Here is a 56,360-nt window from a genome sequence, read left to right as displayed (position 1 = left end):
TGCCTGGCAGAAGCGCAGGATAATCAGTTGGTCTACATGGTCGGTAAACAGGACTAACAGGGAGCTGGCTATATAGATACTGAGGCCGATAGTTCCTACAAGGCGCCGTCCCCAGCGATCTGATAATGGTCCGCCAAACAGTTGTCCGAGGGCAAAGCCCAGCAGAAAACTGGACACTGAGTACTGCATCCGCTCGACTTCTGTATCCAGGGCCGCCGCCATCGCCGGAATGGCCGGCAGGTAGCTGTCGATGGAAAAAGGTGTCAGAGAAACGAGTGCGGCCAGCCACACCACTAGCCAGCGCGGGGCTTTCTCGTCCGGGTTAGAAGCGATGGATGTCATTATGTTGCTCAGGTACAGCCTGGAAGGATCTTCCCGGCAAAGCCCAATTGGCGGGAAATGGCTTTGGTAGAAACGGGCGGGCCCATTGTCCCTTGCCCGCTTTGGATATCAGGGAGTTTAGTGCTTGTCTTCCCGCAATGTGTACAGTCCCTGTTTCAGTTTCAACAGGTGCTCCTGTAGCTGAGGACCTTTGCGCTGGGCTACGCCGATAGCGAGAACATCGATTACCACCAGGTGGGCGATGCGCGAGGACAGCGGCGTATAGATCTCAATATCCTCTTCCACATCCACTTCCAGTGGGATGCTGGCTTGCTGTGCTACCGGCGAGCCGCTGGGTGCCAAACCAACCACCAGAGCGCCCTGCTCTTTTGCCATGCTCATGGAGCGAAGTAACGCCTTGGTGCGACCGCTCTGGGAGATAGCTACTACTACATCCCCCGCTTGCATGGACATGGCTGACATATTCTGGATGTGGTGGTCCGAGTGAGCAGCGGTGGCCAACTGTAGGCGGAAGAACTTGTGCTGGGCATCGGCGGCGACGGCACCGGAGGCACCAAAACCGAAGAATTCCACCCGCTTGGAAGCGGCCATCGCAGTGACAGCGGCCTCGAGGGCACGGTCGTCAATTCTATCGCGGACTTTCAGCAGGGTATCCACCGTGGAGTCGAAAACCTTGCGCTTGTACTCGGCAATGGTATCCGTTTCCGTAACCGCAATCTGGCCGAAGCTGGGGCTGGAAGCCAGCTGCTGCGCCAGGTTCAGCTTGAACTCCTGGAATCCGGAGCAGCCCACGGCGCGGCAAAAGCGCACCACGGTCGGTTCACTAACCTGGGCTTCAGTGGCCAGGTCGACGATGCGCATATGAATGATTTCATCGGGGTTGGCGAGAATATACTCCGCCACCTTGCGCTCTGATTTGCGCATGGATGACAGTTGTTCACTGATTCGTTGCGTTACTTCCGCCGGTTTCACAGGACTTCCTTCTCTATGCCAGATGGCGCAGTTTAGCCGCTGTGCCCTCCGCTGGCGAGCGACATTACATTGTCAGGCAGGGCAAAATCCTGTTTATTTACACAGGTCTTGTGCATCAGCTCTGGTACAATCTTCGCCCATGGACGTATCTCAGATTTTAGACCCCCTCAACGACGCCCAGCGCGAAGCAGTAGCTGCCGCGCCCGGCAATCAATTGGTTCTGGCCGGTGCCGGCTCGGGCAAGACCCGGGTGCTGGTACACCGCATCGCCTGGCTGATGCAGGTGGAGGGCGCCTCGCCCTACTCCATTATGGCGGTAACCTTTACCAACAAGGCGGCCCGCGAGATGCGCGCCCGTATCGAAGAGCTGCTGGGGGTGAATACCTTTGGCATGTGGGTGGGCACCTTCCACGGCCTGGCTCACCGCCTGCTCAAGGCTCACTGGCAAGAAGCCAAGTTGCCGCAGAACTTCCAGATCCTGGATTCCGACGACCAGCTACGCCTGATCAAGCGGGTACAGGCAGATCTGGGGCTGGATGATAAAAAGTGGTCACCGCGTGAAACCCAGTGGTGGATTGGCGCGCAGAAAGATGAAGGTCTGCGTCCGCAATATATCAATGCCGGCGCCGATCCCTGGTTGCAGACCATGGTGCGAATCTATTTCGCCTATGAAGAGGCCTGTCAGCGCGGTGGATTGGTGGATTTCGGCGAGCTGCTGCTGCGCGCCCACGAGCTCTGGCTCAATAACGACGCTATTCTGGCCCACTACCGCCGGCGCTTCCCCCATATCCTGGTGGATGAGTTCCAGGATACCAACACGATTCAATATGCCTGGTTGCGCTTACTCGCCGGTGAGCAGTGCCATATCACCGCCGTGGGTGACGATGACCAGTCTATCTACGGTTGGCGCGGTGCCAAGATCGAGAATATCCAGCACTTTTCCACAGACTTACGAGAAGTGCAGACGGTGCGACTGGAGCAGAACTACAGGTCCACCTCCACCATTCTAAATGCGGCAAATGCGGTGATCGCTAATAACAGTGGTCGCCTAGGCAAGGAGTTGTGGACCAAGGGTGAAGAGGGTGAGCCCATCGCCGTCTACGCGGCCTACAACGAACAGGATGAATCGCGCTTTATTGTCGAACGTATCAATGACTGGGTGCGCGACGGTAATCGCCGCGACAGCATCGCCATCCTCTACCGTTCCAATGCCCAATCCCGGGTACTTGAAGAGGGGCTTTTGCGCGAGCAGGTTCCCTACCGTATCTATGGCGGCCAGCGCTTCTACGAGCGCCTGGAAATCAAGAATGCCCTGTCTTATTTACGCCTGATTACCAACCGCGATGATGATACTGCGTTTGAACGGGTAGTGAATACGCCCACCCGTGGCATCGGTGCGCGCACTGTAGAGATGGTGCGTTCTTATGCCCGGGAGCAGGGCTGCTCCCTGTGGCAGGCGGCCAAGCTGATGTTGCAGCAACGGGTATTGGCTGCTCGCGCCGGCAATGCCCTGCAGAGCTTCCTGGACCTGATTAACCAGCTGGCAGCAAATGCAGAAGATAAAGAGTTGGATGCTATTGCTGAGGATGTGATCGAAAACAGCGGTTTGCTGGAGTTTCACGGCAAAGAGAAAGGCGAGAAAGGCCAAACACGGGTGGAGAACTTGCAGGAACTGGTCACTGCCTGTCGCGGCTTTACCGGTGCAGGCCTGCCCGAAGGAGAGGAAGATGAAGAGGAAATTCCGCTTCTTAACCAGTTCCTCGACAGCGCTGCCCTCGATGCCGGTGAAGGTCAGGCGGATGAGTTTGAGGATGCCGTCCAGCTGATGACCCTGCACTCCGCCAAAGGCTTGGAGTTTCCCCTGGTATTTATGGCGGGTGTGGAGGAAAACCTGTTCCCCCATAAGATGTCGGCGCAGGAGCCCGGCCGCATGGAGGAGGAGAGACGCCTCTGCTACGTGGGTATCACCCGCGCCATGCGCAAGCTATACATTACCTACGCGGAAAACCGGCGTCTGTTTGGCAGCGAAACCTATAACAGCCCTTCCCGCTTTATCGGCGAAATTCCACCTAATTTGGTGCAAGAAGTGCGCCTGAAGACCGAAATTTCCCGTCCTCTCTATCAGGCGGACTACGGCAAGGTAGGCCAGTTTTCCGACCCGGCGCCAGACTTCGATGATTTACCCCCGCTGGTCCTGGGCGGGCGAGTGGACCATGCCAAGTTTGGTGAAGGAACTGTCATTGAGTTTGAGGGAACGGGTCCTCGAATGCGGGTGCTGGTTAATTTTGACGATGTTGGCGACAAGAGGCTGATACTTTCAATGGCCAAGTTGCAGCCGCTTTAAGTGATGGCTTGAGCTGGCACTAAGCATTAAATACTGAGTGCCAGAGCATGTCGGTACTGAGAAGCATGCAGAATTGAAAGTTAGATAGTGGTGAATGGATTCCAGCGATAGCGGGAATCCATTCAAAATACCAGGGTCAGATCACAGAGGACTTCCCCTGAAGACCTAAGTTGGCGACCAAAGCGTCTGCCGATAATTTGTACAATACAAAAATAACGATAAATTAGTAGCAATGAAAAAACTCAATTGGTACCCGGCTATCATTCTCGGGCTCTTAGCCCTGCTCGCCATTACCTTCGCCGCCCTGGTAGCTTCCCGTGCAGCGATGGGCCCTGCCCAGCACTTTTCCGCAGAGGGCAATAAAGAGTTGTTCGAGTGGAAATTAGTTACTACCTGGCCCAAGAATTTCCCTGGCCTCGGCAGTGCGCCGGAGCGTTTTGCCAAGAAAGTCGAGGCGATGTCAGCCGGGCGTCTCAGGATCAAAGTGTACGGTGCCGGTGAGTTGGTACCTGCCCTGGGCGTATTTGGTGCTGTATCGGAAGGCGCCGCGCAGATGGGACACGGTGCTGCCTATTACTGGAAAGGCAAGGTGCCCGCTGCCCAGTTTTTTACTGCGGTGCCTTTTGGCTTGAATGCCCAGGAAATGAATGGTTGGTTACACCACGGTGGTGGTCTCGAACTCTGGGAGGAGATCTACGAGCCCTTTAACCTAATTCCACTTGCGGGGGGCTCCACCGGTGTGCAGATGGCGGGCTGGTTTAACAAACCGATTGAGTCGGTGAAGGATTTAAAGGGCCTAAAGATGCGTATTCCCGGCCTGGGTGGTGAGGTTTTAAACCGCGCAGGCGGCACTGCGGTGACCATTCCCGGTGGAGAACTCTATACCGCCCTCCAGACTGGAGTGATCGATGCTACCGAATGGGTGGGGCCCTACAACGATCTCGCTTTTGGTTTCCACCAGGTCGCTGAGTATTACTACTACCCCGGGTGGCATGAGCCGGGCTCTATCCTGGAATTTATCGTTAATAAAAAGGCGTTCAAAAAATTGCCTGCTGATTTGCAGGAAATAGTGCGGGTCGCCGCCCGTGAAGCTAACCAGGATATGCTGGACGAATACACGGCACGCAATAACCGGGCCCTCAAGGAGCTGGTAGAAGAGCACGGGGTAAAAGTGGAGCGCTTGCCGGAGGATGTTCTGTCTCACCTGAAGAAGATCAACAACGAAATTATGCAGGAGACGGCGCAGCAGGACCCGGAGTTTGCCCGTGTTTACAAAGCCTTTAAAGAATTTGAACGGGATGTGAAGCCCTACCACGAGATCAGTGAAGAGGCTTACTACCAGGCGAGAGAGTTAAAGGAAGATTAGCGCCCAACTACTGGGCCGATGATATTGCCGGCTGTGTTGCTCTACAGCCGGCGAACTCGAAACCTACAATCAGGGCAGCGGCCTGGTACGGCCGGCATCGTCGATAGCGACAAATACAAACTCACCCTCGGTGACCTTGACCTGCTCACCGGAATCCACCCGCGTCAGCCAAACCTCTACCATGGTGCGAATCGAGGAGCGCCCTTCTTCGATAGCCTCCGCATAGCAGCTGACTGTTGAGCCAACCGGAACCGGGCGCAGGAAAACCATGCTGCCCACTGCAACGGTTGTGACACGGCCGCGTGCCATGGTTTGTGCGAGAATGGCGCCAGCGAGGTCCATCTGCGACATCAGCCAACCGGCAAAAACATCCCCCTGCGGATTGGTATCGCGGGGCATAGCCAGGGTTTGCAGGGTTAGCGTGCCTGTGGGTTGCGGATCTTCATCGAGAGCTGACAGTGCGGACATCGGGTACTCACAGATTGTTAGAGTTATTGGTTTCCACTACTGGAATGGTGGCGCATTCTAGCACAATTTGGCCAGTAATTGACCAGAATAAATTTCGGCCTTTAGTCGACCGTAGGCGCGTTTTTGGCCGTTGGTACTGCCTCTCAGTCTATGGATGGCTCTCCACATGCGCAGATCACTGTTGCTGAACCACCCCCGGCAGCCAAGTGGCCAGGGCCGGCCATATCGCCAGCAGGCACAGCAGTAAAAGTTGGATGGCAATAAAAGGCGCTACCCCGCGATAGATGGCCGATGTGGCGACAGAACTGGGGGCCACCCCGCGCAGGTAAAAGAGAGCAAACCCAAATGGAGGCGTTAGGAAAGAGGTTTGCAAATTGATGGCAATCATAATGCCGAGCCACACCGGATCGACGCCCATTGCCAGCAGTACCGGGCCCACAATTGGTACCACTACAAAGGTGATCTCGATAAAGTCGAGGATAAAGCCCAGCAGGAATATTACCAGCATCACCAACAGGGTCGCGCCGATTACCCCTCCGGGCAGGCTGTGGAAAAATCCTGTCACCAGCTCTTCGCCGTTGTAACCGCGAAATACCAGAGAAAACAATGAGGCGCCAATCAATATGGCGAAAACCATGGCCGAGACCTGAAGTGTACTGCGGCCTATTTCCCCGGCGCGCTTAAAGCTCAGTGCTCCGCGACTGGACGCCAGTAACGCCGCCCCCAGTGCGCCGACGGCGGCCGCTTCTGTAGGGGTGGCAGCGCCAACGATGATTGATCCGAGCACAATCAGCATTAAGGCAATCGGGGGTAAAAGACTGCGAAGCAGCTGGGCCTTATCCACTTCTGGAGGCTCGCTGCTCTCCGTGGGTTTGGGGCGACGGGCAATAAATAATAGATAAATGATATAGGCGGCCACCAGCAGTAAGCCGGGAATAATTGCCCCTACAAACAGATCCCCTACGCTGACTGGCTTGGGATTGAAAATGCCTGCAGATAGTTGTGCCTGTTGATAGGCATTGGAGAGGGTGTCACCCAACAGAACCAAGGCAATAGAGGGTGGGATAATTTGCCCGAGGGTACCGGTGGCGCAGATAGTGCCGGTAGCCAGTTTGGGGGAGTAGCCATTTTTTAACATGGTGGGCAGTGACATCAGCCCCATGGTGACTACAGTTGCACCGACGATGCCAGTACTGGCGGCGAGCAGCGCGCCTACTACCACTACGGAAATGGCAAGTCCCGAGGGAGCCCCCATAAAGGCTTTGCTCAGATTAACCAATAAATCCTCAGCAATCTTGGCTCGCTCCAGTATTACCCCCATCAGCACAAATAGCGGAACGGCAACCAGAGTGCCGTTTTGCATAATGCCGTAGAGGCGATCGGGGAAAGCGCGCAGCAACTCAGCATCAAATACGCCATACACAATACCCAGGCCCGCTGATAGCAGGGCGGTACCCGCGAGGGTAAAAGCTACTGGGTAGCCGAACATAAGCAGAGCGCAGACGACTGCAAACATCAGAAAGGGGATTAGCTCAATCACACTTCGGCCCCTTCTACCTGCTTCAGTACTGCTTTTGACGACGACATTGGAATGGACTGTTGTTGGGGCAGCATCAATTGCACCAGGGCGCGAATAAACTGGGCCAGCCCCGCCAGAGCCAGGGTGACTGCGGATAGAGGAATCAGGCTCTTCAGTAAAAATACCCCAGGCAGGCCGCCGGCGTTCGCACTGTCTTCAAAAACTGACCAGCTATTCAGTACAAAGTGCCAGCTGCTTATAAATAGAAAGACGCAAAGCGGTAAGAGGAATATCAGATAGCCAATTGCATTGATCCAGGCTTTGGCCCTGGCGCTCATCTTGCGGTAGAAGACGTCCACCCGCACATGGGCATCGGTCTGTAACGCATAGGCCAGCCCCAGCATAAAGGCGGCACCGTGCAGGTAAATCACGGATTCCTGTAGGGCGATAGAACCGGTATTGAAGCCGTGGCGCATCACCACAACACAGCTTTGTAACAGGACCATGGCCCAGGTGAACCAGGACAGCAGTTGCCCGGTATGACTGGTCAGGCGCTCGAGTGCCTGCGCGCTGCACAGCAGAAAACGCATGGGGGCTTCTCTCTTTACATCTTATTGTTATTTATGTTGCTCGAAGGTTAACCCTTTGCCCGCTCTCATGCCAGCAGGGTAAAAATACAGCTGTAACCTTTTTGTAATCTTTTATTCATAGAATCGTCACCCGTTGTTCCTAGCATCGCCGCGTGAAATAAAAACACTCATCGGAGTTACACAATGAACAAGCAAATTCTGGCGACTTCTCTGGCAGCCCTGACCCTGGCAACTTCACAGGTTGCTATGGCGGCGCGCGATTACATTAGTGTTGTAGGTTCCTCTACTGTTTACCCGTTTACTACGACTGTGGCGGAGCGTTTTAGCCGCGCAACCCAGTTTAAAACTCCAGTCGTTGAGTCCACTGGTACTGGTGGTGGCATGAAGTTGTTTTGCCAGGGTGTTGGAGAAAGTACTGCGGATATCACCGGTGCCTCCCGTCGCATCAAGCAATCCGAATTGGAAATGTGTAACAGCAACGGTGTTGATGTTGTTGAAGTGCAAATCGGTTACGACGGCATCGTTCTTGCGAATGCTAAGAAAGCAGCTCCCTTTAAGCTGACTCGCAAGGACATCTTCCTGGCCCTGGCTAAGGAAGTTCCTAACCCAGACGGTTCTGAAACTCTGGTAGCCAACCCCTACAAGACCTGGAAGGACGTAAACCCAGCTCTGCCCAACACCAAAATCGAAGTTTTGGGTCCGCCCCCCACTTCCGGTACTCGCGATGCTTTTGCCGAGCTGGCAATGGAAGGTGGCTGTAAGAAGTTTGGCTGGATCAAAGCCATGAAGAAAACAGACAAGAGCGCTTATAAAGCGATCTGTCACAACGTTCGCGAAGACGGCGCTTATGTTGAGGCCGGTGAGAACGACAACCTGATCGTGAACAAGCTGGTTGCCAACCCGAACGCCCTGGGTATCTTCGGCTTTAGTTTCCTCGACCAGAATGCTGACAAGGTACAGGGCTCCCTGATCGAAGATCAGGCCCCCACTTTCGACTCCATCGCTGACCAGAGCTACCCGGTTTCCCGTCCGCTGTTTATCTACGTTAAGAAGCAGCACGCTGACGTGGTTCCCGGTGTTAAGCAGTTCCTGGCTGAATTCACCAATGAGCGCGCTTGGGGTGAAGACGGCTACCTGGCTGACAAAGGTATGATTCCTCTGCCCACCGAGAAGCGTCAAAAGATTGCTACTGATGTGCGCAAGCTGAACGCACTGAGTAATCTCGCAGCCAAGTAAAAAAATTCTGGAGTTGTACTGTCAAAGGGAATTGACGGCCAAGCTCGAAAGGGCTTGGCCGTTCTTTATAAGAAGACTCACAAATTGTCGCCCCCCCTGTGATGGAACGCGGGGATAAAGTCTGGATAATGCCAGCGACGATATTTTTAGTACGGTAATTCAATGCAAACCCCCACACTGTTCGCACTTTTGCTGCTCTTGATATTAGTGGCCTACGGCACTGGCTTTCGCCGTGCAGTGAACGCTGCTCGCAGTCTTGGCGGCGTTCGCAATCTGGCCGCCCTGCCCAGTTACTACGGATTACTCACCGCCCTTTGGTGTGGTTTACCAGCACTGATATTACTCTGTGGCTGGTTGGTGTTTGACGATTCGATCATCCGTGCGATGGTCATGAATAGTATTGCCGATAAGCCGGAGAGTATCTCCGGGCAGAACCTTCTCTACGCGCAGATCCAGAATCTCGCGGCGGGCCACCTGATAGGTGAAAAGTCCCCGCAATTGCAGAGTGCTGCGGACTACCTCGGTCAGTTGCGTTCCAGCTCCAATAATTTACAGGCCTTCCTGAGTTTGGTGTTGGCCAGCGGCCTTGCCGCTTTTGCACTGCTGCGCTTTTCTCCGAAGCTGCGCGCTCGCGAAAAAGTTGAAAAAGTGCTGCGCACAGTGCTGATTGCCTGTGCCAGCGCTGCGATTCTAACCACTGTCGGAATTTTGTTATCGGTATTGTTTGAATCCCTGCGCTTCTTCCAGTCCGTGCCGGTGAGTGAATTCCTGTTTGGTTTGCACTGGAGCCCACAGATGGCCCTGCGCGCAGACCAGGTGGGATCGAGCGGTGCTTTTGGTGCTGTCCCGCTGTTTACCGGAACCCTGATGGTGTCCGCGATCGCCATGTTTGTGGCGGTACCTGTGGGATTGATGGCGGCTATTTATCTGGCCGAGTACGCCAGTAAGCGCGTGCGTTCCCTGGCCAAGCCGGTACTCGAAATTCTCGCCGGTGTACCTACCGTGGTATACGGATTTTTTGCTGCCTTAACCGTTGCTCCATTTATTCGCGAGTTGGCCACCTCTATGGGCCTACAGGCCTCCAGTGAAAGCGCACTGGCCGCTGGTCTGGTGATGGGAATCATGATTATTCCCTTTGTCTCCTCTCTGTCTGACGACGTGATCAATGCGGTGCCCCAGTCCCTGCGCGATGGCGCCCTGGGCTTGGGTTCCACCCAGTCCGAGACGGTGCGCAAAGTTGTGATTCCTGCGGCACTACCCGGCATCGTCGGCGGTGTATTGCTGGCGGTTTCCCGCGCAATTGGTGAAACCATGATTGTGGTGATGGCCGCCGGGCTCGCGGCAAACCTCACCGCCAACCCGCTTGAATCGGTCACGACTGTGACGGTGCAGATTGTGACTCTGTTGGTTGGCGACCAGGAATTTGACAGTCCAAAGACCCTCGCCGCTTTTGCTTTGGGCCTGATGTTGTTTATCTCCACTTTGGTGCTGAACTTTATTGCCTTGCACGTAGTGAAAAAATACCGGGAGCAGTATGACTGATCTTACTCAGGCGCAAGTTCGCGAGCGCATAGAGAAAAGCCTCGCCAGCCGTCACCGCAAAGAAAAGCTGTTTCGTGGGCTGGGTATTGGCAGTATCGCCTTTGGTGTACTCGCTGTACTGATTCTGTTCACTGACATTATCAGCAAAGGCAGTGGTGCCTTTGTGCAGACAGCTATCCAGCTGGAAGTGCACTACGACGAACAGGTTTTGGGCATCGATAAGGTCGATGATGAAAGTCTGACCTGGGCAAACTTCACCGGTGTTATTCGCCAGTCCCTGCGCGAGCGCTTTCCCACTGTGACTGGTCGCAGTGACAAGCGTGAACTCTACAGCCTGGTTTCCTCCGGAGCACCTTTTACCCTGCGCGATCGCTTAGCTGCGAATCCGGAACTGTTGGGTAAATCCGAGAAAGTCTGGCTGTCAGTCGATGACGATGTGGATACTTTCGTCAAAAGCCTGAAGGATTCCAAAGAGGGTTTCCGTGGTCGTACCTCGGACCAGAAGGCTGGTTGGATTGAGCAGCTGTTGGACAGCGGTGAACTGAAGAAGCGGTTCAATACCATCTTCTTTACTAATGGCGACTCCCGTGAACCAGAGCAGGCGGGCATCCGCGCAGCCTTGATGGGGTCCCTGTTTACCCTGTTGGTAACTCTGGCACTGTCATTTCCTATCGGTGTGGCGGCGGCGATTTACCTGGAAGAGTATGCACCCAAAAACCGTTGGACCGATTTGATTGAGGTGAATATCAATAACCTCGCGGCAGTGCCTTCTATTGTTTTCGGCCTTCTGGGCCTGGCGATATTTATTAATTTCTTTGAGTTGCCGCGTTCGGCACCTCTGGTAGGGGGCTTGGTACTGACACTGATGACCTTGCCCACGATTATTATTTCCAGCCGCGCGGCTTTGAAGGCGGTGCCACCCTCAATTCGCGAGGCGGCAATGGGTATGGGGGCTTCGCGTATGCAGGTGGTTTTCCACCATGTGCTGCCCCTGGCGATGCCGGGAATGTTGACTGGCGCGATTATCGGTATGGCCCAGGCCCTCGGTGAGACGGCGCCCCTATTGATGATTGGTATGGTCGCTTTTATTGTCGACGTACCTGCTGGGGTAACCGACCCGGCCACCGTGCTGCCTGTGCAGATTTTTCTGTGGGCAGACAGCCCGGAGCGCGCCTTTGTCGAGCGCACCTCCGCAGCCATTATGGTGTTGCTGAGCGTGCTGATTGTGATGAATACCAGCGCGGTATTGCTGCGCAAGAAACTTGAGCGCCGCTGGTAACAGAGCGCGGATTATCAGAAAGCGGGATATTATATGAGTACCATGACCCTGGATGCCGCCAGCCAAACTGATGCGGCGCAATCCGATGTTGCGGGTAGGCAAATGATGAATGATCGGGCTGATGTTAGAGAAACAGTTGGCCAACCCTTCTGTGACACCGCCAAGTTGCGTATGCGCAATGTGAATGTTTTCTATGGTGAAACCCAGGCGATCCACTCGGTCGGTCTCGATATCGGAAAAAATGAAGTGGTTGCCATGATCGGTCCCTCCGGCTGTGGTAAGTCGACGTTTTTGCGTTGCCTCAACCGCATGAATGACACTATTGAAGGTTGTCGCGTCGAGGGCGAGTTAAGTCTGGATGGTGACCCCATCTACGGCCCCAAAGTGGACGTGGTACCCCTGCGCGCCCGCGTTGGCATGGTATTCCAGAAACCAAACCCTTTTCCCAAGTCCATTTACGAGAATGTGGCCTACGGCCCAAAAATCCACGGCATTGCCAGCCGCCGTGCCGATCTGGATGAGATCGTAGAAAACAGCCTGCGCCGCGCCGGTCTGTGGAATGAGGTTAAAGATCGTTTGGATAAGCCGGGTACGGGTCTGTCCGGTGGTCAGCAGCAGCGCCTGTGTATCGCCCGCGCTATTGCGGTGAGCCCGGAAGTAATCCTAATGGATGAGCCCTGCTCTGCCCTGGACCCGATTGCAACGGCGCGAATCGAAGAGCTGATCGATGAGCTGCGCCAGAACTACACTATCGCAATCGTTACTCACTCGATGCAGCAGGCTGCGCGGGTGAGTCAGCGTACGGCTTACTTCCATTTGGGGCATTTGGTGGAAGTTAATGATACTGAAACGGTGTTCACCAACCCCGAGCACGAACTCACTGAAGCCTATATCACCGGCCGCTTCGGCTAAGGTTCCTGCTCGGAGGGAAAACTATGGAAATGCATTTCGATCAACATATCTCACGCCAATTTAATGAAGACCTGGAAAGCTTAAAGACAGAGATGCTGGAAATGGGCGGTATGGTCGCCCGCCAGGTTGCCGATGCGGTTGATGCCCTGGCCAATGCGGACAGTGAGCTGGCCGAGGAAGTGCTGCGTATTGAAGAAGTCATAGATAAAAGTGAGATGGCCCTGGATGAGCACGCCACGCTAATTATTGCCAAGCGCCAACCGGCGGCATCCGACCTCCGCATGGTGCTGTCTGTGATTCGAATTGCCCGCGACCTGGAGCGCATTGGGGACGAGGCGAGCAAAATTGCCAAGATGGCCATAGCACTGACAGATGAAGGTACGTCGCCGCGCGGGTATACCGAAATCCGTCATATTGCCAATGCCGTGCGCAAAATGCTCAATGACGCGTTGGATGCCTATACACGTTTCGATGTGCAGTCGGCTCTGCAAACTCTTGCTGAGGACCAGCAGGTTGATATGGATTATCGTACGGCCGTACGTGAACTGGTAACTTACATGATGGAGGACCCGCGCAGTATTTCCCGGGTCATTAATGTGTTGTGGACCCTGCGCTCACTGGAGCGGATCGGTGACCATGCGAAGAATATTTGTGAGCAGGTTGTTTACTTGGTGGAGGGTGCTGATATCCGGCATGGGCACCAGGAAAATCTACGCAAGTCCTAAAGGGCTTTGCTAACTTAAAAAGGTCGCCTAGTGCGGCCTTTTTTTTTACGGAAAACTATTTGTTAGTCGTTAGGTAATACAGAGCATGAAATTTATCTTCGAAGTTCATCTACAAAATGGGTTTAAAGCTGAGGATTATGCCGATGCCTGGATGCGCGCTTCTGAGATTATCCAGCGCTCCCCGGGAGCGATGGGCACAGAGCTTCATCGAAAAATTGATGACCCCAATGTGTTGATAGCCATTGCTAGCTGGCGATGTAAAAAAGATCGGGATGCTATGCAAGATGAGCACAGTAAAAAAATCGATGAAATCATTGCCAGCGTGGCCCCTTTTGTAAAAATTAGCTTAATAGGGGAATTTTATGACCCGCAATGGGTTGTAAATATTAATAGCGCTTGATGTTAATCAACTGAACCTGAACACAGCCTGAATAAATATGTGTTCGAATAAAAAATAAAACTTTTTATTTTATTGTTTTTAGCTGGAATTTATTCATTTGGTACATTACAGCCAATTACAGCATTTGTTTTTCTTGTTGATACGTTTTTTTGTCGAAAAAAAATATTCGCTTTACCGCAAATTTGGCTCTAATTGCTTATCGTGTAATTTGCTGTTGTTGCGCACCAAAAAACTTTTGCTACAATCCGCAGCCCAATTTGGATCGCTACGTTAACGAAGGATTTATCAAATGAGATTCAAGCTTGCTGCTCTCCCCCTGATGCTCGCCGCTGCAACTGTAGGTGCTGAGGAATACAACTCTTTTACTAATGCTACATACTCTCATTCCGAGTTTGATATTAGAAGCAATGGTTTAAGCTACAGTTCTGACACAGATTCTTTTGATCTTGGAACTACTTACTATTTTGGCGGTAAAGAAACTCTTGGCCCCTTGAAAGAGTTTGAATATATCAACAAAGTGAGTAATGTTTCTGCAGGTTTCTCGCACTTTAACAGTGGCGGTGATCACTCTGACATTTTCTCGGTAAGTGGTGAATACTTTGCTTCTAATGGTTTGGTTGTCGGTGCCGGCATAAGTGACCTTTGGGAGACTAATTTAGATTATCAGTCTATCGGATATCTATTCTCTCCAGATTTTCTTGTTAAGTTAAATCATGTTGATGATGATAGTGATAATGAGTTTTCCATGGAGGCTCGTTATAACTACCAGTTGAATTCGACTGATTATGTTGGTTTTAACCTTTTTGTTGATGAAGAATTCGAAAATCGTGCTTTGTCCTCCAAGTACTTCGCTCATCTGGCTGGAGAGCAATACCTGACTGTAGAATTGGTTTACAATAGCATTGAGAATGCTGATGATTTCTGGGCGTTAGGGTCTGAATTTTTCTTCAATCAACGCACTTCTGTTGAATTTAATTATGATGAGCAAGAAAGTTACAAGCTGGGTATGACCCACTTCTTTAACCGCAATATTGCTGTTGAAACGGCTTATCTCTCTAACAATGATATTAAGGGTGATCTTGATATCTATCAGTTGGGCTTAACTGTTCAATTATAAGTTAGTTTAAATAAAGGGCTGTCATTGATAGCCCTTTATTTTTCATGTTTAACTTGAGTAAGCTCAAAGTAACCTAGCTTTACTGCTCTAATCTTTCTCGGTACCTTGGTGCCAATTTTCTTCTGTATTTAGTTGTTTTTATGTAATAGTTGGAGATACTTTGTTGATCTTCCTTTTTACATACGACCTCTAAATAAGCTTGAAACCTCCCTAAGTCTCTTGCTATCGCGAGATACCCCTTCCAAAAATAGCTTAATTCTTGTGTGGGCTTACTAAGAGGAACCTTATCGATTTGAATGTTCTATAAAAGCCAGTGGATGAAGAACATTCATCGATAGGTATCTCTAGACAAAAGGTTGCTTGTTAGTTCAGTAGAGCTATATATGGGCAGAAAGATCATAGAGGGTCTGCTGTGTGAAATAAATCAACAAGGTTTAGTTGCAATAGTGAACCTATCGCATAACTCTTTTATATGTGGGCTTTGATTTTATCTCTTACAAATAGTGTTTGTTGCACAGTGAAAAATTATTGTTAGAATTCGCATCCTAATTTAGATCATTATGTTAACGAAAGGTTTTGGAAATGAGATTCAGTCTCGCTGTTCTTCCCCTGTTATTTCTCTCTGTAACCGCTGACGCTGAAGAATATAATTTAATTACTACAGCTGGCTATTCTAGCTTGGATTATAATCTAGATATTTTGGGCGGTGAGTTTGATTTAGATGGAAATCAGTTTTTGGTTGAAACTACTTATTACTTTTCTGGAAAAGAAACTCTAGGCCCCCTAAATGAGTTTGGATATATTAACAAAGTAAGCAATGTATCGGCTGCCTTTTTCCATAATGAGGTAGATAGTAATAATGCCGATAATTACGCTGTGACCGGGGAGTATTTCTCTCAAAATGGTTTTATTTTCGGTATAGATTTAACTGAAGTTAATGATCGAAATATTGACACGGTTGCTCTTGGCTATTTATTCACCCCGAATTTTTTATTAGAACTTTCCCATACTGATTTTGAGTCTGATAAAGAGACTTATGTTGAATTTCGATACAACTATCCGTTGAGCGGTGCTGATTATATTGGTTTTGATTTTGTCAGTGACGATGGTCTGGATGTGGCTGTCTTTTCCTCTAAATATTTCACAAGCCTGGGAGGTGGGAGGTATTTGACCACTGAACTTTCTTATGCCGACTATGAAGGTGATGACGATTATTGGCAGATCGGTGCAGATTATTTCTTCTCACAAAGCACCTCGTTTGGTATGAAACTGGACGAGAAAGACGATATGAAGCTGGCTTTCACTCACTTCTTTAGTCGGAATATTGCCTTTGAGGCCGCTTATAGCACTATGGAGGCAGATGATAATATTAATATTCGCAGCTTTGGTAGTGATACCTATCGTGCTGGATCTACTTCAACGCTTGATGTAATGCCGGATCTTGAAAATGATACCGTGCTTAGCTTTTTGACTCCCTTTATTGAACTTGATGTAGAAAAGTTCGAACTTAGCGTAATTTTTCAGTTATAAGCAAAATTAAAAAAGGGCTGTCTGAGACGGCCCTTTTTATTTATAAATCAAATTTATTTACCCTTTGTTGGTGATGGCTTTTATTCGGTTTTGTGCCATGGTGCCAATTTCTCCTCCAGCCCCAGCAGCTTCCTGATAGTGCTTGTAAGCACTTTGCTTATTTCCCTGTCTCTCATAGGTCTGGCCGAGGTAGTAGTGAGCGTAAGCTGTATCCAGATAGCGTAGTGATCTGGTTAGGTCGCCCTCTGCAGAGCTATAATTTTTTAATTGGATATTAGTGATTCCCCGCTTTAGCCAATACGAAAATAGCGCCGGATTCTTTTGAATGGCACTATCGTATGCCTTTCGAGCATTTTTATATTGTTTCTTTTGACTGAATAAATCGCCTTCTAGCGCAAAAAAGGCAGCTTCTTTGGGTTGCTGTTTTTGAGCTTTTCTCACCAGCTTTAGTGCAGAGTCAAACTTTTTATCATTGGCTGCGACAACCGCATCGTCGTAATTCTTGTAAGCATCGGCATCGCGCTTTAATTGCGCTATGGCTTTTTGGTAAGAGGCCCGGTTGGTGATTCCCCCTTTGGGTAGAGATTGACTGTGCTTGATATTAGCGCTGACACGAGACTGGGAAGGGGGATGGCTGGCAAAGAGCGCTTCCAGTCCACGAGCTTGCCGCCCCTCCGACAGTTCAACAAATTTTCTTTGCAGGCGTACGGCCCCCTGGGGATCATATCCCGCAGCGGCCATATATTTCATACCGTATTGATCTGACTCTAACTCATTGCCGCGACTGTAGCGGGCAATATAGGCGGAGCCCCCCAGTTGAGTCCCGGTGGCAATCAAGTCAGAGTAGCCAGAGTCCTGGGTGGCAGCTCCCACGATTGCCAGGCCTGCGCCCAGTAATTGTTGTTGGGACATCGCAGTTGCGGAATGTCGCGCAGCAGCGTGAACTATCTCATGGCTCAGTACGGCAGCGAGCTCAGCTTCGTCATCGAGTAACACCAGCAGGCCTCGATTGATAGCGATTTTGCCGCCGGGTAAGGCCCAGGCGTTGGGAACCGAATTGTTCAGAACCACAAACTCGTAAGGTAGCTGGGGGCGGTCTGAGGCCCGCGCCAGCTTTTGGCCAACCTGATTGATGTAGTTTTGCAGGGCCGGATCAATGGTGTATTGGCCGCCCTGTTGCTGTTGGTTGGCAGCATAGTGCTGTTGCCCCAGTTGAACCTCCTGCTGCGGAGATATCAGCGAAACCTGTTTCTCACCGGTGACTGGATTGACAACGCATCCTCCGAGAATCGTGGTTGTCCAAAACGCGACACATGCCGTAAGCGCTTGGGTACGCGAGATCATTGCCTCCCTCCCTGTATAATGTTGAGTCATTAGAATGGTTACTCATTGTACACAGTACGGGAACTGAGGTTTATGACGGCACTTCAAGTCATTGAGTTATTTGCGGGCAACAACCCCGAAGGTGAGCCCGTGGTGGAACGGCTACAGGTTCGTGTGAGCGAGGATGATAGCTGCCAATTGGTGCGATCCCCTGTCTTTATTAAGGGAATCGCCAGTGGGGATTACATTAAGGTCGATAAAGACACCCAGCAATTTGAGTTGGTAAAGCGCTCGGGGAATTTGGCGGTGCGTATTTTTTGTCGCGGCGATAGCACGGAACTGTCTGATAAGTTGACCCCACAGCTGGAGAAGCTCGGGGGCGATTTGGATCTGGAGGCTCCGCGCGTATTGGTCTACAGCATTCATGTCAGTTGTGGATTCGATAAGATTGAGGAGATCCTCAACAGTGCCTGCGATGGGGCTAACAGCGTTTGGTATTACGGCAATGTTTATGACCCTAAGGACGGGCAGACTCCACTCAATTGGTGGCAGGACGTCCTAAAGCCAGAGTAAACATCCGCGATATATTTGGGTCAGCCACAATAGCTTGGTAGTGTGTGGTTGAGGCGATAGCGAAGCGAGAAGGCACCCGATGTTAATAGTTATTTCACCGGCGAAAACCCTGGACTATGAAAGTGATATTCCCTCACTGGAAACCACCCAGCCGGACTTTTTGAAAGAATCAGCAGCCCTGATCAAAGAGCTGCGCGAACTGAGCCCGCAGCAGGTTTCCAGCTTGATGAAAATTTCAGATAAGTTGGGAGTCTTAAATTACGATCGCTTCCATACTTGGAAGCGTCCGTTTACCGATAACAACGCCCGCCCCGCCCTGCTCGCCTTTAAAGGTGATGTTTATACCGGACTGGAGGCGGAGACTATGGGTAAGCGGGACTTTGCCTATGCGCAAAAGCACTTACGTATGCTCTCTGGCCTTTATGGTTTGCTGCGCCCATTGGACTTGATGCAGCCCTATCGCCTCGAGATGGGTACTAAATTTGAAAATGCCAAGGGTAAGAATCTCTATGAATTTTGGGGAGATAAGATTACCGAAGCATTGAATGCGCAGTTGCAGGGCGTGAAGAGTCGCGAGTTGGTAAACCTCGCATCCAATGAATATTTCAAATCAGTCAAAACCAAGCAGCTTGATGCTCAGGTGATCACCCCGCATTTTAAGGACCTGAAAAATGGTCAGTATAAGATGATTAGCTTCTTCGCTAAAAAAGCCAGAGGCATGATGAGTCGCTGGGCCATTGACCAGAGGGTAAAGAAGGCTGAAGAGCTGAAAGGGTTTGATGTGGCCGGTTATGTCTATAACCCGAATATGTCCACTGAGTGGGATTGGGTATTTACCCGGGATGAACCGCAGTGAGTAGTACTGAATTGCCGAATGCGCCCTCCTGCGGGCGCAATCGCGAGCCGATTCTCCAACAACTGACTCGCCTGTTGGCTTTAAGTCGCAAAGTGCTTGAGGTTGGCAGTGGTACTGGTCAGCACGCAGTATATTTTGCTCCGCATTTACCGCATCTTGAATGGCAAACTTCAGAGCGATCGCAACAGCTGGAGGTAGTAAAGTCCTGGCTGGCGGAGGTCCCCAATAGCAACCTGCCACAGCCGCTAGTGCTCGATGTTGGCGAATTTTGGCCCGAGATTTCGGCTGATGCTATTTTCACTGCAAACACCTTACATATTATGTCGGCTGAACTGGTACAAAAGTTCTTTCTGCACAGTGCCGATGTTCTGGAGCCGGAAGGTTTGTTGATCGTTTACGGTCCAGTGAAAATTGCAGGAGAGTTTATTGGCCCTACTAATGCGGATTTTGATATCGAGTTGAAGGAGCATGATCCCGAGCGGGGGATTCGCGATCTCGAATGGCTCGATCAGCTGGCAGAGAGTGCGGGGTTCAGTCGCACAGAACTAAATTTCTTGCCGGCCAATAATCAATTAATTGTTTGGCGCAAAAATGATAATAAGGAGTAACTATGCCTGAGTGGTTTGAAATAGCGGTGATCGTAGCTTTTGCCATTGGAGCCGTATTCTTTTTTGCCAAGTACCGTGAGACAGCGGCGGCACTGCATGAGAGTGAGCGCATGAAAGCCCGTTTGTCGAATGACTTGAATCGCTATCGCGATGTGCCCAAGCTGCGCGCTCTGCGAGATGCCCTCATTGGTGCTAAGGCCCTGCCTACCGATGATGAGGGCAATGAGCACCTACTGCTGCGCGATGGGGATTTGCAGTTGCACCATTTGGTTTTGCGCCGGGAAGCAAACGCTCTGGGTAAAGAGGGCACGGCCAGCTATGTCAAAGACGGTAAAGAAGTAGAACTGCAGGAACTGGAGTAATCGAAAGCCGCTTTAATTAGCGGCTTCAGAACTCAACCTGGATGCTGGCTTTTGAGCCAGCTTTGCTGGCGGAAAGTGAAGCGTGAAGAGACTGCCCTGCCCGGGCGTGCTTTCTACACTCATTTCTCCATTGTGTCGCAGCAACACATGCTTAACGATCGCCAACCCGAGACCTGTGCCGCCACTGTCCCGTGAGCGGCCTGGATCAACTCGATAGAAGCGCTCAGTCAGGCGGGGAATATGGATCGAATCGATACCGATACCATTGTCCTCTACGGAAAAGTGCCCGCCTTTGTCATCCTGCCACCAGCGCAATTGAATTCCGCCCTCTTCGGGAGTGTATTTCACTGCATTTAAAGCTAAGTTGGCAAACGCACTGTGTAATTCGCCGGGGTCTCCATTGAGGTAGCAATCCCCTTTGCAATCAACTTCGATATGATGATGCCGATCGCCACTGAAGCTGCGCGCTTCCTGGGCCACCCTCTCAATCAGTTCTGGTACGGCTACAGCCATATCCCCGCTTTTGCGTTCTGAGGTCTCCAAGCGAGCCAATAGCAGCAGGTCATTGACCAGCGTACTCATGCGGCCAGTCTGCTCCTCCATTTGAGCCAGGGGTTTCCTCCAGGGAGGCGGTGCCATATCACTGCTTTGCAGTGTTTCCAGGTAGCCGGCAATTACCGTGAGGGGGGTGCGCAGCTCATGGGAAACATTGGCGACAAAATCCCGGCGCATCTGCTCGAGATTGTGTAAACGGGTGATGTCGCGAACAATGACCAAAGCCTCATCTTTACCGTAGCGGGTGACTTCCAGCTGTAACATGCGGGCTTCATTGCCAGGTGCGGGCAGAGTGAGGGGTTCTCCGCTGTTATCACCGTGCATATAGCTGACAAAGCCAGGGTCGCGGACAAAGTTGACTAATGACTGGCCGGAATCACTGGCTTGCAACCCAAGGAGTTCACCCGCTGCAGGGTTCCACCAAGCCAGGTTATCGCCGTCTTCCAGGGCTACAATGCCTTCGCGCAGTGCGCTGGTGCTGTCTTGCACTCGGCGCAACATCACGTGCAGCTTCTGCTTCTCGCGGCGGTGGCGCCGCTGCATACGGTAAAAGTCGTCGTAGATTTCGCCCCAAATACCAAAGGCGGTTGGGGCTGGGCCGCGTCTGCCGTTTGCCAGCCAGCGGTTGAAACGTTGCTGTTGCCACAGCACTGAGATCAGATAGCTGGCCAATCCCGCAATCAGGGCGAGAGACCAGCTGCCGGAGGTGACACCGAGAATGGTGCATCCCAGGGCGATAATTACGAAACGCGAGAACTCGCCAATACTGCGATCCAACATAGAGTTGCCGTGTTGCCTGATAGATGGCGGCAGTGGCACAGCCTCTTCCGCCCGCATTCAATACCTCATGGAACCAGGCCCGCACCCGTTAAGCGCGGAGGTTTGATTCTGCAGGGATCGGTACCGATCCAGAGAGGATTGTCACACTTTTTCTGCGGTTTGCACAGAAAACCGATACCCGGTGCCGCGAACTGTCTGGATATAGCGGTCGTGGCCATCAATGGCCAGGGCTTTGCGCAGACGGCGGATATGGACATCCACGGTGCGCTCCTCCACATAGACATTCCCACCCCATACATGATCGAGGAGTTGGGTGCGTGTATAGGCGCGCTCCTGGTGGGAGAGGAAGAAGGTGAGAAGGCGAAATTCTGTTGGCCCCATATCCACCGGCTGCCCTTTGATAGTGACTCGGTGACTCAGTGGGTCCAATATCAATGCGCCGGCGCTGAGGGGTTCTTCCGGGGTTGCCGGGCCCGCGCGGCGCAGTACGGCCTTTAAGCGTGCAACCAGCTCCCGGGGGGAGAAAGGCTTGGTGATGTAATCGTCGGCCCCGGTCTCTAACCCTTTGATTTTATTGTCTTCTTCACCTTTTGCCGTGAGCATGATGATCGGCAATGAGGTGGTGAGTTCATCGCGCTTGAGGCGCCTTGCCAGCTCTACCCCGGAAACATCCGGCAGCATCCAGTCGAGCAGCACTAAGTCTGGCTTCTCGTCGATAATCAGGGCGTGAGCTTCCTGGGCGTTTTCCGCCTCAAGGCAGCGGTAATCCGCCATTTCCAGTGCGACCCGCAGCATATCGCGCACTGCGGATTCGTCATCGACAATCAGGATCGTTTTACTGTGCATTTGCCTGCCATACCCGCTCTGTTGTCAGGGTTTCCCCAGTTATGGCCGAGGATTAAACGGGATTTATATGACAAATATATGACGCTCCACTTCTAGGGCCCACTCATCTTTCAATTCAGCAGAAAATGCAGCGATATGCCGGCGAAAATGGCAAACCCTACCCAATTATTGTTGATAAAAGCCTGAAAACAGCCCTCTCGCTCTCGGTCCCGAATCAGCCACTGCTGATAAACGAATAAACTGCAAACCGGCAATAGCGCCAAGTAGTAAAAAATACCGAGTGAGAACCTTGATCCAATAAGCAGCAGGGCTATTAGAACTAAAAGTTGTAAGGTTCCGGTGATCACCTTGTCCATTTCCCCAAACAAAATGGCGGTGGATTTAACGCCGATCTGAAGATCGTCATCGCGGTCCACCATCGCATAGAAAGTGTCATAGCACAGGGTCCAAACCAAGTTGGCGGTATAGAGCAACCAGGCCTCTGCTGGTACTTCTCCTGTAACCGCTGCAAAAGACATGGGGATTCCCATACTAAAGGCGGCGCCCAGGACCATCTGGGGTAGGTGTGTGTGGCGCTTTGCAAAGGGATAGCCGAATGCCAGAGCCAGAGCTAAAAACGAGAGGAGAATTGTGAGTGTGTTGGTGGTGAGTACCAGAAGGAAGGCGGCAGCGCTGAGGCCGGCGAAAAGCGCCAATGCAGACTTTGGCGTCAGTGCGCCGGTGGCCAGAGGACGCTCCGCAGTGCGCTTTACATGGGCGTCAATTTTGCGATCGGCGAAATCATTGACTGCGCAGCCAGCCGCTCGCATCAGGATCACACCGAGTGTAAATACGATAAACAAGTGGAAGCCCGGCCACCCCTCAGCGGCTAGCCATAGTGCGCACCAAGTGGGCCAGAGTAACAGCAGTGAACCTATGGGTTTGTCCATCCTCGCTAATTGCCAGTAGGGCAGCGCGGTGGGCCAGCGTTGTGCGATCTGTTGGCTGATCACAGTGAATCCTCAGTTGCGATAGTTTTGGCTGCTTCTTGCGCTATGGGGTCACCTGTCGGTGTGAAGTTGGGAAGAAAAGCCTCCGACACCAGTAAAGGCTTGTCCCGCAGCCAGAATAGCGAGCGGCGACCCCAGACTTCAGAATCCTTTTCCCCAAGTTCACGATCGGCGCAGCCAGGGGATTTTTGCAGCAAATTGAGGGCGATCTCCCCTCTGCGAATACCCGGTTCACTAAACAGCAGCTCCCCCAGCGGGCGGGTATCCAGGCTGCGCAGATTGCGAGATTTTCCTTGAAGGCTGCGTTCGGGCAAAACGCTGCGGGCATACACCCAGGGCTGTCCGCAACCGTAGAGCAAAACTTCCCGAATCAGGGCCCGGCTACCATTGTGTAAACCCAGTACAAGGCATTCTTCTGGGCGAGGTGTCTGCCAACCCTGATACAGCACGCGAACATAAAAGTCCCCGTCACTTTGCTGCTTGAGAGCGGCGGTGAGTGATCCGGAATAGGTCAGCCAGGGCACCAGATTTTTGGGTGGTTGCTGCTGGGTTTCAAGAGGCAAACTCTGCCAATCGCCAGAGGGCACAAATGGTGATTGGTGCAACGATAACTCCGCAGTCTGGATAAAGGCCCCATTGTATCCCGGCCGGTGGCAACAGGTCTCTCCCTGTTGCATTTTTGCTCCCCAGCACGGCAATGGATATAGTGCTCACTGCAATGAAAACAACGATTCATAAAGAGAAGCTTGTTATGGGGCTTACGACCAAAATTTTAGTGGGAATGTTTGCGGGCATTACCGTTGGGGGGTTAATCAACTCCTTGAATGAGACCCAGCTGCTCGGTGCTGGCGTGAACAGTGCTATTAATCTTTACCTGACCGAAGGCCTGTTTGATGTTATCGGCCGTATCTTTATCGCGTCACTAAAGTTGATGGTGGTACCTTTGGTTCTGGTCTCGCTGATCAGTGGCGCCTGTGCCCTATCGGAAGGCAGCCGAATTGGACCGCTGGCGGGTAAAACCGTCCTGCTTTATATGGCGACAACGGCCATTGCCATTACTCTGGCACTGTGTCTGGCATTAATCTTCCAGCCTGGAGTTGGTGTTAATGAAGCCGCAGCTGAAGCCGCTTCAACATTTGTGCCGAAGGAGTCCCCACCTCTTTCAGAGGTACTGGTCAATATATTCCCGACCAACCCTGTTGCCGCTATGGCTGAGGGAAATATGCTGCAGATTATCGTTTTTGCCCTGTTGATGGGCTATGCGATCTCTCGTTGCGGGGAGCCGGGTCAACGTATTGCCGCTTTCTTTAATGACCTCAATACCGTTGTTTTGCGCATGGTCGGTGTACTGATGGTTTTTGCCCCCTATGGCGTTTTTGCGTTGCTGGCGAAAACCTTTGCCGGTCTTGGGTTAGGAGGCTTGATACAACTCGGAAAGTATTTCCTGGTCGTGGTCTGTGCCCTGCTTCTGCATGCATTGGGTACTTACTCGGTGATTCTGAAGCTGCTGAGTGGGCTCAATCCCCTAGAGCTACTGAAGAAAATGTGGTCGACCATGTTATTTGCCTTCAGTACCGCTTCCTCTGCTGCCACTATCCCGGTGACTTTGTCGACGGTAGAGAAGCGCCTGGGTGTGGATAATAAAATTGCTGCATTCACAGTTCCTCTGGGTGCGACTATCAATATGGATGGCACCGCGATTATGCAGGGTGTGGCTACGGTCTTTATTGCCCAGTTCTTTGGAATTGAGATCGGCCTGACCGGCTTTCTGACGGTGATCCTGACAGCAACTCTGGCGTCTATTGGTACTGCTGGGGTGCCCGGCGTCGGCCTGATTATGTTGGGTATGGTATTGCAGCAGGTGGGTCTGCCACTCGAGGGGATTGCCATTGTGATCGGCGTAGATCGCCTGCTGGATATGGTGCGCACTGCGGTCAATATTACCGGTGATGCGGTAGTAAGTAGTGTGGTGGCGAAGAGTGAAGGTGCCCTGGACGAAGAGACTTACTACGATGCCAATTACAAGAGTGTCAGCATTAACGACAACAACACAGTAGGCGCCCACTAGGGCGCTCTCCTCAAGCCTCGGCAAATCGGGGCTTGTTCTGTAACCAGCGTTTAATCAACTGTTGTCGCATGCCCTCTGTCAATTGAGGGGAAATAGCAATTTTTTGCACTTGCGGCAGCAGCTCAGCATCCCTCTGCAAGTCTGCGATGCGGTGCTGGATCTCCCCTGTCTGGCGGGTGCCGAGGATTTCCCCGGGACCTCGCAGACGCAGGTCTTCCTCTGCAATAGCAAAACCATCACTGTGTTGACGCAGCGCTTGCAAGCGGGCGCGGCCATTCTGCGATAGCGGTGTGCCGTACAGCAGCACACAGTGGCTGGCGATGGAGCCGCGCCCGACCCTGCCGCGCAACTGGTGCAATTGGGCCAGGCCCAGGCGTTCGGGGTTTTCGATAATCATCAGGCTGGCATTGGGCACATCTACGCCCACTTCAATGACCGTGGTTGCCACCAGCAAATCCACTTCCCCGGCCTTGAAGGCGCTCATCACCTGCTCTTTTTGCTCGGGCTTCAGGCGGCCGTGTACCAGGGCCACGCGAACGCCTTCGAGCATTTCGGCGAGTTCTTCAGCGGTGGATTCTGCGGCCTGGGCTTGCAGGCTTTCCGACTCCTCGATAAGGGTGCAAACCCAGTAGGCCTGGCGGCCCTCGGCGATGGCGCTTTGCACCCGTTCCATAACCTGGTCGCGCCGATCATTGGCAATGGCAACGGTGTTGATGGGTTGTCGCCCTGGCGGCAGCTCATCGATGATTGAGCAATCCAGGTCGGCGAAGGCGGACATCGCCAAGGTGCGGGGAATCGGTGTAGCGGTCATAATCAGCTGGTGGGGTTGCAGCCTGCCGGTAGCTCCACTTGCCGCCCCTTTCTCACGCAGCTCCAGGCGTTGCTGTACGCCAAAGCGGTGTTGCTCATCGATAATCACTAACACCAGGTTGTGGAAAGCCACCTCTTCCTGAAAAAGTGCGTGGGTGCCCACCACTAACTGGGCATCGCCACTGGCGATCTTGCCCAGCTGTTTACGCCGCTCGGCAGTCTTTAAGCTGCCCGTTAGCTGAGCAACTTCAATACCCAAAGGTTCCAGCCAATTACAAAAATTGATCCGGTGCTGCTCTGCTAGGATTTCTGTCGGTGCCATGACTGCTACTTGAGCACCGGTCCCAATGCCCTTTAGGGCAGCCATAGCGGCGACCAGGGTTTTTCCCGCACCCACATCTCCCTGCAATAAGCGCATCATCGGGGTTTGTTGAGCCAGATCCTCAGCGATTTCCTCGCAAACTCTCTGCTGTGCGCCGGTGAGGGAAAATGGCAGACGCGACAAAAAGTCTCGCTCCAGGGATCGGTTAACGGACAGAGGTGGTGCCGCTACCCTAGCGCTATTGCGCCTCAACTCCAGCAGACTCAGATGGTGTGCCAGTAACTCTTCCAGGGCCAGACGCTGCTGGGCGGGGTGAGTACCTGCTGCCAGTTGATCTAGCTGGGTGCCAGCCGGAGGGGCGTGCAAATACAGCAAGGCGTCCCGGAGGGGGTAGCGCAGAGATTTGGGTAACAGCTCTGCCGGCAAGAACTCGGTAACAGCACCGTTTTTCAGTAGAACCAGTGCCTGCTCCACCAATCCTCGCATACGGGCCTGGCTCACACCTTCTGTTAGCGGGTAAACCGGCGTAAGGGTATCTGCGGTCTCCGCGTTTTCGATACCGACGATTTCCGTTTCCGGGTGGTAGAGCTCCAGGCCGTTGGCTCCGCGACGGGCCTCCCCAAAGCAGCGTATTCGGGTTCCTCGGGCAAAGCGGCTTCTCTGTGCGGCAGAAAAATGAAAAAAGCGCAGGGTTAAGGTGCCGCTGCCATCCTGTAATCTGACCACCAGGCTGCGGCGGCGGCCGAATACGACATCGGCAGCACTGACCTCTCCTTCGATTACCACATCCATACCGGCGGTGAGGCCGGCAATAGGCACCACCCGGGTGCGGTCTTGATAGCGTAGGGGCAAGTGGAAAACCAAATCCTGTAGGGAGTTGATATGGAGTTTGGCCAACACCTGGGCAAATTTATCCCCCACGCCTTTGAGGGTGGTAACGGGCAGCTCGGCCAGGTTGTTATCTATCCCACGGTCAGGTGACACTGGCTGATGGCCTCTCGCAGTATGTCGATTGCGCGGTGTCGGGGGAAGCTTGCCCGCCAGGCCAGTGCTACGGTGCGGCGTGGGCCCGGTGCGGTAAAGGGGCGGGTCTCCAGCAGGCCACTGGCGTACTGTGATGCGGTGGCGGCTGAGAGTGGCAATACGGTAATTCCAAGCCCTGAGGCCACCATATGGCGGAGTGTTTCCAGTGAGCTGCCATCTGCGGCTGTGCGTATGCTGCCGCCGCCCGCTTCTTTTTCCATGGTTAGTTGCAGGTGCGGACAAGCTTCCAGTACCTGATCACGGAAGCAGTGGCCCTCACCCAGCAGAAGCACATTGTCTTCAGTGAGTTGATCCGGGGAGATAACCTCCTGCTTTGTAAGTGGATGGCCTGCGGGCATCAATACAACAAATGGCTCGTCGTACAGGGGTTGGGTGACAACGTCGGGCTCGGTAAAGGGGAGAGCAATAATGATGGCATCCAGTTCGCCCTTGCGTAGCCTCTGTCTCAGCGTGGCGGTATATCCCTCCTCAACATAGAGTGGCATTTCTGGTGCCAAATGCTGTAGTTGGGGAATAAAGTGTGGGAACAGGTAGGGCCCAATAGTAAAGATGGCGCCAACAGACAGGGGGCTAGCCAGCTGGTCCTTGCCGGCGCTGGCAATGTCTTTGATGGCTGCTGATTGTTCCAGAACCAGCTGGGCCTGGGCGACAATTCTCTCGCCCAATGGTGTTGCCTGCACTCGAGTTTTTGAGCGCTCAAACAGGGCGACACCGAGCTCTTTCTCCAGTTTTTTTACTGCGATAGAGAGTGTCGGTTGGCTGACGTAACAGCGCTCGGCGGCACGGCCAAAATGCTGTTCCTGGGCGAGAGTTACGATATAGCGCAGTTCATTGAGAGTCATGGTCGAGGCAATTAGATGGCCATTAGTAATAGTAATTATTCATAAATAATCGCCGCTAGCCAATACCCTGTCTCAATCTGTAAGCTGAGAGCGAATATTGGGAAAATTTACTAGTTTTGGGAATTCAGGTGGGATTGAGGCGCAAAATTTTGCTATATCTGTAAGGGGCACACCGAACGGAGATACGTCATGGGAGTTCTGTCCTGGGTCATTCTCGGGTTGATTGCCGGCGCTTTAGCAAAGTGGATTATGCCCGGGAGAGATCCTGGTGGTTGGATAGTCACTATGGTCATCGGCATTGTCGGTGCCTTTATTGGAGGCTGGCTGGGTGCCCTGATTGGGTTCGGTGGCCCAGTGACTGGTTTCGGAATTGGCGACATAATAACGGCTACGATTGGTGCGATAATTTTTCTTGCGATCTATCGCATGTTCAAAAGGCGTGGCAACTAGTCCGCCTTTGGGGAGAGCCTCGGCGGCGAACTATAAGCATTCCGAATTTGAATTTGCCCAAATGACCCCAGCACCTTAGGACTGAATAGCACTGAATCAAGGGAATAAGGTGAGCAGCAAAGATTGTTCACCGGGAACTATATGACACAACAAGAAAAGCTTTGGATCCTTGGGTGTGGTGACCTCGGGGCGAGACTGGCACTGCATATAGACCGAAAGCAATACGCGGTTTATGGAATGCGGCGCAATCCCCTGGTAGCTCTGGCGAGTAAGCGCCGGGCAGATGTGGTGAATTGGCGCCGGGGGGATGCCACTAAGAAAGAGGATATTGAACGCTTGTTGTCTACGGGGGCGGATGTCATTCTCGCGACATTTACCCCCACTGAGCACACGCCAACCGGCTATCACCGCGCCTATGTGGAAACGGCAAAGGCAGTCGCTGAAGTTGTTCCGCACCTTCCATCCCCACCGCGTTTGGTTATTTGGGTTTCATCTACTCGTGTTTATGGCCAAAGCGGTGATGACTTTATCGATGAGCAAACCTTACCTCTGCCCAGTGGTTTTCAGGGAGATAGTTTGCTTGCAGCCGAAGAGATCATTCGCAACGCAATTCCCAACAGTTGCATTGTGCGCTTTGCGGGAATTTATGGGCCTGGTCGAGATCGCTTGTTGTCGCAGGTTCGCGCTGGTCGCTGCGCTCCTCCCCAGCCACCGCAATATAGCAATCGCATCCATGTCGATGATTGTATTGGTTTTTTATTGCACCTTATTGAAAGGCACAAACAGGGGTGGGTCCCGGAGCCTCTTTATATAGGCGCCGATAGCCAGCCTGTGCCGATGTACGAGCTGCAACAGTGGTTGGTAAAAGCGATGGGATATACCAGTGCCCACCTGCGCGAGATTGTGCAAACGAGCGAGCGCCGCTCGAAAAAGCTCAGCAATCAGTTGATGCTGTCCAGTGGTTACGAATTGAAGTATCCAGATTACAAGGTGGGCTATAGCGCTCTGTTGGAGTCGGAGGGCTGAGCTGCCCTCCTCAATTATTGCCACAGCATCGGCGAGAACTTCTTGCCTCAGGTCACCATAATCGCTTCGGCTTCAAAAAGGGCTCCCCGCGGCAACTCCTTGACGACGACGGTTGCCCTGGCGGGATAAGGCTCTTCGAAAAACTCTGCCATTATCTCATTTACAGCGGCAAAGTTGCTGCTGTCGGTAATGTAGAGATTGAGTTTCACAATATGCTGGAGCGATCCGTCAGAGGCCTCACAGACTGCACTGAGGTTGCGAAAGACCTGGTGGACTTCATCGCTAAAACCTCCGCTAATCATCTGTTGTGTCTCTGGGTCCAGAGCGATTTGTCCCGACAGGTAAACAGTATTATCCACTTTTACTGCCTGGGAATAGGTACCAGCTGCGGCGGGTGCCCGGTCGGTTTTAATAACGGCTCGATTGGGCATGGGGTACTCCATTACTTATCAATATTGTTGAAAAGGAAGACCTATACGGAACTTCCGAATAATCCCTTACTTATTTGCGGGGCTTTCAGAAGTCGGTTAAATATATCGCGCTTTGAAGCCTAATGGCAGTTCCCAATGGGATTCCCTTGTGTTCCTCAAGGGCGGGCGATGCGTATGACAGAAGGGAGGTTGCGCAGGCGCTTCATAACCCGCGCCAAATGTACACGGCCACTGACTTCCAGGGTCAGGGAGATCACGCTGTTGTGAGCATCCTTCTCATCCACATTGATCTGCTCGATGCTGGCGCCCTCTTCCGTAATACGAGTAGCCAGTCGGGCAATAATCCCTCTCTCTGACTCAACTTCTACCCGCACATCACCGAGGAACTCCCCTGTCACATCCGGTGACCAGTTCACCAGCATGATGTTTTCTGGGTGCTCGCGAAAATCACCGGTATTGCGGCAGGTGTCGCGGTGTACTACTACGCCTTTGCCCGAGCTGATATGGCCGATAATGGCATCCCCGGGAATAGGACGGCAACAGCGAGCGAAGCTGATCATCATGCCCTCTTGGGCATCGATCGTTAAGGGAGAAGAGATATTGCTGGCTTCAGTCTCTTCACTGGTGACGGGCGCGAGTAATTTAGCGGCAGAGAAGGCCACTTTACTGCCCATACCTATCTCTTCCAGCAGCTTGTCCAAAGTTGCGCATTTCGCTTCTTTGAGGCCCGCTTCTAATTGCTCTGGCGATAGCGCGTCTAGGCTCGTGTCGAACTTACTGAGTGCTTTTTCCAGCAGGCGCCGGCCCAGGGTAATGGAATCGTGGTGACGCTGGTGCTTGAGGAAGTGACGGATAGCACTGCGCGCTTTGGCGGTTACTACAAAATTGAGCCAGTTAGGGTTTGGCTGTGCAGTTTTGCGCGTGAGAATCTCGACTTTTTGCCCGCTTTCCAGAGGTTGGGACAAAGGGGCCAGGCGCTGATTGATACGCACGGCAACACAGGAGTTGCCGATATCCGTGTGTACGGAATAGGCGAAGTCCACGGCAGTGGCTCCTGCGGGGAGGTCAACGATCTGCCCTTTAGGGGTAAAGACGTAAACTTCATCCGGGAACAGGTCAATTTTTACGTTTTCAATAAACTCTAACGAGTCGCCGGCGCGCTGCTGCATCTCCAGCAGTCCCTGGACCCAGCGCCGTGCGCGCACCTGGCTGGTGCCACCGGTATTGATCACCTCATCGCCGGAGGCTTTGTACAGCCAGTGGGCGGCAATGCCACTGTTGGCCATTTCATCCATTTCCTTGGTGCGGACCTGAACTTCAATGGGCACCCCGTGCATACCCAGCAGCACTGTGTGCAGTGACTGGTAGCCATTGGATTTGGGGATAGCGACGTAATCTTTAAACTCAGAGATTACCGGTTTGTACAGGCTGTGCATAACACCGAGAACCCGGTAACAGGTATCCACACTGTCCACAATGATGCGGAAAGCGTAGACATCCATTATCTCCTTGAAGGACTTCTTCTTGGCGCGCATCTTTTGGTAGATGCTAAATAGGTGCTTTTCCCGACCAATCACCAGAGAGCTGATGCCCTCCCGCTGCAAGCGCAGTTCTATAGCATTCTGAATCTGTTCCAGCAGCTCTTTGCGATTGCCGCGGGCGGCGACCAGGGCGGCGCGCAAGCGGCTGGCACGCAGTGGGTAGATGGCAAAAAAAGCGCGATCCTCGAACTCGATACGAACGTCGTTCATACCCAGTCGGTGGGCGATGGGTGCGTAGATCTCCAGCGTCTCGCGGGCAATACGGGCACGCTTCTGCGGTTTCAGTGCGCCGAGAGTGCGCATGTTGTGCAGGCGGTCGGCCAGTTTGACCAGAATCACGCGGATATCGCGGGCCATGGCTAGCGCCATCTTCTGGAAGTTTTCCGCCTGCTTTTCTGCCGGGCTGTCGGTCTCGAACTGGGTTAGTTTCGAGACCCCATCGACCAGGTCGGCAACCTCTCCACCAAACTGCTCAGCCAGAGCTGCCTTGGGGATACCCGTATCCTCGATCACATCGTGCAACATGGCTGCCGCCAGGCTCTCGTGATCCATATGCATGCCCGCGAGAATAGTGGCAACTGCCAGCGGGTGGGTGACATAGGGCTCGCCGGAACGGCGCTGCTGACCATCGTGAGCCTGCTCCGCGTAAAAATAGGCGCGGCGGACGATTTGGATCTGGTCGGGGGGAAGGTATGAGGAGAGGCGGTGGGCCAAACTATCTATGGTGTGCAATGCCGCGCGCGCCTCTCGTAAAACTCAAAAAGTACCCAGTAAGAGACCTGATCAGACTTGCTGATCTGTTAGGTAGTTGGGGGCAACGATAGGAGCAGGTGCCTCTTCGCGTTCCGGCTCGTCGAGGATGGCGGCATCCACCAAGCCCTCTTCGATTTCGCGCAGGGCAATTACCGTGGGCTTATCGTTTTCTTCGGGAACCAATGGATCCCTGCCGCCTGTAGCGATCTGACGGGCGCGTTTGCTGCCGACGATAACGAGCTCGAAGCGGTTGTCCACATGCTCAAGGCAATCTTCAACGGTAATACGTGCCATAAACTTTCGTTTCCATTTGCTGTGCCCGAAGGCAAATTCTGTACAGGGGACCGGCTATTTTACCGGACCGGGAAATGTATGCAATTCGATCAATTGGTTCAGTGGCGCAACAGTGCCTGAAGTAGATCGCCGTGGCGCAGTTGCTGCAGCTCTAAGCGCTGTCGCTGGGCAACGATAATCGCACGCAGCTCTGTTAACGCTTGCTCGAAGTTATCGTTGATTACCAGGTAATCTGCGGCGACATAATGGGTCATTTCGTCGATGGCCTGGTCCATACGGCGATCAATGACCGCTTGATCGTCCTGACCGCGTCCGGTGAGGCGCTCGCGCAGGGCTTCCTGGGACGGAGGTAAAATAAAAATACCCACTGCATCAGGGCGCAGGCGACGAACCTGTTCGGCCCCCTGCCAATCGATTTCCAGGATTACATCGCGACCACTGGCAAGAGTCTCTTCGATCTCAGCTTTGGCGGTGCCGTAATAATTATCGCCATAAACTTGGGCGTGCTCAAAAAAAGCATCACGCTCCAACATTGCCAAAAATTCTTCTCGCTCGACAAAGTGATAGTCAACGCCGTGAGTTTCGCCTGGGCGCATGGCACGAGTGGTATGGGAAACCGATACGGTAACCTGGCTGTCGCTGTCTACCAGCGCTTTGACCAAGCTGGTTTTTCCTGCACCGGAGGGAGCGGAGACGGTGTAGAGGGTTCCTGTTTGCACAACTGATCCTGTTCGCGAGCAAAGAGCCCATTATAACCGAAGCTTGCGTCTGGAGATGAAAGAGTGTCATGAAGGGACAAGGCTAGCCCCCGACCGGGGTGGGGGTATCTGTTGGGAGATTCAGGGCGCGTTACCACCTGCGCGCCTGGGCCCGGCCGGGATAGCCTCGCGGGAGTTTCTCAATCACCGCCAACCACCTGTGATTAAGGGGATCTCCCTGTTGTTAATCGCTAACGAAAGTGACTCTATCCTCTTTGCGCCGGGTTGCCAACCACCACCATACCAAAGAGCTTGCGAGCAAGTAGGATATGAAGAGTGGTACATATGTATTGTTTAGTAGCGGAATAGCGCAGATGAGTGCTGCGAGTCTCAAAGTTTCGAGGCGCCCTGAAATAGGATGACCATCCAGTATCCTTCCATTAATTGCCAGGCAAATAATCAAGGCAATAACCGAGCCCATAAGTTGCCAGAAACTCAATACGCTGGTGAACCAGAGGAGAGATAAGGTTGTGGCGGTGTAACAGAGGTGTTGTGCGAATGCGTAGTTGCGCAAACCAGGGCTAATTTCAGGGTTGAAACGTTTAAAGTTTGTCAGATCGGTAGAGGCTACTGGCATGGATTTTTCTATATCTGCGGGTCTGTAGCCTGTGGGGCGGAACCAAAGAGTGCACTTGTCCCACCAGCTTTTCGTATGCCAGGCATCAATTGCCATGCGCTTTAAGTGTTGTAAATTGGCTGCTACAGGATCAAAGGTATTCAGGGGTTTACGCACACCGTAAAGACAGGGCTCAGATTCGAGTTCCTGCTGGTAGGTGCCAAATAAGCGATCCCAAAGTATTAATATTCCGCCGTAGTTCTTATCTACGTAGACAGCGTTCTGGGCGTGGTGTACCCGGTGATTCGAGGGGGTAATGACAAACCACTCCAACCAGCGGATCTTGGGTATTTTTTGTGTGTGAACCCAAAACTGGTAAATAAGATCAATTGCTCCGGCGACAATAACAATTTCTGCCGGCAAACCAATCAATAGAAGCGGTAGATAAAATATCCAATCCAGCTGTAGCCCCCCCGAAGACTGACGCAATGCTGTGCTCAGGTTATAGTCCTCACTCTGGTGGTGCACCAGGTGTTCTGCCCAAAAGATGTTTACCTCGTGACAGATACGGTGCTTCCAGTAGTAGCAGAAGTCGTATGCGAGAACCGCCAGGGCCAGGTGCCAGACATTGTCGATAGACCAGTTGAAACCAACCCATTGATAGTAGGGTTGTAGCAACGTAAACAGCGGGATATAGATAACGAGGAATAAGCTTTTATAGGTAAGCCCGATAATACGATTGAGAATCCCCGTGCTGAGATTGCCAATAGTGTCATTCAGCCTGTAGAGCCCCCAGCCTTTCCAGCGATCCAGGGCGAACTCCATAAGCATGGCGGTCAGAAAAAATGGAATGGAGAAAGTAAGCAGGTCCACAGAAACCCCATATTTTTATTATTAGATAGCGTATCTATCGAACTCTGCCACACGGCTACTGGGCCGCATATGCCAGTGAAGCATGGATTCTGAAATCAGTCAGTATTCGCTGAAGGGATTTTGACGTAATTAACTTTCAGGTTTACAAAAGTAGTGCCTGATTGGCACTAATCAAAAGATTGGCAAGAGCATGCGATACGTCGAATTGGTACCACGGCTAGGTGCGACTTTTGATGTTTAGGCATGGTTTTCTTCGTGAAAGGATTTTCTTTGGAGTTTATAAATAGAAAGACCGGCAAATGCCGGTCTTTTTTTACTCTGAACGGGTCGCTATTTACTCGCTAGCTTCCGCTTCCAAAGTCACACCGCTGTAGGATTCATACCCATAGACACTGATGTACCAGGTGCCGGAATCCGGGTTACTAATGGTGCAGCTCTCCTCGTTACCCCAGAGGTATGGACGACAGTCATATCGACGCAGGGTAGGATAGTTACCGTGGCGCACGTAGAGATCAACTTCGCCGGAGCCACCGGACATCTCTATAGTAAGGGTGGAAGTCCCCGACTCAACATCAATGGTGAAGTCATTCCAGCTGCCCTGGCTGCCAGAAAGGTTAGTTTCTGTCCAACCTGAACCATTGCTGCCACTGTCGTCATCGTCGTCGCCATTACCACTATCGTCGCCGCTCGCCATAGCTACAGCTGCTGCCGCGTCCACAATACCGGAGCCGCAGTTGTTGCAAGAAGAGGGGAAGCTGCGAGCGGTGCTGGTGAGGATCGATTCAACTTCATCCGGAGTAACGTCGGGGTTAACCGAATAAATCAGCGCTGCTGCGCCGGCGACATGGGGGGCTGCCATACTGGTGCCCTGGCTGTAATAGTAGCTATCGCTGCCCGCATCGGTAGAGCCGTTGTTGTAGGTGGAAAGGATACCGTCGGAATCGTTTGCGAAGCTCTGTGCGCCACCGGGTGCAGCGACATCAACCACATTGCCATAGTTGGAGTAATAAGAGCGGCCGCCGGTACGGTCAGTTGCCGCAACGGTAATAACCCCATCACAGCTGGCAGGCGAGTATTGGCTTGCGTTGGCACCACTGTTACCAGCGGCGACAACCACGGTAGCGCCGAGGCTGCGCGCAGTGTCGATAGCGCTTTGCGTGGTAGTGTCACAGCTACCGCCACCGCCGAGGCTCAGGTTCAATACTTGGGCTGGGTTTTGGTTGCTTGGTAATCCGCTGACAGAACCACCGGCACCCCAGATAATACCGTCGGCAATATCAGAGGTATAGCCACCACAGCGTCCAAGCACACGAACGGGCACTATCTTCGCATCATAGGCTACACCGGCGATACCCATGTTGTTGTTAGTAACCCCGGCAATGGTGCCGGCTACATGGGTGCCGTGCCAGCTGCTGTCGCTCTCGGAGGGGATGCTCGGATCGTCACCGCAGGCTTTATCTGTATACCAATCCCCTGGGTCAGTGGGATCGTCATCACGTCCATCTCCATCTACGGAGACGAAAGTGTCAGAAATCATATCGTAGCCTGGTAGGATATTGTCTACCAGATCGGCGTGGGGGAGATAACCGGTATCGAGTACGGCAACCACTACGCCATCGCCCTGGGTAACGTCCCAAGCTGAGGGCAGGTTCAAGCCGCCGGTGGACTCGTAGTAATGCCACTGGCTGAGATAGCTCGGGTCATTGGGCTCGGCCATCGCTTTCATAATCAGGTCCGGCTCTGCGTATTCCACATCCGGATCCTGTTTCAGGCGATCGATGATCGCGTTTACTTCAGCTCTACTTTTACGGCCTTCCAGGCGCATTACCTGGGCGCCAGTGGCCATACGGCGGAGGTGGCGCATCTTGTGGCCGGCACGACGGGAAGCTTTTTCGACCGTCTCTGTGGCCATGGTGGCCGCCTTCCCAACTTTAGCGCTCTCCTTGTACTTTACGATGATGCGGTCGGTTAGCAGTGTTTTTTCCGCGTCCGCTGCGTGAGTAGCGAAAGGGGTAGCACACAGTAACGAAAACGCACTCGCCAGAGTCGTCTTTTGCAAAAGACTTTTCAATGATGATTTCATTATTGTTATATCTCCGAGATATTTTAAATCCGGCTATCAGTATTCCGATAGGCCGGAGACTCCTGAAAAACTCCGCACTAACAAAATAAATTTGTTTAACGGATAGGCCTTGAAACTGTCTTTCTCACAGTCGGTAAGTCAGTTTGACCAAAATTGGTACCAAAGTTTCAAAATGGTACTTCTTTATAACGTTCGTGAAATTATTATCCTCAGCTTAAGCCTTTAAATTTGTGTGGCTTTTGGCGACAAATTTATAAGTTTTGGGAAAAAAATCTGATAGTGAGAATTTATCTACGGGAGAGATGTGGAGGGGTTCACAGGGGGGAAACTGGATGATAAACGAATATTTTCAGATAAAAGAATTATCGTGCGTAGAAAAGATGAATCGCTAAACGCTTCTTAGTGACGTGTACGTAGCATTTACGTAGCTTGGCTTTGGGGCCTGTTTCCTGAGGGTACCCCAGTAATGAAAACCTTTGCTGGCTACTACTGGGGTTTGAGGTTGAAAGGTTGGTGTTAGGACTTGTGTTTATCTGGCCTTGCTATAACTGGGAACTTTGGCCCACAGCTTTGCAGCCAGCAATCCAAAGATAAATCCAAATAGGTGGGACTCCCAGGAGATAAAACCACCTCGTGGCAAGACACCGAAAATAAGCCCTCCATAAAGGACGGCTACCACAATAGATATTAATAAACGGCTAAATTTCCTGCTGATAAATCCCGCAAGAAGCAAAAAGCCGAAATAGCCATAGATAACTGAGCTAGCTCCCAAATGATTGCCCCTGCCAGCAAAAAGCCAAACGGCCAGTCCGGTGGTGATCACAACGAACAGGGTCACTTTAAGGTAAGTTTTTACCCCGTACTGCAACACTAAAAAACTGAAGATGCACAGAGTGAATATGTTCGAGAAGAAATGCCAGCTATTTCCATGCAGTAATGGTGCAGAAAAAATATGGGGGAGGTGGTTGATTGAGCGGGGAACAATACCAAAGTAATTAAGCGATCGGCCGCTCAGAATATTAATAATCTCAATTGCAGCAAGCACTAAAAAAATAGCGCCGACCCACTTCAGGTTGTGTCGCATAAATATTCCTTAAAGGGTGAGCTATCACAAATCCCCCTCTCTGGTGGCAGAGGGGCATCCACAGTCTCGGTGAGAATGCCCCAGAGGGTTATTCGATGTTTTGTACTTGCTCGCGCATCTGCTCGATCAATACTTTGAGCTCTACCGCAGCCTGGGTTGTGTCAGTAACCACAGACTTTGAGGAAAGGGTGTTGGCTTCGCGATTAAACTCCTGCATCAGGAAATCCAGCCGCCGGCCGATTGATCCACCGCCGGCTAAAACCCGACGTGTTTCAGAAGTGTGCGCACTGAGGCGGTCGAGCTCTTCATCCACATCAGCCTTCTGGGCCAACAGGACGATCTCCTGTTCGAGCCGGTCCTTGTCCAGCTCCACTTGCAATTCTTCCAGGCGGCTGCGCAGCTTGTCTCGCTGTGCTTCAAGAATTAGGGGAAGCAGTTCTCGAACATTGGCTACCTGCTCTTCGATTCCCTTGAGTCGGGCCTCAATAAACTTGGCTAGCTCAGCGCCTTCGCGTTCACGGTTTGCGCGCAGCTGTCCCAGTGCCTCGCGAAAAGCCTCTAATATCGTTGCCGTCTGTTTATCGGTATCTGCTTCAGGTTCACTGATAACACCGGGCCACTGGAGAATTTGCAAGGGATTGAGTGGTTGAACATCCTCGCCACCGGCTACCTGTTTTGCCGCATGAATCAGCGCCTGGGCGAGGGGTTGGTTGATTTCCAGTCCAGTGTCTTCGGCGCTATTGGTCTTCAGGCTCAAGGTCAGTTCAACTTTGCCGCGGGACAGCGTCTTGCGCAGCGTATCGCGCAGTTGTGTTTCCAGGGAGCGAGCCGCTTCGGGTAAACGGAAATGTGGTTCCAGGTAGCGATGGTTGACCGAGCGCAGTTCCCAGATAGCAGTGCCGCTTGCGTAATTGGCCTCGGCGCGTCCAAAGGCTGTCATGCTGCGCACTTTGTTCTGTTCCCGTTGACTGGCCATAGCTGATCCCCTACAGGCGTATTAATCGGCCCGGCATAATAACACAGCGTTTGGATCGCCATGCTGGGGTATATAATGCGGGGCTTTCATTCAATATTTGAGGTGGACTATGCAGCGTCCCAGTGGCCGCGCCCCTGCGCAATTGCGCCCGGTAAAAATTACCCGCAACTATACCCGTCATGCGGAGGGGTCTGTGTTGGTGGAGTTTGGTGATACCAAGGTTTTGTGTAATGCCTCTCTCTCCAGTGAAGTCCCAAGGTTTTTACGCGGCCAGGGCAGCGGTTGGATAACTGCAGAGTACGGCATGCTGCCACGCTCCACAGGCTCTCGTATGCCAAGGGAAGCGGCCAAGGGCAAGCAGAGTGGCCGCACCGTGGAAATTCAGCGCTTGATCGGGCGCTCACTGCGAGCGGCGGTAGACCTGGAGAAGCTAGGTGAGAATCAAATCACCGTCGATTGCGATGTTATCCAGGCCGATGGCGGTACCCGAACCGCAGCAATCACAGGTGCTTGTGTGGCACTGGTTGACGCCCTGCGTCATATGCAGAGGGAAAAAATCATTGCCGAAGATCCGCTTAAGAATATGGTAGCGGCGGTATCAGTGGGAATTTATGAGGGGGAGCCGTTACTGGACCTGGATTACCCGGAAGACAGTTCAGCGGATACCGATATGAATTTGGTGATGGCCGAAGATGGCGGCATGATCGAGGTTCAAGGCACTGCAGAGGGTGAGCCATTTACCGAAAAGCAGTTTGCTCAGATGCTGGGGTTGGGCAAGGCGGGTATTGATGAATTGATCGCTCTGCAAAAGCAGGCGCTGGACGAGTAAAGCAGCCGCCCCTTGGTTTGTATCCGGCCCTCTCCCAATAGGGAAGGGGCCGGAACTCCGTGCGATTCAAACTTCGATTTCGTAGTCCATGATTACCGGTAAGTGGCTGGAGAATTTCACATTCTTATTGATTGCACCGTACTCAATGCGATTTTTTAGACCGTGAGAAACGATCTGCATATCAGTACGCCAGCCATCTCCTTCTCCGACAGTACCGCTGGGCCACCAGCTAAATTCGTCGGTATCTTTTACTACACGGCGAAAAGCATCGACATAGCCAACATCATTAAACAGTTGGTCCAGCCAGCGCTGTTCGTGACGCATAAAGCCGGGAGAATCCTGGTGATCCTGCCAATTCTGTACGTCTGCACGACGGTGAGCCATGCCCCAGTTACCACAGAAAATAAAGTCGCGGCGTTTGCGGCTTATTTTTAGCAAGTGCGCCTGCATGTCCTCAAAGAATTGGACTTTTTTCTCTAACGACGTCTCATCGGAGGCGACTGGCGCGAGCAGAGAGCCAACGCTCAGTCGCTCGAAATCCGCCTGTAGATAGCGGCCGTACATATCCTCACCATTGGCGAAGCCCATGCCGAATATGATGGCTTTGGGCTGGCTGCGGGTGTAGATAGCCACACCATTTTCGTGGGGAGTTCCCGAGTCGAAAAAGTAACTGTAATAACCGTCGGGGTGAAATATTGGGTGGTCCAATTCAGGCTCGAGAGAGCGCAGATCCTGAAGGCAGATAATATCTGCGTCCTGCTCCGCCAACCAATCGTAGAGACCGCGTTGGGCGGCCTGATGAACGCCGTCTACCGACAAGCTTACTATTCGCATTATTAGCCCCTTACCAGCGGACTGTGTATCATTAGAAACATTATATGCATGCCTACCCCCGGGAATGCTACGGGGAGGTCTCCCTTCACCTTAGCCAATAGTTAACAATTTTCCATGCAGCAATATCAGCGCGATTTTATCCAACTTGCCCTGGATCATCAGGTTTTGTGTTTCGGCGACTTCACTTTGAAGTCGGGCCGTCAAAGCCCCTACTTTTTCAATGCCGGCCGTTTCCACACCGGTGCTGCACTGGCAGCGCTGGGGCAGGCCTATGCCGAGGCGATAATCGCTTCGGGAGTGGAGTTCGATGTCATTTTTGGGCCGGCCTACAAAGGTATCCCGCTGGGTGCGGTGACTGCTGTGGCTCTAGCCCAAAAGGGGATCGATAAGCCTTTCTGTTACAACCGAAAAGAAGCCAAGGATCACGGTGAAGGCGGAACCTTAGTGGGTGCGCCGCTTAATGGCAAGGTTTTGATTATCGATGATGTTATTACTGCGGGCACAGCCGTGCGCGAAGTGATGCAAATTATCGAATCTCATGGCGCAGAAGCAGCGGGAGTTGTGATTGGTCTCAACCGCCAGGAAAAGGCTAGTGAAGATTGTGAATTCTCCGCTATTCAGCAAGTTGAGAGACAGTACAATATTCCTGTGGTCGGCATCGTGCAGTTAGACGATGTGATCAGCTTTCTCGAGCAGGAGTCGAATGATAGCGATACTCTGCAGAAAATTGTGGACTACCGGCAGCGCTACGGTGTCGCGGGTCAATAAATATTGCCCCCCCTAGCTGTGGGCCGGTTAATTCAGAGAGAAGAGCGATGCGAATCGCCCCTTTAGTACCTCTATTGGTCAGCACCCTTTTGATGTTGGCTGTAGAGGCTTATGGTAACAATAGCCGGGTTTTGTATCGATACACTGATCACCAGGGAGTCCTGGTGATCAACGATGCTATTCCACCGGAATTTGTTCCAAATGGATATGAGATTCTCACTCTTACCGGTCGTGTAGTTGAAGTAATCGCACCGCAGCTCAGTCCTGAAGAGTACCAGGCCCAGCTTAAGTTGGAGGCCCAGCGTGAGGCGGATCGTAAGTTGCTCAAGCGCTATAACAGTATTGCGGATATTGAGAGTGCTCGGTCGCGCAAGTTGGCTGTCGTAGAGCAGGATATGGCTATCATGCAGTCAAATATCAGCAGTCTACGCCGGCAAATTGCCCAGGAAGAAGCCTCTGCTGCGCGCACGCAGCGGGGCGGCCGTGAGGTGGCTCCCGAATTGTTGCAGAGAATTGCAGATCTACAAAAAGAAATGGAAGTGCTTGAGGAGCGCCTCAGCCGGCGTGCGGCTGAAGCGGATACCATAGGGGTTGATTTTGATAAGGCGGTAGCCCGCTATACCGAACTTAATGCTGAGAGCTAGCTAATTTCTCAATGCCTGAATAATTTCGGAGGGCTACCGCCAAACAGCCCTCATGAGGAAATGGTTATCTGGCTGCAGCCACTGTCTCACGGAAGAAACCAGCCGTTAATACGGGCCACTGTTCTGCCCAGTACTCTGTAGGCTTACGCTTAAAACCGCTGCGCACGTATTGGACGATACGCCCCTCCGCGCTCGCCAAAAGCAGGTTGGCAGCACCACCGAGAGGAAGAGTCGGGCGCAGGTGCTCGCGCAACTCGGCTTCGCGCAAGATCTGTCTAATTTGGGTTTCCAGTCGATCAAATAACTGCAGGATTCGTCCATGCAGCCTTTCAGTTTCACCGGTAAGCGCGTCGCCTGTGAGCAGGCGAGTGATTCCAGGGTTTCGCTCACAGAAAGCTAGCAGGAGCTGCAGAATTTTCTGGCAGCGATTGAGAGCCGAGGGCTCCTCCTGCAGGATCATTGCGATACGGCTGAAAATGGTCTCCTCAATAAATTCGATCAGCCCTTCAAACATCTTGGATTTACTGGGGAAGTGACGATATAGCGCGGCTTCAGAGAAACCAACTTCCTTGGCCAGTGCTGCTGTTGTAATACGTGCGCCGGGACTGACTTCCAGCATATGTGCTAGAGCTTCCAGGATTTGTTGACGCCGATTGATTTTTTCGCTGCTCATTGACTGCCTTTGGTCCGCTTGGGGGGCGGAATTTAGTTTTGCTCTTGTCGTCTTATTTTGACGGCGGCGGAATCCTACCGATTCGCCGGGCTGTCTTCAATTGCCAAGGGGCTAGTGGTCCACAGTTTGCGCTTCTATGTTGGTAATCAGGGTACCCACGCCTCGATCTGTAAATATCTCGAGCAATATGGCGTGGGGCACACGGCCGTCGATGATGTGAGCGGAATTTACCCCATCCTGAACAGCGTCCAGAGCGCAGGTGATTTTTGGCAGCATGCCGCCATAGATGGTGCCATCCTGAATTAAGCTCTCCACTTCATTGGTAGTCAGTCCGGTGAGAACCTCCCCCTCCTTATCCTGCAGACCGGCGACGTTGGTGAGTAACATCAGCTTTTCTGCTTTCAATTCCTCGGCGATTTTTCCAGCGACGAGATCGGCATTAATATTGTATGAAACCCCATTGCCGTCGACCCCAATGGGCGCAATAACTGGGATAAAGTCACTGTGGACCAGCATATTGATCACATCAATATTAACTTTCTCGACTTCTCCAACCTGGCCGATATCAATGATTTCAGAGGCATGTAGTCCCGCGCTCTCATTTTTTCGGGTCAACTTTCGCGCTTTAACCAGTAATCCGTCTTTACCGGTGATACCTACCGCGCGGCCCCCATTTTTGTTAATCAAATTGACGATCTGTTTGTTGACGGTGCCCCCTAACACCATCTCCACAACATCCATGGTTTCGCTATCGGTGACTCTCATTCCGTCTACGAAGCGGGACTCAATACTGAGCTTATTTAGCAGCTGCCCAATTTGAGGTCCGCCACCGTGCACTACCACTGGGTTCATACCTACCAGCTTCATCAGGATAATGTCTCGCGCGAAACTGTTTTGTAGTTGCTCATCCACCATGGCGTTGCCACCGAACTTGACCACAATAGTTTTGCCTGTAAAGCGCTGGATATAGGGCAGTGCTTCATTGAGGACCTGGGCACTTTTCAGCGCAGAGTTTAGATCTAGGGACATGGGCAGTTCCTTACACAGGGCGAAAGGGAATCAGGTTTGGGGTCCTGAATTGAGTCGCCAACGATTTAAAGCAAATGTGGTGGATTGTTTTCTAAGCAATAGGGGCAGTGGCCCGATGGCGGCGCAGTCTATTCCGCCGTTTTATCTTAATCGAGCAGCTGCCAGTCGGGTACAGTAATTGCGGGAGCAATCCTTCTGAGCTGTCCCATCACCTCAGTACGGATGCGCTCCAGGGCCTGTTCATTTTCAGCCTCAAAGCGCAGGGTTAGTGCGCTAGTGGTATTGGAGGCACGTACAAGCCCCCAGCCATCGGGAAACTCTATACGCAGGCCGTCGATAGTATTGATATCGGCATTGCCAAAATTCCCCTTATCGCGCAGCTGGTCTATCAGTGAAAACTTCTCAGTTTCCTCTACTGGTAGCAGGATCTCAGGGGTGCTGTGCATTTTCGGCAAGGTGTCGAGGAGTTCATCAAGACTTTGTTCGCGCAGTGCCATAATTTCTAGTACCCGCGCAGCAGCGTAGATACCATCGTCGAAACCAAACCAGCGGTCCTTAATAAAGATATGTCCGGAAAGCTCGCCGCCCAAAATGGCTTTGGTCTCCAACATCTTGGCTTTCATCGGAGAGTGTCCGGTCTTCCACATAATGGGGCGGCCCCCATACTGGCTGATTAGCTGGGATAAACTGCGACTGCTCTTAACGTCGAAGACAATATTTTCTCCCGGATTGCGCGCAAGGATATCCCTTGCCAGCAACATAACCAGTTGGTCTGCCCAAGCGATACGGCCGCTGCTTGAAATTAGGGTAACACGATCACCATCACCATCCAGGGCCACGCCCAGATCTGCTCCTGTAGCCAGAACCTTTTCAGTCAAGGCTTCGAGGTTTTCTGGTCTGGAGGGGTCCGGTGCGTGATTGGGGAAGTTGCCATCCACCTCACAATAGATCGGTGTTACTGCACAGCCGAGCTGCTCAAAGAGGCGGGGAGCCAGGTTAGAGGTGGCGCCATTGCCAGCATCGATAACCAAGTGCGGTTGCCCGGCGAGGGCGACATTATTGAAAACTTCATCGATATATTTATCGGTGATTTCTTGCTCCCGATTGGCGCCTTCCCCACTTTTGAATGGGCCTTTTTTCATCAACTGGTAGAGCCCCTGCAGTTTGTCTTCCGCCAGGGCGCGACCTTTCAGTACGATCTTAAAGCCGTTGTATTCCGCAGGGTTGTGGCTTGCGGTAACAATGACCCCGCTACTGGTATTTTTTCCTTTCGCACAAGCGTAATAGAGAAGTGGTGATGGAATCAGGCCGAGATTAATAGAGTTGCAGCCACTATCTAGAATTCCCTCAATCAGGCACTGGCTAAGTGTCTCACTGCTATTGCGTCCATCTCGGCCAACTAGTAAGAGATGTTCTCCAGCGTGCTGTGCCAGGGTGCCGAGCGCTCTACCTAGTTGATAGGCAAAAGGTTCGTTGATTTCCTGCCCGGCGATTCCACGGATATCGTAGGCGCGGAAAACATGCTGGGGATACTCAGAGGTCAGAGGCAGCTCGGGCTTGTCATCGTCACTTTCTGGCAAGTCCTTTGAACTATTTTCTTTTTCTTCGCTTTCTGAGTTCTCCGAATCAGAGTCCGAGATACTGGGTGCTGAGGCCAAGCTCTGCGGCAGAAAATCTGTATTGGAAACCTGTGTATTTCCTCCATCAGAGGCTTGTGGGTGCGCCTTATTAAGCTCGCTGCCACTAGCATCCTTACTTCTTTCCCACGGGGCTCTCGAATCGCGAGGTAGGAATTTCAGTAGGGCGAATAGGCTCACCAATATTCCAATACCGGCTCCGATGTAAATCCAGTATGTGGGCAGACTGTGCTGTTCGACAAAGATTTGGGAGGGACTGAAGTGGAGGCTTAAATAGCTGTCCTCAAGTTGCTCTACAGTGTTGTAGCCTTTTCCTATGCCTGCGCGCCACAGAGTTTGTCGGTGGGCATCGGGAAACTTCTGCATTAACTGAACTTGTCCATGACTACCGCCCAGACTTTTTAAAATGTTTTCCAGCACGGAAAAGGGTTGGGTAGCCAGTAGTTGTTCATTTTCCAGGGTGATAACACTATGAAGTTGCCAGCTATTTTCCACACCTGTACGCAGTACTTCCATCGGTTGCTCAGGTATTTCCTGACTGCGCTTTAACAGATCGACCAAGGCAAAGTTCAGGGAGGGATTTTGCCCTGATCCCACTCGAACCTGTTCGGAAGAAAAGGCCTGGAGGGATACCTGCTCAGGTAGTTTGGTAGATTCAATCAGTGTTGCTGCAGGGAGCTTCCTTGATCCAAGGGCCTGCAGGCGCTTCGAATAGTCTGCGACGTAATACTGCACGACTTCAGCTAGTTCGGCAGTTTTTTGCTTGGCGGCTAGCTCAATCTGCGAATGATTATGGGGTATTACAAGATACTGGATTAACAGATAGGCACCGCCCAGCCAAGCGACAACTACTAATAATAACGGTAAAAATAACCCTTTCTGCATGGTACCGCCTGGTTTCTTTTTGTTGTTGGAGCCCACAGATATCCCTGATTTGAGCGTAAATGTTGTCACTGAGCCTTGGAGGCGATGAGTTCAATGAGCTGTCGGGCTAGGTCGGTCTTTAATGCGGGAGCCAGTCGGCTCTGACCATCCGCATCTATCACAGTGACAGCGTTGTGATCGCTGTTAAATCCCGAATCCGATTGGCTCACATCGTTGGCAATGATCATATCGAGGTTTTTCCGCTGCAGCTTGCTCTGGGCGTGGGCGAGAACCTGTTCTGTCTCTGCGGCGAACCCGATAGTGAAAGGCCGTAGCTCAGTACGCGTGGCTATGGCTGCAACAATATCGGGATTTTTGATGAGGGCAATTGCATCATCATCTTGCCCGTCTTTCTTTTTGATTTTCTGCTCAGCGACTTGGGCCGGCCGGAAATCAGCAACGGCTGCTGCACTGATAAAGATATCGCAGTGATCGGCGGCACTTTTGGCGGCCTCATACATATCCTGGGCGCTGATAACATCGATACGATTGACCTTTGGCGGCGTATCCAAATTTACGGGGCCGGCAATCAACGTCACTTCGGCACCGGCACTCTGCGCCGCCGCAGCCAGGGCGAAGCCCATTTTTCCAGAGCTGTGGTTGCTGAGGAATCTCACTGGGTCAATGGCTTCCCTGGTAGGGCCGGCAGTGATTACTACTTTGCGGCCCTGCAGTGAGTGGCTTGTGTGAAACAGGGATTCAGTGTGTTCCGCCAGGTTTTCTGGTTCCAGCATACGGCCGGGGCCCACGTCGCCACAGGCCTGGCTACCCGCGCCTGGGCCCCAGAATATGACTCCGCGCTCCTTTAGGGTCTGAGCATTGGCTGAGGTAGCTGCGTGGCGCCACATGGCTTGGTTCATGGCTGGTGCCAGGGCCAGGGGGGCTTCGCTGGCCAAACAAAGGGTGGTTAAGAGGTCATCAGCCATACCGGCAGCCAACTTTGCCATTACCTGGGCACTGGCTGGAGCAATCAGGATAAGATCAGCCCATTTCGCCAGTTCGATATGACCCATAGCGGCTTCTGCCGAGGGATCCAACAAGTCTGTATGCACCGGGTTAGCGGATAGCGCCTGAAAGGTCAGTGGCTGTACAAACTCCTGTGCTCCGGCGCTCATTACCACTCGGACATCGGCACCGCGCTCTTTGAGCCGGCGAACCAGGTCGGCACTCTTATAGGCGGCAATTCCACCGCTGATACCTAAAAGTATGCGTTTGTCGGCCAGAGAGGACATAAATGCTGTTTCCGATTTGGTGCGAGCCGGTAAGATTAGCATTTCTGTGTCGTTTCTTATAAGACTGCAGTAGTGCTACAAAGGTGCAGTGTGGAAGAGGTGTTCAGTAGATGTGCGATAGATAAGACACTGACTAACTGGGCTACAAATGAAAATAAAGGACTGGCCGGCAGGTGAGAGGCCTCGGGAAAAGCTGTTGGAGAGAGGGGCTGAAGCCCTGTCGGATGCAGAGTTGTTGGCAATTTTTCTGCGCGTGGGGCTACCCGGCCTCTCAGCAGTGGATCTGGCCAGGAGACTTCTCAATGATTTTGGTGGCTTGCGCCCTCTATTAGAGGCCGAGCGAGATGACTTTTGCCGCGCGCGAGGGCTCGGCGACGCCAAGTTTGCACAGTTGCAAGCGGCGCTGGAAATGGCCAAGCGGCACTTGGCGGAGACGATACAGCACGGCAGCGCACTGTGCAGTCCCGGGGCGGTCAGGGATTACCTGGCAATCCAGCTCAGGCACCGGCGCAGGGAAGTGTTCTGCTGCCTCTACCTGGATAATCAACACCGGGTGATCGCTTTTGAGGAGCTGTTCGAGGGGACTCTGAATGCAGCGAATGTCTACCCGCGCGAAGTAGTACAGCAAGCGCTGTTGAAGGGAGCTGCGGCGGTTATTTTGGCGCACAACCACCCGTCTGGTGTCAGTGAGCCCAGCCAGGCAGATATCTGGATTACCGAGCGTTTGACCCAGGCACTAGAGCTGGTGGATATCAAGGTTCTGGACCATTTGATCGTCGGTGAGGGCAAGGCGCTATCCTTTGCAGAGCAGGGATTGATGTAAAGGTGTCGTTCCCGGCGTTGAAATGTTGTACAAAACTTGCTCCCTACGGGCTCTTTTGGTATAAAACGCCGCTCTTTGCGGCCGGGCCAGATTCTGCACAGGTTCCGCCGCCATCCAGGAACCGGATTAGAATCCCGATTTTTATGTTCCCGCACTACCTTTTCCTCTTCAGGATTGGCGCCATGCGGGCACAAGCGTTTTGAAGAGGCCAACAGATGTCCAAGGTATGTCAGGTAACCGGTAAGCGTCCGGTCACCGGAAACAATGTATCCCACGCTAAGAACCGCACCAAGCGTCGCTTTGTGCCGAACCTGCACAGCCACCGTTTCTGGGTTGAATCCGAGAAGCGTTTTGTGAAGCTGCGTGTTTCCGCGAAAGGCATGCGCGTTATCGATAAGAAAGGTATCGACGCTGTGCTGACTGAGCTGCGCGCCCGCGGCGAAAAAGTGTAACGGCTGTAGCCCAGCTAATAGATTGGAGATAGAGCAATGCGTGAGAAGATTCGTCTGAATTCCAGCGCCGGTACTGGCCATTTCTACACCACTACCAAAAACAAGCGCAACATGCCTGAGAAAATGGAGATCAAAAAGTACGATCCCGTTGTACGCAAGCATGTAATGTACAAGGAAGGCAAAATTAAATAATTGCCTACCGCTACTGTACAAAAAGCCCGGTTCTAACCGGGCTTTTTTGTGCGTATTGGAAATTGAGCAGCCAGTTTACACAGGGTAACTCCAGAAGATGCCAGAGCTCCCAGAAGTAGAAACCACTCTCAGAGGCCTGCAACCTCACCTGGAGGGGCATAAAATTCGCTCCGCAAAAGTGCGCCAGCACCAGTTGCGCTGGCCCGTGGAAGCAGACTTTGAGCGCCGTGTCCGCAATGCCCGGATACTGAAGCTGGAGCGCCGCGCCAAGTACCTGCTGGTGCACACCGATAAAGGCTGCGCTATCTGGCACCTGGGGATGTCTGGCAGCCTGCGAATGGTCGAGGCTGCACAGGCACCGGAAAAGCATGATCATATCGACTGGCGCCTGGATAGTGGTCTCACACTGCGTTACCGCGACCCGCGCCGTTTTGGTGCCCTACTGTGGACAGTGGCGGACCCACTGGCCCACGACTTACTCAGCCATTTGGGCCCAGAGCCTCTCTCGGAAGAATTTAGTGGTGACTATCTGTTCGAGACTTCGCGCAAGCGTAAGCAGTCTGTCAAAACCTTCGTCATGGATGGCCGTATCGTTGTGGGGGTGGGTAATATTTACGCCAGTGAATCTCTTTTCCTGGCGGGCATTCGCCCAGATCGACAGGCCGGTTCTATTTCCAAAGCCCGATACCAGCGCTTGGCTGAGTCCATAAAGCAGGTTCTCAGTCAGGCAATCGCCCAAGGTGGGACTACCTTGCGGGACTTTATTGGCGGCGATGGAAAACCTGGCTATTTCGCCCAACAGCTAAATGTTTATGGCCGTGCGGGTGAGTCCTGTCCCTCTTGCGGCCGAGCAGTCAAAGATATGGTTTTGGGCCAGAGAAATACCTTTTTCTGCTCTAGCTGCCAACGTTAAATCGCATCCTTCTGGCAGCTTTAGGCAATACTAATATCATCGTATTGCCGATAAGGAGCTGCTTAGTGGTCATGATATTGCCTTTTCTTACGGTCACCCTGTCGATTTGGGCCGTTTGGAATGGTCGTCGCCGCTCTGCAATGGGCTGGTGGTTGTTGACCTTGCTGATCTTCATTATGTGGTGTGGATATCATATGACGCGAGCACTGTCGCTGTCTTTCTAGGGACCGTGCCCATGATGGTGTTTATGGTCAGAAGGCTGGATAGCTTGGGGCTGTTAGCGGTAAGCATAATCCTATGGATTGCCTTGATCATGGAGTTGGTATCTCACCAACACCCCTGCCCTCTCTGTCTCTTACAACGTGTTGCCTTTGCCATGATTGGCATGGGATTGATGTTGAACCTGCGCTTTAGTATTCGTGCAGAGCATTACGGCGTTGTTATTCTTTCGTGTCTGGCCGGTCTGGCTGCTGCTGTCAGGCAGGTATTGCTGCATATCACCCCTGGCGATCCAGGGTTTGGCAGCCCAGTATTTGGCTTACATTTATACACTTGGTCTGCGCTGATTTTCTTTGTCTTACTGATCTACTGTGGCGTTGCATTAATGTTTGGCTTTAAGCGGCGAAGTTTTGCCACGAGAGAGTTTACTTTGATTGAAAAGTGCATTGCCATCTCGTTCTTCACTGTCGTGTTGGCCAATTTAGTCGCGGTTCTCCTCGAGTGCGGTCTGGGTCCCTGCACCAGTGGGTCATTTGGGTATCACTGGTTGTGGTCTCGAGGTTAGGCACACAAATGTGTCCGAGCTTTCTACACTTTTCCTGATAAGACCCGAGTCCCGGGGAATTGCGGAAAACTGTGAGGAGTCCCTATGCGTCTGGCCTGCCTGCTCATTTCACTATTGTTAATTGCTTGTGAACGAGCTGAATCCCCCTCGCCGGCCACCAGTGTTGAAACCGCCCAGCACGTTTTAAGGAATGCGTATATCTATACCGTCGACCCGGCCCGCAGTGTTGCCTCGGCAATGGCTATCCGCGATGGGCGCATTGTTTATGTGGGTACAGATCGGGGGGCAGAAGCCCTTGTAGGAGAGGGAACAAAGGTCACTGATCTCAGTGGAAAAATGGTATTGCCCGGTTTTATTCAGCAAATACCTGATGTTGGTATCAGTGACAGTTTGGATTTATCCACATATAAAACTGTAGAGGGGTATGAGAATAGCGTTCGTAAATTTATTCAGGCCAACCCCGAGAAGCAGCTTGTCGTTGGCAGCGGCTGGCGTCATGTCATTTTTGCACCACACAGACCACATAAAGCAATACTGGATCAAATAAATGATTTGATCCCCATTATTCTTTTCTCAGAAGATGGCGCCAGTGTATGGACTAACTCTGAAGGTATTGCCGCAGCTGGGATTGATATGGAGTCTAATTTTTCTGAGGGCGGTAGAATCGAAAAAGATGAAGATGGTCTTCCCATCGGTATTTTTCATGGTCGTGAAGCGGTGGAGGTTTTTTCCCGTCTGATACCCGTAAATAATGAGGGTGAAAAACCAACTCGAAGTTTTTCAGAGATTAAGAATATTGCGGCCCAGAGAGGCGTAACTACTTTTTTTCAGGCTGTAATGCCGCTCAATGATTTAAATAAGTATCTCAGCGCCTTCGATCGCCCACTATCGTCAGAGAAATTGAGTTTGCGTATCCGAGCATCCTTTGAAATAGCGATGGATGTCACTGGTAAGAAACTTAGAGAATTGCAGAAGGTTGCAGAAAAATATTCCGGTGATGATTTCAAGATCAATTCGGTCAGCTTGAAAGCTGACAAGGTAGGTTTAGGTGATCAACGTGATTCAGGCCTATCGAGTGAACTTATTTCCGAGATAATTACTCGTGCTAATTCACATAATTTCCAGTTTTACCTGGATGCTAAGAGTAATAAAGAGTTGGCAGCTCTACAAAAGCTCATACAGATATCCCTGGATGGTGGCAGGGAGTTGGGATTGCGTAACACCCTGCTTAATATTAGTTCGGATAATGCTGGGGGTGTATTGTCAGCTGATAAGGAAAAACCGATTTTATTGCTGTCAGTAGCAGCGCGCTCAAAAGTTTCTCCAGATGATAAAAGTTACTTAACTGAAAGTCGAAAATCTAATACAGAGCCTCGTCATATAGCCGTGGTTATGGACTCGGGATATGTTGCCGGGCGAGAGGTGTCACCAATCCAGAACATCCATGCTGGAGTCAGTAACCAGATATCATTGGAGACAATGATTGAAATGTTCACTTTTACCGGTGCTGTTACGAATCACCTGGAGCAGGATACTGGTAGTTTGGAGGTGGGAAAGTGGGCGGACTTTATTGTTTTGGACAAAAACCTGTTTTTAATTCCGCAGCGAGATATTGGTAGTGTCCGGGTGATACAGACTTATTACAAAGGTCAGAAAGTCTATGACCGCAGGCGCTAAGGAGAGGAAGAAACCGAGGGGCAGTGCGCCCCTCGGTTGATCAATGTTAACGCCCTTGGGCGCTGCCCTCGCGGCGGGGGTCGGCTCCCCCGTACAGCTTGTTATTTTGCAAAGCGATGGCATGGATACCACTGTTGAGGCCCCTTTCGACAACCTCGTGCCCACGGGCTTCGAGTTTCTCGATAGTATCGGGGCTGAAAAAGCCGGGCTCCAATTCGACCCTCTTACCGATAGCGCCGATATTTCCCGCAGAAATCGCTTCGGCAATCGGCATATTCAAGCCCAGATGGTAGAGAATAGTGCGCGCAGTGTAGTCAATAATTCGTGAGCCGCCGGGGGAACCCACCAGAAGGCGCATACTGCCATCTTTGTTGAAAACGATGGTGGGGGACATGGAAGAGCGTGGTCTCTTGCGCGCTTGAATGCGGTTGGCCACTCGCTCCCCACTACTGTTTTTTGGAGTGAAGGAAAAATCGGTGAGCTGGTTGTTGAGCAGGAAGCCCTTCACCATCAGGCGCGACCCGAAGCCGGTTTCAATACTGGTCGTCATACTGACACCATTACCGTAGCGGTCGACAATCACTAAATGACTGGTGTTGGGCAACTCTGGCGACTGGGCCATCACCCGCTTCACCCCGAGTTCGGCTGGGGTACCGGGAGTCGCAGCTGTGGCGGAGTCCGGGTCGATTAACTGCGCGCGGCGAGCCAAATAATCCCTGGATACCAGTGATTTACTGGGTACTTGGACAAAGTCGGAATCACCGGAGTAGGTGTTGCGATCGGCAAATGCCAGTTCCGAAGCTTCGATAAATAAGTGGGTGAGCAGATCACTGCCAGGCTCGAAGCGCTCCAGTGGGAATTGTTGCAGCATGCCCAGAATGCCGCCTACTGTGGTACCTCCGGACGACGGGGCATCCGCACCGCACACACGATATTCGAGAAACTCCGAACACAGGGGCTGGCGCTCCTTGGCCCGGTAGCTAACCATATCTTCGAGGCTCAGGAGCCCAGGGTTGGCACTGTCATAGCGCACAGCTTTGACGATAGCCTTGGCAATGTCGCCGTGATAGAAGGCATCCGCACCGCCCTGGGCAATTGCCTCCAGAGTTTCCGCGTAAGCTGGATTTTTCAAGTTGTGACCCACCGGCAGGGGCTTGCCATCACTGTTGAAGAAGTAGCTGGCAATTTCCGGTCGAGCAGCCACCTTCGGCATGCGCAGTAACAGCTGGTGAAGGCGCGGTGATATCTGAAAGCCGGATTTGGCCAGGTGTATGGCCGGCTGAAATAACTGCTCCCAGGGTAACTTGCCATCGCGCTCGTGAGCCATTTCCAGCATTCGCACAACACCGGGAACGCCGACCGAGTAGCCGCCGATTACAGACTCAAAAAATGAACGCGGCTTGTTGTCGCGGATAAAGTAATTTTCGTCTACCTGAGAGGGGGCTGTCTCGCGTCCGTCGTAGTACTTGAGCTTCTTTGCCGCAGCGTCATAGCTAAGCATAAATGCCCCGCCACCAATCCCGGAGGATTGTGGTTCTACCAACCCCAATACCATCTGAGCGGCAATGGCGGCATCCACAGCACTGCCGCCCCGGGCGAGAATCTGCTCGGCAGCCCGGCTGGCATGGGGGTTGGCAGTGACAGCCATATAGAAGTTGGCCGTTGAGGACTTAACGGCTGTGCGACCGGTATCAAACTCCGGTTGTGGTTCATCGGCAAAAGCGAAAGCGGGACTCAGAACCAGTGCAAAGGCGGCGAGAAGGTTGCGCACGTAACACTCCGCGGATTGTGGATAAATCCGCTCGAGTGTATCAGAAATAGCCAGATTCCGGCTTAACGAAATTTCTCTTCCAGCGCGCTTTGTACAGCAGCCGGAACAAACTTGGTGACATCGCCGCCCAGGGAGGCAATTTCACGCACTAAAGAGGATGAAATGTAGGACAAATGTTCTGCCGGTGTCAGGAACAGGCTTTCCATATTGGGCGCTAACTGGCGGTTCATATTGGCCAGCTGGAACTCGTATTCAAAGTCGGACACCGCGCGCAGACCGCGCAGTACGCCATAAGCATCGACCTGGCGCACCAGGTCGGCGAGCAGGATATCGAACCCAATGACTTCGACATTGGGCAGGTGACCGAGAACTTTTTGTGAAAGTTCTACCCGCTCCTCTAAGGTGAACAGGGGGTTTTTGCGATTGCTGGCAGCCACAGCCACGATAACGTGGTCAAATAAGCGGCATGCGCGCTCCACCAAGTCCAAGTGACCATTGGTGATGGGATCGAAGGTTCCGGGATAGACGACTTTTTTCATACGCCAGGGCTTAAATGCGGGCCGAATGGGATGCGAATGGTAAACAATTTACGGCTAAGGTCAAAACCGAATCTTTTATTCTTTCCTAACCTGACGGGCCAGCGCGGCGAAACAAGCGCATACACACCTGTCCCGCACGTTTTTCTTTTTCCTGTTCCCAGCCAGGTATTGATGCAACCGCTGTGTCTCGCGGTGTTTCCACATAGATTAATGCATCCTGCGAAAGATGGCCGGACAGGGCGCCTAGAGTTGCCTGCCAAAGATTGTCAGCAAAAGGGGGATCGATAAATACGAGGTCGTATTTACTTCCATTACTTCCGAGGAACTCTTCTGCACTACAGTTATGGACTTTGGCTTCCCGGGCGTTTAACTGTTTTAACTGTTCCGCCAGGGTTCGCGCAGCGCGAGTATTCAGCTCGACAAAATCTACCGAGCCAGCGCCTCGGGATAGCGCCTCCAGACCCAGGGCACCTGAACCGGCAAAGAGGTCCAGGCAGCGGGCGTCGGGCAGGTAGAACTGCAGCCAGTTAAACAGAACCTCCCGCAGTCGGTCGCCGGTAGGTCTCAAGCCCTCCACTGGGGCAAACTGTAATTTTCGCCCGCGCCACTGTCCGCCAATGATGCGTAACTGTGAAAGGTTTTGCGGGCTTTGCTTTCGGGATGAACTTCTGGCCAAGGTAACTCTCTACTGGGGGCTTAGCGATGCTAAGATTAGCGTCTTTCTGCAAGCGGTACATCCGGACATACGAATGATTTTTGACTTCCTGCGCAAAAAGAAGAAGCGCAAGCCCGAACAAAGTGAGCCCCAGCAATCCCAGGCGGAGGTCACTGCTGCGTCTGAAGAGGAATCATCGGCGCAGAGCCCAGAGCCTTCAGCGCTAGAGAAAGAGCCTTCAGCTCTAGATAAAGAGCCCTCGGCGCTGGACAAAATGCCCTCAGACATAGAGGAAAAGTCGCCTGCTCAGGGAGAAACTTCCGCTCTGGAGGAGGCAAAGGCCCCTATCGATAAACCCACTGCCCCAGCTTCTGTCCCCCAAGAGGAAAGTGCCGGCTGGGCGCAGCATACTGATGCGGCGGGCGAGCCGGAGGCCGTTGTCGAAGCCTCCCAGGTGGTTGCAGCAGAGCCTGTAATAAAAGAAGAGGCCGAGAAGCCAGCCCCGATTCAACCTGAGCCAGCTCCAAAACCCAGAGCCAAAGAGCAGCTGAAACCGGAAGCCAAAAAGAAAGAGGGCTTCTTTGCGCGTATTCGTCGCGGCCTCAGCCGCACCAGCAACCAGTTTGTCGAGGGGATGGGAAACCTGTTCCTAGGGGCCAAGGAGATCGATGAAGATCTGCTGGAAGAGCTTGAAACACAGCTTTTAATGGCAGATGTGGGAGTTGAGGCTACCAGCGAGATCGTCGAGCGCCTGACCGAACGGGTATCCCGTAGGGAACTGGCCGATGGCGATGCACTTTACAAGGCATTGCAGCAGGAGCTGGCGGACTTACTCGATA

56 protein-coding genes (2 of these 56 running past the window's edge) are annotated in these 56,360 nt (G+C 52.4%); 28 read left to right on the top strand and 28 right to left on the bottom strand.

Annotation, left to right across the window (positions count from 1 at the left end; all coding sequences use genetic code 11):
- A protein-coding gene (locus tag ACJJIM_RS20080; protein ID WP_282930601.1) for a multidrug effflux MFS transporter crosses the window boundary here: on the bottom strand, positions 1-342 show its 5' end (the start). It extends 918 nt beyond the left edge of the window; the window shows 342 of its 1,260 coding nt (coding positions 1-342); its start codon is at positions 340-342; the stop codon falls past the left edge of the window.
- A 117-nt stretch (positions 343-459) separates the two neighbouring features.
- Positions 460-1,314, bottom strand: coding sequence for a transcriptional regulator HexR (hexR, locus tag ACJJIM_RS20075; protein ID WP_282930602.1), 855 nt, complete (start codon positions 1,312-1,314; stop codon positions 460-462).
- A 139-nt stretch (positions 1,315-1,453) separates the two neighbouring features.
- Between hexR and uvrD the strand changes: the two genes are divergently transcribed.
- Together uvrD and ACJJIM_RS20065 are read left to right on the top strand one after the other, a co-directional pair.
- Entirely contained in the window at positions 1,454-3,658 is a 2,205-nt protein-coding gene (gene uvrD / locus ACJJIM_RS20070) for a DNA helicase II (RefSeq protein WP_282930603.1), read from the top strand.
- A gap of 232 nt (positions 3,659-3,890) precedes the next feature.
- Positions 3,891-5,024: a TRAP transporter substrate-binding protein gene (locus tag ACJJIM_RS20065; protein WP_444895641.1), complete on the top strand. Its 1,134-nt coding sequence runs from the start codon at positions 3,891-3,893 to the stop codon at positions 5,022-5,024.
- A gap of 69 nt (positions 5,025-5,093) precedes the next feature.
- On the opposite strand, the gene ACJJIM_RS20060 is transcribed toward ACJJIM_RS20065, so the two are convergent.
- From ACJJIM_RS20060 to ACJJIM_RS20050, 3 genes are all read right to left on the bottom strand, one after another.
- A complete protein-coding gene (locus tag ACJJIM_RS20060) occupies positions 5,094-5,483 on the bottom strand; it encodes an acyl-CoA thioesterase (protein ID WP_108735392.1) in 390 nt (129 codons plus the stop codon).
- A gap of 184 nt (positions 5,484-5,667) precedes the next feature.
- The gene (locus ACJJIM_RS20055; RefSeq protein ID WP_413663845.1) at positions 5,668-7,032 is read right to left on the bottom strand and encodes a TRAP transporter large permease; all 1,365 of its coding nucleotides are present in this window, start codon (positions 7,030-7,032) and stop codon (positions 5,668-5,670) included.
- On the bottom strand, positions 7,029-7,601 hold the full coding sequence (locus ACJJIM_RS20050; protein ID WP_413663844.1) for a TRAP transporter small permease subunit: 573 nt from the start codon (positions 7,599-7,601) through the stop codon (positions 7,029-7,031). Before ACJJIM_RS20050 ends, ACJJIM_RS20055 begins: the two co-directional genes overlap by 4 nt.
- Positions 7,602-7,784: 183 nt before the next feature.
- Between ACJJIM_RS20050 and ACJJIM_RS20045 the strand changes: the two genes are divergently transcribed.
- The 8 genes from ACJJIM_RS20045 to ACJJIM_RS20010 all read left to right on the top strand — a co-directional run bounded on the left by ACJJIM_RS20045 (position 7,785) and on the right by ACJJIM_RS20010 (position 16,342).
- Positions 7,785-8,837 (top strand): PstS family phosphate ABC transporter substrate-binding protein, encoded by a 1,053-nt coding sequence (locus ACJJIM_RS20045; RefSeq protein ID WP_282930607.1) that lies wholly within the window; start codon positions 7,785-7,787, stop codon positions 8,835-8,837.
- Between the two features lie 162 nt (positions 8,838-8,999).
- Complete coding sequence (gene pstC / locus ACJJIM_RS20040) at positions 9,000-10,379, top strand: phosphate ABC transporter permease subunit PstC (RefSeq protein WP_413663843.1); 1,380 nt, start codon at positions 9,000-9,002, stop codon at positions 10,377-10,379.
- Positions 10,372-11,658, top strand: a complete 1,287-nt coding sequence (pstA, locus tag ACJJIM_RS20035) for a phosphate ABC transporter permease PstA (protein WP_282930609.1) — start codon at positions 10,372-10,374, stop codon at positions 11,656-11,658. The genes pstC and pstA overlap by 8 nt, the downstream gene beginning before the upstream one ends.
- A 102-nt stretch (positions 11,659-11,760) precedes the next feature.
- On the top strand, positions 11,761-12,570 hold the full coding sequence (gene pstB, locus ACJJIM_RS20030) for a phosphate ABC transporter ATP-binding protein PstB (protein WP_282934617.1): 810 nt from the start codon (positions 11,761-11,763) through the stop codon (positions 12,568-12,570).
- Positions 12,571-12,593: 23 nt separating this feature from the next.
- Positions 12,594-13,295, top strand: a complete 702-nt coding sequence (gene phoU, locus ACJJIM_RS20025; RefSeq protein WP_282930610.1) for a phosphate signaling complex protein PhoU — start codon at positions 12,594-12,596, stop codon at positions 13,293-13,295.
- A gap of 85 nt (positions 13,296-13,380) precedes the next feature.
- Positions 13,381-13,695: an antibiotic biosynthesis monooxygenase family protein gene (locus tag ACJJIM_RS20020; protein WP_413663841.1), complete on the top strand. Its 315-nt coding sequence runs from the start codon at positions 13,381-13,383 to the stop codon at positions 13,693-13,695.
- Between the two features lie 289 nt (positions 13,696-13,984).
- Positions 13,985-14,812 (top strand): putative porin, encoded by an 828-nt coding sequence (locus tag ACJJIM_RS20015; protein ID WP_413663840.1) that lies wholly within the window; start codon positions 13,985-13,987, stop codon positions 14,810-14,812.
- Positions 14,813-15,394: 582 nt separating this feature from the next.
- Entirely contained in the window at positions 15,395-16,342 is a 948-nt protein-coding gene (locus ACJJIM_RS20010) for a putative porin (RefSeq protein WP_444911816.1), read from the top strand.
- 57 nt (positions 16,343-16,399) lie between these two features.
- Here the strand turns inward: ACJJIM_RS20010 and ACJJIM_RS20005 are convergent, their stop codons facing one another.
- Positions 16,400-17,686, bottom strand: coding sequence for a M48 family metalloprotease (locus tag ACJJIM_RS20005; protein ID WP_413663837.1), 1,287 nt, complete (start codon positions 17,684-17,686; stop codon positions 16,400-16,402).
- Between the two features lie 72 nt (positions 17,687-17,758).
- Between ACJJIM_RS20005 and ACJJIM_RS20000 the strand changes: the two genes are divergently transcribed.
- From ACJJIM_RS20000 to ACJJIM_RS19985, 4 genes are all read left to right on the top strand, one after another.
- Positions 17,759-18,238: a DUF4265 domain-containing protein gene (locus ACJJIM_RS20000; RefSeq protein WP_282930616.1), complete on the top strand. Its 480-nt coding sequence runs from the start codon at positions 17,759-17,761 to the stop codon at positions 18,236-18,238.
- A 79-nt stretch (positions 18,239-18,317) separates the two neighbouring features.
- Positions 18,318-19,094 (top strand): peroxide stress protein YaaA, encoded by a 777-nt coding sequence (gene yaaA, locus ACJJIM_RS19995; RefSeq protein WP_282930617.1) that lies wholly within the window; start codon positions 18,318-18,320, stop codon positions 19,092-19,094.
- Positions 19,091-19,702: a DUF938 domain-containing protein gene (locus ACJJIM_RS19990; RefSeq protein WP_413663836.1), complete on the top strand. Its 612-nt coding sequence runs from the start codon at positions 19,091-19,093 to the stop codon at positions 19,700-19,702. Before yaaA ends, ACJJIM_RS19990 begins: the two co-directional genes overlap by 4 nt.
- A 2-nt stretch (positions 19,703-19,704) precedes the next feature.
- Positions 19,705-20,064 (top strand): hypothetical protein, encoded by a 360-nt coding sequence (locus ACJJIM_RS19985; protein ID WP_282930619.1) that lies wholly within the window; start codon positions 19,705-19,707, stop codon positions 20,062-20,064.
- A gap of 12 nt (positions 20,065-20,076) precedes the next feature.
- Here ACJJIM_RS19985 and phoR read toward each other — a convergent pair whose 3' ends face one another.
- The 4 genes from phoR to ACJJIM_RS19965 all read right to left on the bottom strand — a co-directional run bounded on the left by phoR (position 20,077) and on the right by ACJJIM_RS19965 (position 23,911).
- Positions 20,077-21,456, bottom strand: a complete 1,380-nt coding sequence (gene phoR / locus ACJJIM_RS19980; protein WP_282930620.1) for a phosphate regulon sensor histidine kinase PhoR — start codon at positions 21,454-21,456, stop codon at positions 20,077-20,079.
- A gap of 84 nt (positions 21,457-21,540) precedes the next feature.
- The gene (phoB, locus tag ACJJIM_RS19975) at positions 21,541-22,245 is read right to left on the bottom strand and encodes a phosphate regulon transcriptional regulator PhoB (protein WP_108735044.1); all 705 of its coding nucleotides are present in this window, start codon (positions 22,243-22,245) and stop codon (positions 21,541-21,543) included.
- A 110-nt stretch (positions 22,246-22,355) separates the two neighbouring features.
- A complete protein-coding gene (gene ubiA, locus ACJJIM_RS19970; RefSeq protein ID WP_444911815.1) occupies positions 22,356-23,237 on the bottom strand; it encodes a 4-hydroxybenzoate octaprenyltransferase in 882 nt (293 codons plus the stop codon).
- Positions 23,234-23,911: a chorismate--pyruvate lyase family protein gene (locus tag ACJJIM_RS19965; protein ID WP_413663835.1), complete on the bottom strand. Its 678-nt coding sequence runs from the start codon at positions 23,909-23,911 to the stop codon at positions 23,234-23,236. The genes ubiA and ACJJIM_RS19965 overlap by 4 nt, the downstream gene beginning before the upstream one ends.
- A 74-nt stretch (positions 23,912-23,985) precedes the next feature.
- Here ACJJIM_RS19965 and ACJJIM_RS19960 point away from each other — a divergent pair, with 74 nt between their 5' ends.
- The gene (locus ACJJIM_RS19960) at positions 23,986-25,302 is read left to right on the top strand and encodes a dicarboxylate/amino acid:cation symporter (RefSeq protein ID WP_413665904.1); all 1,317 of its coding nucleotides are present in this window, start codon (positions 23,986-23,988) and stop codon (positions 25,300-25,302) included.
- A gap of 10 nt (positions 25,303-25,312) precedes the next feature.
- Here ACJJIM_RS19960 and recG read toward each other — a convergent pair whose 3' ends face one another.
- Positions 25,313-27,418: an ATP-dependent DNA helicase RecG gene (recG, locus tag ACJJIM_RS19955; RefSeq protein ID WP_444911814.1), complete on the bottom strand. Its 2,106-nt coding sequence runs from the start codon at positions 27,416-27,418 to the stop codon at positions 25,313-25,315.
- Complete coding sequence (locus tag ACJJIM_RS19950) at positions 27,397-28,320, bottom strand: hydrogen peroxide-inducible genes activator (RefSeq protein WP_282930624.1); 924 nt, start codon at positions 28,318-28,320, stop codon at positions 27,397-27,399. The genes recG and ACJJIM_RS19950 overlap by 22 nt, the downstream gene beginning before the upstream one ends.
- 189 nt (positions 28,321-28,509) lie before the next feature.
- Between ACJJIM_RS19950 and ACJJIM_RS19945 the strand changes: the two genes are divergently transcribed.
- Together ACJJIM_RS19945 and ACJJIM_RS19940 are read left to right on the top strand one after the other, a co-directional pair.
- Positions 28,510-28,770: a GlsB/YeaQ/YmgE family stress response membrane protein gene (locus tag ACJJIM_RS19945; protein WP_108735039.1), complete on the top strand. Its 261-nt coding sequence runs from the start codon at positions 28,510-28,512 to the stop codon at positions 28,768-28,770.
- A 141-nt stretch (positions 28,771-28,911) separates the two neighbouring features.
- A complete protein-coding gene (locus ACJJIM_RS19940) occupies positions 28,912-29,796 on the top strand; it encodes a sugar nucleotide-binding protein (protein WP_282930625.1) in 885 nt (294 codons plus the stop codon).
- Positions 29,797-29,843: 47 nt separating this feature from the next.
- On the opposite strand, the gene ACJJIM_RS19935 is transcribed toward ACJJIM_RS19940, so the two are convergent.
- From ACJJIM_RS19935 to ACJJIM_RS19900, 8 genes are all read right to left on the bottom strand, one after another.
- Positions 29,844-30,227, bottom strand: a complete 384-nt coding sequence (locus ACJJIM_RS19935; protein WP_282930626.1) for a Rid family detoxifying hydrolase — start codon at positions 30,225-30,227, stop codon at positions 29,844-29,846.
- A gap of 155 nt (positions 30,228-30,382) precedes the next feature.
- Positions 30,383-32,500 carry a bifunctional GTP diphosphokinase/guanosine-3',5'-bis pyrophosphate 3'-pyrophosphohydrolase gene (spoT, locus tag ACJJIM_RS19930; RefSeq protein ID WP_282930627.1) on the bottom strand — a complete coding sequence of 706 codons (2,118 nt, stop codon included), beginning with the start codon at positions 32,498-32,500 and terminating at the stop codon, positions 30,383-30,385.
- 51 nt (positions 32,501-32,551) lie between these two features.
- On the bottom strand, positions 32,552-32,815 hold the full coding sequence (gene rpoZ / locus ACJJIM_RS19925) for a DNA-directed RNA polymerase subunit omega (protein ID WP_413663830.1): 264 nt from the start codon (positions 32,813-32,815) through the stop codon (positions 32,552-32,554).
- 98 nt (positions 32,816-32,913) lie between these two features.
- Positions 32,914-33,534: a guanylate kinase gene (gene gmk, locus ACJJIM_RS19920; RefSeq protein ID WP_444906844.1), complete on the bottom strand. Its 621-nt coding sequence runs from the start codon at positions 33,532-33,534 to the stop codon at positions 32,914-32,916.
- A 223-nt stretch (positions 33,535-33,757) separates the two neighbouring features.
- Positions 33,758-35,002 (bottom strand): sterol desaturase family protein, encoded by a 1,245-nt coding sequence (locus ACJJIM_RS19915; protein WP_444911813.1) that lies wholly within the window; start codon positions 35,000-35,002, stop codon positions 33,758-33,760.
- A 334-nt stretch (positions 35,003-35,336) separates the two neighbouring features.
- Complete coding sequence (locus tag ACJJIM_RS19910) at positions 35,337-37,085, bottom strand: S8 family peptidase (RefSeq protein ID WP_413663827.1); 1,749 nt, start codon at positions 37,083-37,085, stop codon at positions 35,337-35,339.
- 529 nt (positions 37,086-37,614) lie between these two features.
- On the bottom strand, positions 37,615-38,169 hold the full coding sequence (locus ACJJIM_RS19905; RefSeq protein WP_413663826.1) for a rhomboid family intramembrane serine protease: 555 nt from the start codon (positions 38,167-38,169) through the stop codon (positions 37,615-37,617).
- An 88-nt stretch (positions 38,170-38,257) separates the two neighbouring features.
- Positions 38,258-39,145 (bottom strand): YicC/YloC family endoribonuclease, encoded by an 888-nt coding sequence (locus ACJJIM_RS19900; protein ID WP_413663825.1) that lies wholly within the window; start codon positions 39,143-39,145, stop codon positions 38,258-38,260.
- Positions 39,146-39,254: 109 nt separating this feature from the next.
- On the opposite strand from ACJJIM_RS19900, the gene rph reads away from it, so the two are divergent.
- Positions 39,255-39,974, top strand: a complete 720-nt coding sequence (gene rph / locus ACJJIM_RS19895; protein WP_444911812.1) for a ribonuclease PH — start codon at positions 39,255-39,257, stop codon at positions 39,972-39,974.
- 66 nt (positions 39,975-40,040) lie between these two features.
- Here the strand turns inward: rph and ACJJIM_RS19890 are convergent, their stop codons facing one another.
- Positions 40,041-40,808: an exodeoxyribonuclease III gene (locus ACJJIM_RS19890; protein ID WP_413663823.1), complete on the bottom strand. Its 768-nt coding sequence runs from the start codon at positions 40,806-40,808 to the stop codon at positions 40,041-40,043.
- 114 nt (positions 40,809-40,922) lie between these two features.
- Between ACJJIM_RS19890 and pyrE the strand changes: the two genes are divergently transcribed.
- Complete coding sequence (gene pyrE / locus ACJJIM_RS19885; RefSeq protein ID WP_413663822.1) at positions 40,923-41,576, top strand: orotate phosphoribosyltransferase; 654 nt, start codon at positions 40,923-40,925, stop codon at positions 41,574-41,576.
- A 47-nt stretch (positions 41,577-41,623) separates the two neighbouring features.
- Positions 41,624-42,220 carry a hypothetical protein gene (locus tag ACJJIM_RS19880; protein WP_413663821.1) on the top strand — a complete coding sequence of 199 codons (597 nt, stop codon included), beginning with the start codon at positions 41,624-41,626 and terminating at the stop codon, positions 42,218-42,220.
- A gap of 64 nt (positions 42,221-42,284) precedes the next feature.
- Here ACJJIM_RS19880 and slmA read toward each other — a convergent pair whose 3' ends face one another.
- The 4 genes from slmA to coaBC form a co-directional block, all read right to left on the bottom strand.
- Entirely contained in the window at positions 42,285-42,893 is a 609-nt protein-coding gene (gene slmA / locus ACJJIM_RS19875) for a nucleoid occlusion factor SlmA (RefSeq protein WP_108735025.1), read from the bottom strand.
- A gap of 111 nt (positions 42,894-43,004) precedes the next feature.
- Positions 43,005-43,922, bottom strand: coding sequence for an acetylglutamate kinase (gene argB, locus ACJJIM_RS19870; RefSeq protein ID WP_413663820.1), 918 nt, complete (start codon positions 43,920-43,922; stop codon positions 43,005-43,007).
- A gap of 146 nt (positions 43,923-44,068) precedes the next feature.
- On the bottom strand, positions 44,069-46,444 hold the full coding sequence (locus tag ACJJIM_RS19865; protein WP_444911811.1) for a phosphomannomutase/phosphoglucomutase: 2,376 nt from the start codon (positions 46,442-46,444) through the stop codon (positions 44,069-44,071).
- Between the two features lie 65 nt (positions 46,445-46,509).
- On the bottom strand, positions 46,510-47,715 hold the full coding sequence (gene coaBC / locus ACJJIM_RS19860) for a bifunctional phosphopantothenoylcysteine decarboxylase/phosphopantothenate--cysteine ligase CoaBC (protein ID WP_413665903.1): 1,206 nt from the start codon (positions 47,713-47,715) through the stop codon (positions 46,510-46,512).
- A gap of 148 nt (positions 47,716-47,863) precedes the next feature.
- Between coaBC and radC the strand changes: the two genes are divergently transcribed.
- From radC to ACJJIM_RS19825, 7 genes are all read left to right on the top strand, one after another.
- On the top strand, positions 47,864-48,538 hold the full coding sequence (gene radC / locus ACJJIM_RS19855; RefSeq protein ID WP_413663818.1) for a RadC family protein: 675 nt from the start codon (positions 47,864-47,866) through the stop codon (positions 48,536-48,538).
- Between the two features lie 215 nt (positions 48,539-48,753).
- On the top strand, positions 48,754-48,990 hold the full coding sequence (rpmB, locus tag ACJJIM_RS19850; RefSeq protein ID WP_020413982.1) for a 50S ribosomal protein L28: 237 nt from the start codon (positions 48,754-48,756) through the stop codon (positions 48,988-48,990).
- Positions 48,991-49,026: 36 nt separating this feature from the next.
- A complete protein-coding gene (rpmG, locus tag ACJJIM_RS19845; RefSeq protein ID WP_020413983.1) occupies positions 49,027-49,182 on the top strand; it encodes a 50S ribosomal protein L33 in 156 nt (51 codons plus the stop codon).
- A gap of 97 nt (positions 49,183-49,279) precedes the next feature.
- A complete protein-coding gene (mutM, locus tag ACJJIM_RS19840) occupies positions 49,280-50,095 on the top strand; it encodes a bifunctional DNA-formamidopyrimidine glycosylase/DNA-(apurinic or apyrimidinic site) lyase (RefSeq protein WP_444911810.1) in 816 nt (271 codons plus the stop codon).
- A 71-nt stretch (positions 50,096-50,166) separates the two neighbouring features.
- Positions 50,167-50,319 (top strand): DUF5993 family protein, encoded by a 153-nt coding sequence (locus ACJJIM_RS19835; RefSeq protein WP_282934619.1) that lies wholly within the window; start codon positions 50,167-50,169, stop codon positions 50,317-50,319.
- An 11-nt stretch (positions 50,320-50,330) separates the two neighbouring features.
- Entirely contained in the window at positions 50,331-50,879 is a 549-nt protein-coding gene (locus tag ACJJIM_RS19830) for a disulfide bond formation protein B (RefSeq protein WP_444911809.1), read from the top strand.
- An 84-nt stretch (positions 50,880-50,963) separates the two neighbouring features.
- Positions 50,964-52,556 carry an amidohydrolase gene (locus tag ACJJIM_RS19825; protein ID WP_413663815.1) on the top strand — a complete coding sequence of 531 codons (1,593 nt, stop codon included), beginning with the start codon at positions 50,964-50,966 and terminating at the stop codon, positions 52,554-52,556.
- Positions 52,557-52,602: 46 nt separating this feature from the next.
- Here the strand turns inward: ACJJIM_RS19825 and ggt are convergent, their stop codons facing one another.
- From ggt to rsmD, 3 genes are all read right to left on the bottom strand, one after another.
- Positions 52,603-54,327, bottom strand: a complete 1,725-nt coding sequence (gene ggt, locus ACJJIM_RS19820; protein ID WP_444911808.1) for a gamma-glutamyltransferase — start codon at positions 54,325-54,327, stop codon at positions 52,603-52,605.
- A 62-nt stretch (positions 54,328-54,389) separates the two neighbouring features.
- Entirely contained in the window at positions 54,390-54,866 is a 477-nt protein-coding gene (gene coaD, locus ACJJIM_RS19815; RefSeq protein ID WP_282930647.1) for a pantetheine-phosphate adenylyltransferase, read from the bottom strand.
- Positions 54,867-54,951: 85 nt separating this feature from the next.
- Complete coding sequence (rsmD, locus tag ACJJIM_RS19810; protein WP_444911807.1) at positions 54,952-55,542, bottom strand: 16S rRNA (guanine(966)-N(2))-methyltransferase RsmD; 591 nt, start codon at positions 55,540-55,542, stop codon at positions 54,952-54,954.
- 526 nt (positions 55,543-56,068) lie between these two features.
- On the opposite strand from rsmD, the gene ftsY reads away from it, so the two are divergent.
- A protein-coding gene (ftsY, locus tag ACJJIM_RS19805; RefSeq protein ID WP_282934620.1) for a signal recognition particle-docking protein FtsY crosses the window boundary here: on the top strand, positions 56,069-56,360 show its 5' end (the start). Its footprint extends 659 nt past the window's final position; the window shows 292 of its 951 coding nt (coding positions 1-292); the start codon lies at positions 56,069-56,071; its stop codon lies beyond the right edge, outside the window.

The sequence above is a fragment of the Microbulbifer maximicatervae (SeqCode) genome, assembly GCF_052467615.1.
This window is presented reverse-complemented; position numbering and strand designations above follow the sequence as displayed.

Bases quoted from the DNA above. Each gene is read 5' to 3' on its own strand.
- uvrD (WP_282930603.1), top strand. From the start codon at position 1,454: ATGGACGTATCTCAGATTTTAGACCCCCTCAACGACGCCCAGCGCGAA.
- ACJJIM_RS20065 (WP_444895641.1), top strand. From the start codon at position 3,891: ATGAAAAAACTCAATTGGTACCCGGCTATCATTCTCGGGCTCTTAGCC.
- ACJJIM_RS20050 (WP_413663844.1), bottom strand. From the start codon at position 7,601: ATGCGTTTTCTGCTGTGCAGCGCGCAGGCACTCGAGCGCCTGACCAGT.
- ACJJIM_RS20045 (WP_282930607.1), top strand. From the start codon at position 7,785: ATGAACAAGCAAATTCTGGCGACTTCTCTGGCAGCCCTGACCCTGGCA.
- pstC (WP_413663843.1), top strand. From the start codon at position 9,000: ATGCAAACCCCCACACTGTTCGCACTTTTGCTGCTCTTGATATTAGTG.
- pstA (WP_282930609.1), top strand. From the start codon at position 10,372: ATGACTGATCTTACTCAGGCGCAAGTTCGCGAGCGCATAGAGAAAAGC.
- pstB (WP_282934617.1), top strand. From the start codon at position 11,761: ATGATGAATGATCGGGCTGATGTTAGAGAAACAGTTGGCCAACCCTTC.
- phoU (WP_282930610.1), top strand. From the start codon at position 12,594: ATGGAAATGCATTTCGATCAACATATCTCACGCCAATTTAATGAAGAC.
- ACJJIM_RS20020 (WP_413663841.1), top strand. From the start codon at position 13,381: ATGAAATTTATCTTCGAAGTTCATCTACAAAATGGGTTTAAAGCTGAG.
- ACJJIM_RS20015 (WP_413663840.1), top strand. From the start codon at position 13,985: ATGAGATTCAAGCTTGCTGCTCTCCCCCTGATGCTCGCCGCTGCAACT.
- ACJJIM_RS20010 (WP_444911816.1), top strand. From the start codon at position 15,395: ATGAGATTCAGTCTCGCTGTTCTTCCCCTGTTATTTCTCTCTGTAACC.
- ACJJIM_RS20005 (WP_413663837.1), bottom strand. From the start codon at position 17,686: ATGATCTCGCGTACCCAAGCGCTTACGGCATGTGTCGCGTTTTGGACA.
- ACJJIM_RS20000 (WP_282930616.1), top strand. From the start codon at position 17,759: ATGACGGCACTTCAAGTCATTGAGTTATTTGCGGGCAACAACCCCGAA.
- yaaA (WP_282930617.1), top strand. From the start codon at position 18,318: ATGTTAATAGTTATTTCACCGGCGAAAACCCTGGACTATGAAAGTGAT.
- ACJJIM_RS19985 (WP_282930619.1), top strand. From the start codon at position 19,705: ATGCCTGAGTGGTTTGAAATAGCGGTGATCGTAGCTTTTGCCATTGGA.
- phoR (WP_282930620.1), bottom strand. From the start codon at position 21,456: ATGCGGGCGGAAGAGGCTGTGCCACTGCCGCCATCTATCAGGCAACAC.
- phoB (WP_108735044.1), bottom strand. From the start codon at position 22,245: ATGCACAGTAAAACGATCCTGATTGTCGATGACGAATCCGCAGTGCGC.
- ACJJIM_RS19965 (WP_413663835.1), bottom strand. From the start codon at position 23,911: ATGCAACAGGGAGAGACCTGTTGCCACCGGCCGGGATACAATGGGGCC.
- ACJJIM_RS19960 (WP_413665904.1), top strand. From the start codon at position 23,986: ATGGGGCTTACGACCAAAATTTTAGTGGGAATGTTTGCGGGCATTACC.
- ACJJIM_RS19950 (WP_282930624.1), bottom strand. From the start codon at position 28,320: ATGACTCTCAATGAACTGCGCTATATCGTAACTCTCGCCCAGGAACAG.
- ACJJIM_RS19945 (WP_108735039.1), top strand. From the start codon at position 28,510: ATGGGAGTTCTGTCCTGGGTCATTCTCGGGTTGATTGCCGGCGCTTTA.
- ACJJIM_RS19940 (WP_282930625.1), top strand. From the start codon at position 28,912: ATGACACAACAAGAAAAGCTTTGGATCCTTGGGTGTGGTGACCTCGGG.
- ACJJIM_RS19935 (WP_282930626.1), bottom strand. From the start codon at position 30,227: ATGCCCAATCGAGCCGTTATTAAAACCGACCGGGCACCCGCCGCAGCT.
- rpoZ (WP_413663830.1), bottom strand. From the start codon at position 32,815: ATGGCACGTATTACCGTTGAAGATTGCCTTGAGCATGTGGACAACCGC.
- ACJJIM_RS19910 (WP_413663827.1), bottom strand. From the start codon at position 37,085: ATGAAATCATCATTGAAAAGTCTTTTGCAAAAGACGACTCTGGCGAGT.
- ACJJIM_RS19905 (WP_413663826.1), bottom strand. From the start codon at position 38,169: ATGCGACACAACCTGAAGTGGGTCGGCGCTATTTTTTTAGTGCTTGCT.
- ACJJIM_RS19900 (WP_413663825.1), bottom strand. From the start codon at position 39,145: ATGGCCAGTCAACGGGAACAGAACAAAGTGCGCAGCATGACAGCCTTT.
- rph (WP_444911812.1), top strand. From the start codon at position 39,255: ATGCAGCGTCCCAGTGGCCGCGCCCCTGCGCAATTGCGCCCGGTAAAA.
- ACJJIM_RS19890 (WP_413663823.1), bottom strand. From the start codon at position 40,808: ATGCGAATAGTAAGCTTGTCGGTAGACGGCGTTCATCAGGCCGCCCAA.
- pyrE (WP_413663822.1), top strand. From the start codon at position 40,923: ATGCAGCAATATCAGCGCGATTTTATCCAACTTGCCCTGGATCATCAG.
- ACJJIM_RS19880 (WP_413663821.1), top strand. From the start codon at position 41,624: ATGCGAATCGCCCCTTTAGTACCTCTATTGGTCAGCACCCTTTTGATG.
- slmA (WP_108735025.1), bottom strand. From the start codon at position 42,893: ATGAGCAGCGAAAAAATCAATCGGCGTCAACAAATCCTGGAAGCTCTA.
- argB (WP_413663820.1), bottom strand. From the start codon at position 43,922: ATGTCCCTAGATCTAAACTCTGCGCTGAAAAGTGCCCAGGTCCTCAAT.
- ACJJIM_RS19865 (WP_444911811.1), bottom strand. From the start codon at position 46,444: ATGCAGAAAGGGTTATTTTTACCGTTATTATTAGTAGTTGTCGCTTGG.
- coaBC (WP_413665903.1), bottom strand. From the start codon at position 47,715: ATGTCCTCTCTGGCCGACAAACGCATACTTTTAGGTATCAGCGGTGGA.
- radC (WP_413663818.1), top strand. From the start codon at position 47,864: ATGAAAATAAAGGACTGGCCGGCAGGTGAGAGGCCTCGGGAAAAGCTG.
- rpmB (WP_020413982.1), top strand. From the start codon at position 48,754: ATGTCCAAGGTATGTCAGGTAACCGGTAAGCGTCCGGTCACCGGAAAC.
- rpmG (WP_020413983.1), top strand. From the start codon at position 49,027: ATGCGTGAGAAGATTCGTCTGAATTCCAGCGCCGGTACTGGCCATTTC.
- mutM (WP_444911810.1), top strand. From the start codon at position 49,280: ATGCCAGAGCTCCCAGAAGTAGAAACCACTCTCAGAGGCCTGCAACCT.
- ACJJIM_RS19835 (WP_282934619.1), top strand. From the start codon at position 50,167: ATGATATTGCCTTTTCTTACGGTCACCCTGTCGATTTGGGCCGTTTGG.
- ACJJIM_RS19830 (WP_444911809.1), top strand. From the start codon at position 50,331: ATGATGGTGTTTATGGTCAGAAGGCTGGATAGCTTGGGGCTGTTAGCG.
- ACJJIM_RS19825 (WP_413663815.1), top strand. From the start codon at position 50,964: ATGCGTCTGGCCTGCCTGCTCATTTCACTATTGTTAATTGCTTGTGAA.
- coaD (WP_282930647.1), bottom strand. From the start codon at position 54,866: ATGAAAAAAGTCGTCTATCCCGGAACCTTCGATCCCATCACCAATGGT.